54 protein-coding genes (1 of these 54 only partly in view) are annotated in these 57,057 nt (G+C 55.3%); 25 read left to right on the plus strand and 29 right to left on the minus strand.

Features of this window, described 5'->3' with window-relative positions:
* Positions 1-80 precede the first annotated feature (80 nt).
* A complete protein-coding gene (gene mobB, locus AAIR21_RS19540) occupies positions 81-584 on the minus strand; it encodes a molybdopterin-guanine dinucleotide biosynthesis protein MobB (protein WP_020883993.1) in 504 nt (167 codons plus the stop codon).
* On the minus strand, positions 581-1,165 hold the full coding sequence (gene mobA, locus AAIR21_RS19545; protein WP_020883992.1) for a molybdenum cofactor guanylyltransferase MobA: 585 nt from the start codon (positions 1,163-1,165) through the stop codon (positions 581-583). Before mobA ends, mobB begins: the two co-directional genes overlap by 4 nt.
* Before the next feature lie 68 nt (positions 1,166-1,233).
* Between mobA and AAIR21_RS19550 the strand changes: the two genes are divergently transcribed.
* From AAIR21_RS19550 to dsbA, 3 genes are all read left to right on the plus strand, one after another.
* Positions 1,234-1,503 (plus strand): YihD family protein, encoded by a 270-nt coding sequence (locus tag AAIR21_RS19550; protein WP_010436801.1) that lies wholly within the window; start codon positions 1,234-1,236, stop codon positions 1,501-1,503.
* Between the two features lie 75 nt (positions 1,504-1,578).
* The gene (locus AAIR21_RS19555) at positions 1,579-2,565 is read left to right on the plus strand and encodes a serine/threonine protein kinase (protein WP_020883991.1); all 987 of its coding nucleotides are present in this window, start codon (positions 1,579-1,581) and stop codon (positions 2,563-2,565) included.
* A gap of 27 nt (positions 2,566-2,592) precedes the next feature.
* Positions 2,593-3,216: a thiol:disulfide interchange protein DsbA gene (dsbA, locus tag AAIR21_RS19560; protein WP_020883990.1), complete on the plus strand. Its 624-nt coding sequence runs from the start codon at positions 2,593-2,595 to the stop codon at positions 3,214-3,216.
* 24 nt (positions 3,217-3,240) lie between these two features.
* Here the strand turns inward: dsbA and AAIR21_RS19565 are convergent, their stop codons facing one another.
* Positions 3,241-4,092 carry an acyltransferase gene (locus AAIR21_RS19565; RefSeq protein WP_230075073.1) on the minus strand — a complete coding sequence of 284 codons (852 nt, stop codon included), beginning with the start codon at positions 4,090-4,092 and terminating at the stop codon, positions 3,241-3,243.
* Here AAIR21_RS19565 and AAIR21_RS19570 point away from each other — a divergent pair.
* Both AAIR21_RS19570 and polA read left to right on the plus strand, forming a co-directional pair.
* Entirely contained in the window at positions 3,989-4,267 is a 279-nt protein-coding gene (locus tag AAIR21_RS19570; RefSeq protein WP_223862563.1) for a hypothetical protein, read from the plus strand. The two genes, AAIR21_RS19565 and AAIR21_RS19570, sit on opposite strands and share 104 nt — an antisense overlap.
* Before the next feature lie 322 nt (positions 4,268-4,589).
* Positions 4,590-7,382: a DNA polymerase I gene (gene polA / locus AAIR21_RS19575; RefSeq protein WP_032679270.1), complete on the plus strand. Its 2,793-nt coding sequence runs from the start codon at positions 4,590-4,592 to the stop codon at positions 7,380-7,382.
* A 312-nt stretch (positions 7,383-7,694) separates the two neighbouring features.
* Here polA and yihA read toward each other — a convergent pair whose 3' ends face one another.
* A complete protein-coding gene (gene yihA, locus AAIR21_RS19580) occupies positions 7,695-8,324 on the minus strand; it encodes a ribosome biogenesis GTP-binding protein YihA/YsxC (protein WP_014172255.1) in 630 nt (209 codons plus the stop codon).
* 578 nt (positions 8,325-8,902) lie between these two features.
* Between yihA and yihI the strand changes: the two genes are divergently transcribed.
* Together yihI and hemN are read left to right on the plus strand one after the other, a co-directional pair.
* On the plus strand, positions 8,903-9,418 hold the full coding sequence (gene yihI, locus AAIR21_RS19585; protein WP_014172254.1) for a Der GTPase-activating protein YihI: 516 nt from the start codon (positions 8,903-8,905) through the stop codon (positions 9,416-9,418).
* A gap of 188 nt (positions 9,419-9,606) precedes the next feature.
* A complete protein-coding gene (gene hemN, locus AAIR21_RS19590; protein ID WP_113657040.1) occupies positions 9,607-10,980 on the plus strand; it encodes an oxygen-independent coproporphyrinogen III oxidase in 1,374 nt (457 codons plus the stop codon).
* Positions 10,981-11,044: 64 nt separating this feature from the next.
* Here the strand turns inward: hemN and AAIR21_RS19595 are convergent, their stop codons facing one another.
* The 4 genes from AAIR21_RS19595 to glnA form a co-directional block, all read right to left on the minus strand.
* Positions 11,045-11,155, minus strand: coding sequence for a YshB family small membrane protein (locus AAIR21_RS19595; protein ID WP_032670298.1), 111 nt, complete (start codon positions 11,153-11,155; stop codon positions 11,045-11,047).
* A gap of 110 nt (positions 11,156-11,265) precedes the next feature.
* A complete protein-coding gene (gene glnG, locus AAIR21_RS19600; protein ID WP_020883985.1) occupies positions 11,266-12,678 on the minus strand; it encodes a nitrogen regulation protein NR(I) in 1,413 nt (470 codons plus the stop codon).
* Positions 12,679-12,689: 11 nt separating this feature from the next.
* Entirely contained in the window at positions 12,690-13,739 is a 1,050-nt protein-coding gene (glnL, locus tag AAIR21_RS19605) for a nitrogen regulation protein NR(II) (protein ID WP_014172250.1), read from the minus strand.
* Positions 13,740-13,924: 185 nt separating this feature from the next.
* A complete protein-coding gene (glnA, locus tag AAIR21_RS19610; protein ID WP_014172249.1) occupies positions 13,925-15,334 on the minus strand; it encodes a glutamate--ammonia ligase in 1,410 nt (469 codons plus the stop codon).
* Positions 15,335-15,721: 387 nt separating this feature from the next.
* Here glnA and typA point away from each other — a divergent pair, with 387 nt between their 5' ends.
* Positions 15,722-17,545 carry a ribosome-dependent GTPase TypA gene (gene typA / locus AAIR21_RS19615; protein WP_014172248.1) on the plus strand — a complete coding sequence of 608 codons (1,824 nt, stop codon included), beginning with the start codon at positions 15,722-15,724 and terminating at the stop codon, positions 17,543-17,545.
* A gap of 83 nt (positions 17,546-17,628) precedes the next feature.
* Here the strand turns inward: typA and ompL are convergent, their stop codons facing one another.
* From ompL to yihU, 7 genes are all read right to left on the minus strand, one after another.
* Positions 17,629-18,315, minus strand: coding sequence for a porin OmpL (gene ompL, locus AAIR21_RS19620; protein ID WP_020883984.1), 687 nt, complete (start codon positions 18,313-18,315; stop codon positions 17,629-17,631).
* A 74-nt stretch (positions 18,316-18,389) separates the two neighbouring features.
* A complete protein-coding gene (locus tag AAIR21_RS19625; RefSeq protein WP_020883983.1) occupies positions 18,390-19,814 on the minus strand; it encodes an MFS transporter in 1,425 nt (474 codons plus the stop codon).
* A gap of 43 nt (positions 19,815-19,857) precedes the next feature.
* On the minus strand, positions 19,858-21,240 hold the full coding sequence (locus tag AAIR21_RS19630; protein WP_434682038.1) for an MFS transporter: 1,383 nt from the start codon (positions 21,238-21,240) through the stop codon (positions 19,858-19,860).
* A gap of 45 nt (positions 21,241-21,285) precedes the next feature.
* Positions 21,286-23,310: an alpha-glucosidase gene (locus tag AAIR21_RS19635; RefSeq protein WP_079231559.1), complete on the minus strand. Its 2,025-nt coding sequence runs from the start codon at positions 23,308-23,310 to the stop codon at positions 21,286-21,288.
* 16 nt (positions 23,311-23,326) lie between these two features.
* Complete coding sequence (gene yihS / locus AAIR21_RS19640) at positions 23,327-24,568, minus strand: sulfoquinovose isomerase (protein WP_059306256.1); 1,242 nt, start codon at positions 24,566-24,568, stop codon at positions 23,327-23,329.
* A 14-nt stretch (positions 24,569-24,582) separates the two neighbouring features.
* A complete protein-coding gene (gene yihT / locus AAIR21_RS19645; protein ID WP_025202734.1) occupies positions 24,583-25,458 on the minus strand; it encodes a sulfofructosephosphate aldolase in 876 nt (291 codons plus the stop codon).
* Positions 25,459-25,475: 17 nt separating this feature from the next.
* Positions 25,476-26,366 carry a sulfolactaldehyde 3-reductase gene (gene yihU / locus AAIR21_RS19650; RefSeq protein ID WP_032680060.1) on the minus strand — a complete coding sequence of 297 codons (891 nt, stop codon included), beginning with the start codon at positions 26,364-26,366 and terminating at the stop codon, positions 25,476-25,478.
* 155 nt (positions 26,367-26,521) lie between these two features.
* On the opposite strand from yihU, the gene AAIR21_RS19655 reads away from it, so the two are divergent.
* The 6 genes from AAIR21_RS19655 (at position 26,522) to fabY (ending at position 31,270) form a co-directional block, all read left to right on the plus strand.
* Complete coding sequence (locus AAIR21_RS19655) at positions 26,522-27,418, plus strand: sugar kinase (RefSeq protein ID WP_032680061.1); 897 nt, start codon at positions 26,522-26,524, stop codon at positions 27,416-27,418.
* Between the two features lie 34 nt (positions 27,419-27,452).
* The gene (locus tag AAIR21_RS19660) at positions 27,453-28,253 is read left to right on the plus strand and encodes a DeoR/GlpR family DNA-binding transcription regulator (RefSeq protein ID WP_032679260.1); all 801 of its coding nucleotides are present in this window, start codon (positions 27,453-27,455) and stop codon (positions 28,251-28,253) included.
* Positions 28,254-28,375: 122 nt separating this feature from the next.
* Complete coding sequence (gene yihX / locus AAIR21_RS19665; protein ID WP_014172238.1) at positions 28,376-28,975, plus strand: glucose-1-phosphatase; 600 nt, start codon at positions 28,376-28,378, stop codon at positions 28,973-28,975.
* Positions 28,969-29,850 (plus strand): virulence factor BrkB family protein, encoded by an 882-nt coding sequence (locus tag AAIR21_RS19670; RefSeq protein ID WP_014172237.1) that lies wholly within the window; start codon positions 28,969-28,971, stop codon positions 29,848-29,850. Before yihX ends, AAIR21_RS19670 begins: the two co-directional genes overlap by 7 nt.
* On the plus strand, positions 29,847-30,284 hold the full coding sequence (dtd, locus tag AAIR21_RS19675; RefSeq protein ID WP_020883977.1) for a D-aminoacyl-tRNA deacylase: 438 nt from the start codon (positions 29,847-29,849) through the stop codon (positions 30,282-30,284). Before AAIR21_RS19670 ends, dtd begins: the two co-directional genes overlap by 4 nt.
* Before the next feature lie 44 nt (positions 30,285-30,328).
* Positions 30,329-31,270 carry a fatty acid biosynthesis protein FabY gene (gene fabY, locus AAIR21_RS19680; RefSeq protein WP_020883976.1) on the plus strand — a complete coding sequence of 314 codons (942 nt, stop codon included), beginning with the start codon at positions 30,329-30,331 and terminating at the stop codon, positions 31,268-31,270.
* A 28-nt stretch (positions 31,271-31,298) separates the two neighbouring features.
* Here fabY and AAIR21_RS19685 read toward each other — a convergent pair whose 3' ends face one another.
* From AAIR21_RS19685 to fdnG, 5 genes are all read right to left on the minus strand, one after another.
* On the minus strand, positions 31,299-32,213 hold the full coding sequence (locus AAIR21_RS19685; RefSeq protein ID WP_183516914.1) for an alpha/beta hydrolase: 915 nt from the start codon (positions 32,211-32,213) through the stop codon (positions 31,299-31,301).
* A gap of 265 nt (positions 32,214-32,478) precedes the next feature.
* The gene (fdhE, locus tag AAIR21_RS19690) at positions 32,479-33,408 is read right to left on the minus strand and encodes a formate dehydrogenase accessory protein FdhE (protein WP_014172233.1); all 930 of its coding nucleotides are present in this window, start codon (positions 33,406-33,408) and stop codon (positions 32,479-32,481) included.
* A complete protein-coding gene (fdoI, locus tag AAIR21_RS19695; RefSeq protein WP_014172232.1) occupies positions 33,405-34,040 on the minus strand; it encodes a formate dehydrogenase cytochrome b556 subunit in 636 nt (211 codons plus the stop codon). Before fdoI ends, fdhE begins: the two co-directional genes overlap by 4 nt.
* Positions 34,037-34,939: a formate dehydrogenase subunit beta gene (gene fdxH / locus AAIR21_RS19700; RefSeq protein WP_014172231.1), complete on the minus strand. Its 903-nt coding sequence runs from the start codon at positions 34,937-34,939 to the stop codon at positions 34,037-34,039. The genes fdoI and fdxH overlap by 4 nt, the downstream gene beginning before the upstream one ends.
* A gap of 12 nt (positions 34,940-34,951) precedes the next feature.
* Positions 34,952-38,002 (minus strand): formate dehydrogenase-N subunit alpha, encoded by a 3,051-nt coding sequence (fdnG, locus tag AAIR21_RS19705; protein WP_088202997.1) that lies wholly within the window; start codon positions 38,000-38,002, stop codon positions 34,952-34,954.
* A 383-nt stretch (positions 38,003-38,385) separates the two neighbouring features.
* Between fdnG and fdhD the strand changes: the two genes are divergently transcribed.
* Positions 38,386-39,222 carry a formate dehydrogenase accessory sulfurtransferase FdhD gene (gene fdhD / locus AAIR21_RS19710; RefSeq protein ID WP_183516916.1) on the plus strand — a complete coding sequence of 279 codons (837 nt, stop codon included), beginning with the start codon at positions 38,386-38,388 and terminating at the stop codon, positions 39,220-39,222.
* Between the two features lie 114 nt (positions 39,223-39,336).
* Positions 39,337-39,549, plus strand: a complete 213-nt coding sequence (locus AAIR21_RS19715) for a DUF1471 domain-containing protein (protein ID WP_008501827.1) — start codon at positions 39,337-39,339, stop codon at positions 39,547-39,549.
* 40 nt (positions 39,550-39,589) lie between these two features.
* Here AAIR21_RS19715 and AAIR21_RS19720 read toward each other — a convergent pair whose 3' ends face one another.
* Together AAIR21_RS19720 and AAIR21_RS19725 are read right to left on the minus strand one after the other, a co-directional pair.
* Positions 39,590-39,913: an AzlD domain-containing protein gene (locus AAIR21_RS19720; RefSeq protein WP_032680064.1), complete on the minus strand. Its 324-nt coding sequence runs from the start codon at positions 39,911-39,913 to the stop codon at positions 39,590-39,592.
* Entirely contained in the window at positions 39,913-40,572 is a 660-nt protein-coding gene (locus tag AAIR21_RS19725; protein WP_183516917.1) for an AzlC family ABC transporter permease, read from the minus strand. Before AAIR21_RS19725 ends, AAIR21_RS19720 begins: the two co-directional genes overlap by 1 nt.
* Positions 40,573-40,676: 104 nt before the next feature.
* Between AAIR21_RS19725 and AAIR21_RS19730 the strand changes: the two genes are divergently transcribed.
* The 4 genes from AAIR21_RS19730 (at position 40,677) to AAIR21_RS19745 (ending at position 45,776) form a co-directional block, all read left to right on the plus strand.
* Entirely contained in the window at positions 40,677-41,225 is a 549-nt protein-coding gene (locus AAIR21_RS19730) for a helix-turn-helix domain-containing protein (protein WP_014172225.1), read from the plus strand.
* Positions 41,226-41,242: 17 nt separating this feature from the next.
* A complete protein-coding gene (locus tag AAIR21_RS19735) occupies positions 41,243-42,238 on the plus strand; it encodes a substrate-binding domain-containing protein (RefSeq protein WP_183516918.1) in 996 nt (331 codons plus the stop codon).
* Between the two features lie 104 nt (positions 42,239-42,342).
* A complete protein-coding gene (locus AAIR21_RS19740) occupies positions 42,343-44,466 on the plus strand; it encodes an alpha-galactosidase (protein WP_176586964.1) in 2,124 nt (707 codons plus the stop codon).
* A 44-nt stretch (positions 44,467-44,510) separates the two neighbouring features.
* On the plus strand, positions 44,511-45,776 hold the full coding sequence (locus AAIR21_RS19745; protein ID WP_183516919.1) for an MFS transporter: 1,266 nt from the start codon (positions 44,511-44,513) through the stop codon (positions 45,774-45,776).
* A gap of 37 nt (positions 45,777-45,813) precedes the next feature.
* On the opposite strand, the gene rhaM is transcribed toward AAIR21_RS19745, so the two are convergent.
* From rhaM to rhaB, 4 genes are all read right to left on the minus strand, one after another.
* The gene (gene rhaM / locus AAIR21_RS19750) at positions 45,814-46,128 is read right to left on the minus strand and encodes an L-rhamnose mutarotase (protein ID WP_183516923.1); all 315 of its coding nucleotides are present in this window, start codon (positions 46,126-46,128) and stop codon (positions 45,814-45,816) included.
* A gap of 27 nt (positions 46,129-46,155) precedes the next feature.
* Complete coding sequence (rhaD, locus tag AAIR21_RS19755) at positions 46,156-46,986, minus strand: rhamnulose-1-phosphate aldolase (protein WP_014172220.1); 831 nt, start codon at positions 46,984-46,986, stop codon at positions 46,156-46,158.
* Between the two features lie 109 nt (positions 46,987-47,095).
* Positions 47,096-48,355: an L-rhamnose isomerase gene (gene rhaA / locus AAIR21_RS19760; protein WP_020883965.1), complete on the minus strand. Its 1,260-nt coding sequence runs from the start codon at positions 48,353-48,355 to the stop codon at positions 47,096-47,098.
* On the minus strand, positions 48,352-49,821 hold the full coding sequence (rhaB, locus tag AAIR21_RS19765; RefSeq protein WP_183516920.1) for a rhamnulokinase: 1,470 nt from the start codon (positions 49,819-49,821) through the stop codon (positions 48,352-48,354). Before rhaB ends, rhaA begins: the two co-directional genes overlap by 4 nt.
* A 301-nt stretch (positions 49,822-50,122) precedes the next feature.
* Here rhaB and rhaS point away from each other — a divergent pair, with 301 nt between their 5' ends.
* Positions 50,123-50,959 carry an HTH-type transcriptional activator RhaS gene (gene rhaS / locus AAIR21_RS19770; protein WP_032680070.1) on the plus strand — a complete coding sequence of 279 codons (837 nt, stop codon included), beginning with the start codon at positions 50,123-50,125 and terminating at the stop codon, positions 50,957-50,959.
* Positions 50,960-51,032: 73 nt separating this feature from the next.
* Positions 51,033-51,881 carry an HTH-type transcriptional activator RhaR gene (rhaR, locus tag AAIR21_RS19775; protein ID WP_014172216.1) on the plus strand — a complete coding sequence of 283 codons (849 nt, stop codon included), beginning with the start codon at positions 51,033-51,035 and terminating at the stop codon, positions 51,879-51,881.
* On the opposite strand, the gene rhaT is transcribed toward rhaR, so the two are convergent.
* Positions 51,882-52,916, minus strand: coding sequence for an L-rhamnose/proton symporter RhaT (gene rhaT, locus AAIR21_RS19780; RefSeq protein ID WP_020883962.1), 1,035 nt, complete (start codon positions 52,914-52,916; stop codon positions 51,882-51,884). It lies immediately after the preceding gene.
* 289 nt (positions 52,917-53,205) lie between these two features.
* On the opposite strand from rhaT, the gene sodA reads away from it, so the two are divergent.
* Complete coding sequence (sodA, locus tag AAIR21_RS19785; protein ID WP_014833772.1) at positions 53,206-53,826, plus strand: superoxide dismutase [Mn]; 621 nt, start codon at positions 53,206-53,208, stop codon at positions 53,824-53,826.
* Between the two features lie 70 nt (positions 53,827-53,896).
* Positions 53,897-54,571, plus strand: a complete 675-nt coding sequence (gene yiiM / locus AAIR21_RS19790; RefSeq protein WP_079231567.1) for a 6-hydroxyaminopurine reductase — start codon at positions 53,897-53,899, stop codon at positions 54,569-54,571.
* 54 nt (positions 54,572-54,625) lie between these two features.
* On the opposite strand, the gene cpxA is transcribed toward yiiM, so the two are convergent.
* Both cpxA and cpxR read right to left on the minus strand, forming a co-directional pair.
* A complete protein-coding gene (cpxA, locus tag AAIR21_RS19795; RefSeq protein ID WP_010436910.1) occupies positions 54,626-55,999 on the minus strand; it encodes an envelope stress sensor histidine kinase CpxA in 1,374 nt (457 codons plus the stop codon).
* Entirely contained in the window at positions 55,996-56,694 is a 699-nt protein-coding gene (gene cpxR, locus AAIR21_RS19800; RefSeq protein ID WP_014172213.1) for an envelope stress response regulator transcription factor CpxR, read from the minus strand. Before cpxR ends, cpxA begins: the two co-directional genes overlap by 4 nt.
* 150 nt (positions 56,695-56,844) lie before the next feature.
* On the opposite strand from cpxR, the gene cpxP reads away from it, so the two are divergent.
* Positions 56,845-57,057: the beginning of a cell-envelope stress modulator CpxP gene (cpxP, locus tag AAIR21_RS19805; RefSeq protein WP_020883960.1), read on the plus strand. The gene runs 294 nt beyond the window's last position; only the first 213 of its 507 coding nucleotides appear in the window; its start codon is at positions 56,845-56,847; its stop codon lies beyond the right edge, outside the window.

Genomic DNA, 57,057 nt, shown 5'->3' on the forward strand with positions numbered 1-57,057 from the left:
CCAGGCATCAATTAAAAGAACCCCGTACCGTATGGTGCGGGGTTTTTTGCTTTGGGTTTTTCCCGCTGCCGGAGAGAGCATCAGACAGCACACCAATTCAAAATAAACGCGGCGATCTCTTCAATGTTATTCAAATCCAGTACCGGTATCTCCAGATCCAGGGCTACGTCACTGGCGACTGCAATTACATGCTCATCGAGCGTCAGCTCGTGAACATCATGCCCGGCATGGCTTCTGAACAGCAGGATCTTCGCCACCGCGTCATGCTTAAACCCCTCAACCAGCACCAGATCCAGAGTAGAGAGATCCATCCGGCTAACCAGATACATGAGATCCAGCGGCGCTTCATCCGGTGTTTCAGTCATCAATGCCCAGCGCTGATCACTCGCCACCATCGTTTGGGCTGCTCCCGCCTTACGCAGCTCATAGCTGTCTTTTCCCGGCTTATCGACATCCATATTGTGATGCGTATGCTTAATTAATCCGGGGCGAACACCTTTAGCGCAAAGCGCAGGGATCAGTTTTTTCAGCAGCGTCGTTTTCCCGGTACCACTCCAGGCTGAAATGGCCAAAACAGGTATCATTTTTTCTCCTGCATCATCTGCAAATCTTCTGTGGTATTGACGTTCATAAACGCCGACTTCAAATCGCTAAAATCAACGGGATGGCCGCCTGACTGGCGCATAAAAGTCATCACCCTGCGCTCTCCTGCCGTCAGGTACTCCTGTAACGCCGGAACTAACGAACGGTGGATCAACGCAACAGCAGGGTGGTCACGCTCACCGTCATGGGCCCAGACAACGGGTGCGCTACCACGAAGCCGTACCATGCGTTCGACAAGACAAGACGGAATAAACGGGGTATCACACGGACAGAAGATAAACCACTCCCCGTGCGACTGCTGCATAACCGAAAGCATACCGGCCAGCGGCCCGGGGTAATTCTCCTGCGTATCCTCGTAAACGGGATACCCGCTACGCTGATAAACATCTCTATGCCTGTTAGCGCTGATGACCATTGTCATGACCTGGTCCGCAAGCGTATCAGCGACATGCTGCCAGAGTGGCTTACCGTTAAGGAGCTGAAGACCTTTATCTTTCCCCCCCATTCGGGTTGCCTTGCCACCCGCCAGAACAACGCCGATTATTTGCTGGCCATGATTCATGAATATCGCCTCTTTTATTGTGGGATTGACCCTGCTAACGTGTCACTCTCAATGAAAGGAGCACCACCATGAAATGTAAACGTCTGAATGAAGTCATTGAACTCCTCCAGCCGGCCTGGCAAAAAGAGCCAGAGCTTAATCTGATGCAATTTTTACAGAAACTGGCGAAAGAGTCAGGTTTTGACGGCGAACTGACAGACCTTTCTGACGATATCCTGATCTACCATCTCAAAATGCGCGACTCTGCCAAAGACGCTGTTATTCCTGGTATTCAGAAAGATTATGAGGAAGATTTTAAAACCGCGTTGCTGCGCGCACGTGGCGTAATTAAAGAGTAAAAGCTTGTAAGCGGCGGCACCGAAATCGCCACAAGATGATATCCTGAATCATTCGTATAATTTCCGGATGATCGGATGAACGACCAGGCTTTTACTTTCCAGACATTACACCCGGATACCATTATGGATGCGCTGTTTGAACAGGGTATTCGGGTGGATTCCGGGCTAACCCCCTTAAATAGCTACGAAAACCGCGTCTATCAGTTTCAGGACGAGGATCGTCAGCGCTTCGTCGTAAAGTTCTATCGCCCTCAACGTTGGTCCGCAGAACAAATTCAGGAAGAGCACCAGTTTGCTCACGATCTGCTGGATGATGATGTTCCCGTTGCCGCGCCGCTTAAATTTAATAACCAAACGCTGCTCACCCACGAAGGGTTTTACTACGCCGTATTCCCAAGCCTGGGGGGCCGCCAGTTTGAAGCGGATAATATCGATCAGATGGAGTGGGTTGCCCGATATCTGGGACGCATTCACCAGACAGGACGCAAAGAAGACTTTATTGCCCGTCCGACAATCGGTATTCAGGAATACCTGCTTGAACCTCGTCAGGTATTTGAAACCTCGGCGCTAATCCCCAAAGCGCTTAAGGATAATTTCCTCAACGCGACCGATAAACTTATTGATGCGGTGAAAACCTGCTGGCGCGATGATATTTCCGTTCTGCGTCTGCACGGCGATTGTCACGCTGGTAATATTCTCTGGCGTGATGGCCCGCTGTTCGTCGATCTCGATGATGCACGTATGGGGCCAGCGGTTCAGGACCTGTGGATGCTGCTCAATGGCGATAAAGCTGAGCAACGGATGCAGCTTGAAACGATTATTGAGGCCTATGAAGAGTTTAGCCCTTTTAATTCAGACGAAATTGTCCTGATTGAACCTTTACGCGCGATGCGTTTTGTTTATTATCTCGCATGGTTAATCAGGCGTTGGGACGATCCTGCATTTCCCCGTAATTTCCCGTGGCTTACCGGAGAGGATTACTGGCGCAGCCAGATATCCACATTTACTGAGCAGGTTAAGGTTCTTAAGGAGCCCCCTCTGCAATTAACGCCGATGTATTAATTGGACACACCCAGGAGAGAGTTAATCATGAAAAAAATTTGGCTGGCGCTGGCAGGTATGATTCTGGCATTTAGCGCTTCTGCTGCGCAGTTTACCGACGGCAAACAGTATACGACGCTGGAAAAGCCAGTCGCTGGCGAGCCACAGGTTCTGGAGTTCTTCTCGTTCTATTGCCCACATTGCTATCAGTTCGAGCAGGTGCTGCATGTTTCCGATAACGTGAAGAAAAAGCTGCCAGAAGGCACCAAAATGACCAAGTATCACGTTGAGTTCCTGGGCCCATTGGGTAAAGACCTGACTCAGGCGTGGGCGGTAGCTATCGCGCTGGGCGTGGAAGATAAGATCACTGCACCAATGTTTGAAGCAGTCCAGAAAACCCAGACAGTTCAGACGACTGCAGATATCCGTAAAGTCTTCGTGGATGCCGGTGTGAAAGGTGAAGAATACGACGCGGCATGGAACAGCTTTGTGGTGAAATCTCTGGTAGCCCAGCAGGAAAAAGCCGCCGCAGACCTTCAGCTGCAGGGCGTTCCGGCGATGTATGTTAACGGCAAATATCAGCTGAACACGCAGGGCATGGACACCAGCAGCATGGATATCTTCGTACAGCAGTACGCGGATACCGTGAAATATCTGGTCGAGAAGAAGTAAGAGCAATAAAGAAAAAAACGCCGGTCACTGACCGGCGTTTTTGTATGAAGATTTAATCTTTTCTATCTGTTCATCTTTCTCATTCCAGAGCGTATTCAGCCAACGCTGGAAAAGACGTTTGAAATTCTTATCGTTAACGTAATCCCCGTGCAACCCGTCATCAACCGGCACCAGCTCGATGCGTACAACGATCCGCGTCAGCTTGCCGCTGAGCATATCGAAGAAGGGTGTCCTGTCGTTTTCCGGATAGCAGAGCGTGACGTTGAGTAATTTATCGAACTGCGCGCCCAACACGTTAAGCGCCATCGCAATGCCCGCAGCCTTGGGCGGCAGCAGGTGCTGATAAGGAGAGCGAGTTTGTTGACGCTTCTCTTCCGTAAAGCGCGAGCCTTCCACGAAGTTCACAATGGTTGTTGGATGCGCGCGAAATTTTTCGCAGGAACGGCGCGTGGTTTCCACATCTTTACCACGATGCTCCGGATGACGAAGCAAATAGCTGCGCGAATAGCGTTTCATAAACGGCATATCAAGCGCCCAGCAGGCCAGACCGATAAAAGGCACCCAGGCGAGCTGCTGTTTCAGGAAGTATTTGTTCATCGGGATATGTTTGCGGAAAAGCACGCATAACACCACGATGTCTGCCCAGCTGTGGTGGTTGCAGATAAGCAGGTACCAGTTCTTTTTGTTGAGGCCTTCAAGCCCTTCCACATCCCACTTCAGGTGTGGGTTCAGGTACAACAGGAACGCCAGTCCTTCACACCAGCAGTACATCATGAAATTACAAAATGCGGATACGGCTCGCCATACCACGGGCACGGGCAGCAGCAACTTAATGATTCCGGCAACAATGATCGGCACAGAACAGGCGACAGTCACCAGAATAGTTAAAATGATGCTTAAAGGTAATGTTATTGCTGCGAGCAATCTCGACATGATGAGCTTTTTCAGATGGTTAGCTGTAAGTGAGCGGCCGGCTATCCGGTGCAGGGCGCTGATTTTATCAGAAATCAGACAAAATAAGGGTGCTTTCATGCCAGGCGTTGCGGGATAACGCCCGGGAGCAGAAGATTTCGCTATAACGGCGTGCGGCCCAGGGCTTATATCCACATAGACTAAATTGTCATCAATTGACCATAAAGATCAAATGAAACATAATAACTCTATGATATATAGCATCTATTTATTATGAGGTATGTACTTTTAGCGTCTGTTATTCCTGTGGCGTAAAAGTATGCACAAACTTATCCACAGATTTATTTTTGCGAGCGATCCTCACGATCGCAAAATCTTTTCCTGTATCTGGCGCTAATAACTGATGTTTTCATCCTTCTGTGGCATCCTTTACGCATAAATTGATTAAAGGCACGGACATTATGGTTCAGATCCCAGAAAACCCTCTTATTCTCGTCGACGGCTCTTCTTACCTGTATCGGGCGTACCATGCGTTTCCTCCTCTGACCAATAGCGCAGGGGAACCTACCGGCGCAATGTACGGCGTGCTAAACATGCTGCGCAGCCTGATCCTTCAGTACCAGCCAACCCATGCGGCAGTGGTGTTTGATGCGAAAGGTAAAACCTTCCGCGACGAGCTTTTTGAGCATTACAAATCTCACCGTCCGCCAATGCCTGACGATCTGCGTGCGCAGATTGAACCGCTGCACGCGATGGTAAAAGCGATGGGCTTGCCGCTGCTGGCCGTCTCTGGGGTCGAAGCCGATGACGTAATAGGTACGCTGGCACGTGAAGCAGAAAAAATGGGTCGTCCGGTACTGATCAGTACAGGGGATAAAGATATGGCGCAGCTGGTAACGCCGGGTATCACCCTGATTAACACCATGACCAACACCATCCTGGGGCCTGAAGAGGTGGTCACAAAATATGGCGTGCCGCCAGAGCTGATTATCGACTTCCTCGCGCTGATGGGCGACTCCTCGGATAACATCCCAGGCGTACCAGGCGTGGGTGAAAAGACCGCCCAGGCGCTGCTTCAGGGATTGGGCGGGCTGGATACGCTGTACGCGGAGCCGGACAAAATCGCCGGGCTCTCCTTCCGTGGTGCAAAAACCATGGCCGGAAAGCTGGAAGAGAACAAAGAGGTGGCTTATCTCTCCTATAAGCTGGCAACCATTAAAACCGATGTTGAACTGGAACTGGGTTGTGAGCAGCTTGAAGTGCAGCAGCCTTCCGCAGACGAACTGTTAAGCCTGTTTAAGAAATACGAATTCAAGCGCTGGACCACGGACGTGGAAGCCGGTAAATGGCTGCAGGCAAAAGGGGCCAAACCGGCTGCTAAGCCAAAGGAGACGATTGTCGTTGATGCCGAAGAGCTGGCAGAAGAAGAGGCCATCGCGCTCTCTTTCGACAATTACGAAACCCTCCTTGAAGAGTCACAGCTGGTGGCGTGGATTGAGAAGCTCAAAAAAGCGCCGTTCTTTGCCTTCGATACGGAAACCGACAGCCTCGATAACATTTCCGCCAATATGGTCGGCCTGTCATTTGCGACGGAGCCGGGAATGGCGGCCTATGTGCCCGTTGCACATGATTACCTCGATGCACCTGATCAGATCCCGCGTGAGCGTGTGCTGGAGCTGCTGAAGCCGATTCTGGAAGATGACAAGGCGCTTAAGGTCGGGCAAAACCTCAAATATGATCGCGGCATTCTGCAAAACTATGGCATTGAGCTGCGCGGCATTGCGTTCGATACCATGCTGGAATCTTACATTCTCGACAGCGTGGCGGGTCGTCATGATATGGACTCCTTATCCGACCGTTGGCTCAAGCATAAGACCATTACCTTTGAAGAAATTGCCGGAAAAGGTAAAAACCAGCTCACCTTCAATCAGATTGCCCTGGAAGAAGCGGGTCGCTACGCGGCTGAAGACGCCGATGTCACGCTGCAACTGCACCTGAAGATGTGGCCAAAACTGCAGAAGCACGAAGGTCCGCTGAACGTGTTCCAGCACATTGAGATGCCACTGGTACCTGTGCTCTCGCGCATTGAGCGCAACGGCGTAAAAATTGATCCGACGGTGCTGCATAACCACTCTGGAGAACTGGCGCAGCGGTTGACCGAGCTTGAGCAGAAGGCGCATGAGCTTGCTGGCGAACCGTTTAACCTTTCGTCTCCGAAACAGCTTCAGACCATCCTGTTTGAAAAACAGGGAATTAAGCCGCTGAAGAAAACCCCTGGCGGCGCGCCATCAACGTCTGAAGAAGTGCTTGAGGAACTGGCGCTGGATTACCCGCTGCCAAAAGTGATTCTCCAGTACCGTGGTCTGGCGAAGCTGAAGTCTACCTATACCGATAAACTTCCGCTGATGATCAACCCTAAAACGGGCCGCGTGCATACCTCGTATCATCAGGCTGTGGCGGCGACCGGTCGTCTCTCCTCGACCGATCCAAACCTGCAGAACATCCCGGTACGCAATGAAGAAGGCCGTCGTATCCGTCAGGCGTTTATCGCGCCAGACGACTACCTGATCGTCTCGGCCGATTACTCGCAAATTGAGTTGCGTATTATGGCGCACCTGTCACGCGACAAGGGGCTGCTGACGGCCTTTGCGGAAGGAAAAGATATCCACCGTGCAACGGCGGCTGAAGTCTTTGGGCTGCCGCTGGACAGCGTGACTCACGAGCAACGTCGCAGTGCGAAGGCGATCAACTTCGGTCTGATCTACGGCATGAGCGCCTTTGGCCTTTCGCGCCAGCTCAACATTCCGCGTAAAGAGTCGCAGAAGTATATGGATCTCTACTTCGAGCGTTATCCGGGCGTGCTGGAATATATGGAACGCACCCGTGCGCAGGCGAAGGAGAAAGGCTACGTCGAAACCCTGGATGGTCGTCGCCTTTATCTGCCGGACATCAAATCAAGCAACGCCGCACGTCGTGCCGGTGCAGAACGTGCTGCCATCAACGCCCCGATGCAGGGGACGGCGGCAGACATTATTAAGCGTGCGATGATCGCAGTTGATGCCTGGCTGGAAAAAGAGAAGCCACGCGTGAAGATGATCATGCAGGTACACGATGAACTGGTATTCGAAGTCCACAAAGATGATCTGGACACCGTGTCGAAGAAGATCCACGAACTTATGGAAAGCAGCATGACCCTTGACGTGCCGTTGCTGGTGGAAGTGGGCAGCGGTGAAAACTGGGATCAAGCTCACTAAGGGTTCTGCCAATAACGCGCTTTTTATGTAAGTTAGCAACATAACAAAGTGCGTTTTGTGACGATCATTAGAATTCCCTATGTAAAGAATGAAAAAAAACTACAAAAAGTGCTTTTTCTACAGCAAAAAAAGGGGTAGAGTTATTCGCGTAGGGTACAGAGGTAAGATGTTCTATCTTTCAGACCTTTTACTTCACGTAATCGGATTTGGCTGAATATTTTAGCCGCCCCAGTCAGTAATGACTGGGGCGTTTTTTATTGCGGCAAAGAAAAATCCAGGCAAAAAAAAGCGCGGACATCGCCGCGCTCGGTATTACTCTTCTTCCGCTTCCGTCGCGGGTTCCAGCTCGTTGAACCAGCTATCGAGCTTCTGACGCAGCTTGTCGACACCCTGCTTTTTCAGCGAGGAGAACGGCTCCACCTGTACGTCGCCGTTAAAAGCCAGCACCGCTTCGCGAACCATATTCACCTGCGCTTTACGCGCGCCGCTCGCCAGCTTATCCGCTTTAGTCAGCAGTACCAGCACGGCTATCTCACTTGAGACAGCCCAGTCGATCATCTGCTGATCGAGATCTTTCAGGGGATGGCGGATATCCATCAGCACCACCAGACCTTTCAGGCACTGGCGTTTTTCCAGGTATTCACCCAGCGCACGCTGCCATTTGATCTTCATCTCTTCCGGAACTTGCGCGTAACCATATCCCGGTAAGTCGACCAGGCGTTTGCCTTCTGCCACTTCAAACAGGTTAATCAGCTGAGTACGGCCAGGTGTTTTTGAGGTACGCGCCAGGCTCTTCTGATTGGTCAGCGTATTCAGGGCGCTGGATTTGCCCGCGTTAGAGCGGCCAGCAAAAGCCACTTCAATGCCAGTATCAGAAGGAAGGTGGCGGATATCGGGCGCACTGGTGACAAAATGCGTCTGTTGGTAGTTCCAGGTAGTCACGTGGTCGTCTCCAAAATCGTAATCTGAGGGGGATTATACCTGAATGCCGGCAAAAGACTTTTTTGATTGCACAGCGCCTGTAAGTTAAAACCCTGGCGGTTGTGAGAGATCGGCTATGAATACTATGGGAGATTTCAGAGAATTCGCAGGCGTTAAAAAAGCCAAATTGTTTTAAATCATAAGCTTATTCTCGGGTAATTATCTGAAAATCCGTTTTTGTGCCGTTTCGTTGCTTGTCAGTTTAACTGAACAGGGTAAAGTGTGCGTCAGGGCGAGGAAGCCAACAGGAAACAGACTTAAGGATTAGGGTCAGGAGCGCCAGGAGGCGAAGACGCAGGATTGTCAGGATGACCAACGCCTGGAGGCGTTTTAACAGGAAACGGAACCGTATCACGGACGGTATTAGCCAAGGGATAAACAGGGTTTGTTGTTGGCAAACACGGAATGTCTGACCCGTTAAGGGTTGTGAGTCAGGAAAAAAGGCGACAGATTGCTCTGTCGCCTTTTTTCTTTGCTTGCTTTCTGCTAGATTTCGCCGCAATTCTATACTGAAGAAAACGACTTAAAGATAAAACATCATGAAAAAACCGACCTCCGCTGCGGGCGCTAAACGCCCTGCAAAAGCACACCGCAAAACGCGCGAAGAACTGAACCAGGAATCGCGCGATCGCAAACGCGATAAAAAACATCGCGGTCATGCTGCGGGTAGCCGTGCAAACGGTGGTGATGCTTCTGGCGCTTCTGCGAAAAACAAGCAGCAGAAAGACCCACGTATTGGCAGTAAAACACCTGTTCCACTGGGCGTGACAGACACCCCGGTCACTAAGCAGCACAAACCAAAGAGCGAGAAACCTATGCTTTCACCGCAGGCTGAGCTGGATTTGCTGGAGAACGATGAGCGCCTGGACGCGCTGCTGGAACGTCTTGAAGAGGGTGAAACCCTAACCGCCGAAGAGCAGTCATGGGTTGATGCCAAACTGGACCGCATTGATGAGCTGATGCAGAAGCTGGGTCTGTCTTACGACGATGACGAAGACGAAGAAGAAGACGAAAAGCAGGAAGATATGATGCGTCTTCTGAAGGGTGGAAACTAACATTTGCATCCGGCAGGGACGATAGTCCTGCTAATAACCCTTCCGGTTATATGTTATCTGGTGTGGTTATTCGTTAAACTACGGCGGTTGTCGCGGCGACAGAAGTGGCTGCGCACCCGAGTGATGGCCCGCGATGGGGCCAGAACGGGCCGCCGTATGCGAACGCGACACCAACGGAAGGAGTGAGCATGTCTGTACCAACTATCGACTGGGATTTGGCCCTAATCCAGAAATATAACTATTCCGGGCCGCGTTATACGTCATACCCCACCGCGCTGGAGTTCTCCGATAGTTTCGGCGAGGCGGCGTTTCAGCAGGCTGTCGCGCGCTACCCCGAGCGACCGCTGTCGCTCTATGTCCATATTCCGTTCTGCCACAAGCTTTGCTACTTCTGCGGCTGCAATAAAATCGTTACCCGTCAGCAACATAAAGCCGATCAGTATCTGGATGCGCTTGAGCAGGAAATTTTGCACCGTGCCCCGCTGTTTTCCGGCCGTCACGTCAGCCAGCTTCACTGGGGTGGGGGTACGCCAACGTATCTGAATAAAGCGCAGATCAGCCGTTTAATGACGCTCCTGCGCAACAACTTCCGTTTTAACGACGATGCTGAAATCTCGATCGAGGTCGATCCGCGCGAAATTGAGCTGGATGTACTGGATCACTTACGCGCTGAAGGTTTCAATCGCCTGAGCATGGGTGTTCAGGATTTCAACAAAGAGGTGCAGCGGCTGGTGAACCGTGAGCAGGATGAAGAGTTTATCTTTGCCTTACTCAACCACGCCCGCGATATCGGCTTTACGTCGACCAATATCGACCTGATTTACGGCCTGCCTAAGCAAACGCCGGAGAGCTTCGCCTTCACGCTGAAACGCGTGGCCGAACTCAACCCGGACCGCCTGAGCGTCTTTAACTATGCGCATCTGCCGACGCTGTTTGCCGCTCAGCGCAAAATCAAAGATGCCGACCTGCCTTCTGCCCAACAGAAGCTGGATATTCTGCAGGAAACCATCGCCTCGCTGACCGAAGCCGGTTATCAGTTCATCGGCATGGATCACTTTGCTCGTCCGGATGACGAGCTGGCTATTGCCCAGCGCGAAGGCGTACTGCATCGAAATTTCCAGGGCTACACCACCCAGGGCGACACCGATTTGCTGGGGATGGGCGTCTCCGCCATCAGCATGATCGGTGACTGCTACGCGCAGAACCAGAAAGAGCTGAAGCTTTACTATCAGCAGGTAGATGACGCGGGCAACGCGCTGTGGCGCGGTATCGCGTTAACGCGCGATGACTGCATCCGTCGTGACGTGATTAAGGCGCTCATCTGTAACTTCCGTCTTGATTTCAGCGACGTGGAAGCGCAGTGGGATCTGCATTTCAGCGATTACTTTGCTGATGACCTGAAGCTGTTAGCGCCTCTGGCAAAAGATGGGCTGGTGGATGTTTCAGAACGTGCAATTGACGTGACACCCAAAGGGCGCCTGTTGATTCGTAATATCTGCATGTGCTTCGACGCCTATCTGCGTCAGAAAGCGCGTCTGCAGCAGTTCTCACGCGTCATTTAAGACGTGCCAACATATTTGGCCGGGTAAGGCGAAGCCGCTACCCGGCTTTTTTGTTAGCGACTCTCTAGCTAAACAGCCCAACCAGCGCCGCGCACAGCACAGCAGCAACGGCTGTTTGTGGCGTGTGGCTTTCGGCTGCTCCACTTGAGAGCATATTCACTAATGTTTCCAGCATGATGATCACCCTCACTTTCCGGGCACGATCATACAAAAATCATTGATACAGTAAAGCGCAAAATAGCAGCAATTTGCGCTCAATTAGTAACCTTTACACACGGGTAAAGATCACTCCATGCCCAGCTCTTTCAGCTTACGCGTCAGGGTATTACGTCCCCATCCCAGCAGGCGTGCCGCTTCCTGCTTATGGCCCTGTGTATGGCGGAGTGCGGTGGTCAACAGCGTGCGCTCCATCTCGGGCTGGGCTTCAGACAGCAAGTTTTGATGACCGGAACGCAGCGCGCGATCGGCCCACTGCGCCAGCAGCGTCGCCCAGCTGTCCGGCAATGCATGTCCGGTGCTGCTTTCTGGCGCAGTCGCTTCAAACAGTTCAGCCGGTAAATCCTGAATCAGGACTTCCTGTCCGGCGGCCATTACGGTCAACCAGCGACAGGTGTTTTCCAGCTGACGCACGTTGCCCGGCCACGCCAGACGGGTGAGGGCGGCATCGGTTTCCGGGTGCAGCTGCTTGGCTTCCACGCCCAGCTCGCGGGCAGCGACCTGCAGAAAATGGCGCGCCAGGCGGGGAATATCTTCACGGCGTTCACGTAGCGGTGGCAAATGAACGCGGATCACGTTCAGGCGATGGAATAAATCCTCACGGAATTTACCTTCCTGGACGCGCTGCTCCAGATTCTGGTGCGTCGCGGCAATAATGCGTACATCGACCTTCACCGGCGCATAGCCACCTACGCGATAAAACTGTCCGTCGGCCAACACGCGCAGCAAACGGGTCTGGACATCCAGCGGCATATCGCCGATTTCATCCAGGAAGAGTGTTCCACCGTCAGCCTGTTCGAAGCGACCCTGGCGAATGGTATTCGCGCCGGTAAAAGCCCCTTTCTCATGGCCAAACAGTTCGGATTCAATTAAATCCTTTGGGATGGCGGCCATATTTAGAGCGATAAACGGTGCTTTTGCCCGCGGGCTGTGGCGATGTAAGGCATGCGCTACCAGCTCTTTACCGGTTCCCGATTCACCGTTAATCAGTACGCTGATGGACGAGCGTGACAGACGGCCAATGATACGAAACACATCCTGCATGGCTGGCGCTTCGCCAATGATGTCCGTCGTGGGCCCGAAGTCAGGCGTGTGACGAGGCTGCTGCTGCTCCTGGTAGTGGCTGATCGCGCGCTCAACCAGGGCGACCGCTTCGTCGATATCAAACGGTTTGGGCAGGTAATCGAACGCCCCTTGCTGATAGGCGCTCACCGCGGCGTCCAGGTCGGAATGCGCCGTCATTATGATGACCGGAAGCATAGGATGGCGTTGTTTGATCTGCTTTAAAAGCGCCAGCCCGTCCATTCCCGGCATGCGAATATCCGAAAGCAGCACATCCGGCGTTTTGGTGGTGAGTGCGTCGAGCACTTCGCTGCCGCTCTCAAACGTCGTGCAGCTTAATCCTGCCCCTGTGAGCGCGCGTTCAAGCACCCAACGGATGGAGCTATCGTCATCGACTACCCAGACTATCCCTCGTTGCATAAACGTCACCTTTATTTTTTAATCGGCAGGAAAACCGAAAACTCGGTATGTCCCGGCCAACTGGTAAATTCAATTTTTCCAGAGTGTTGATCGATCAAACTACGGGCAATGGATAACCCCAGGCCGGTACCGCCTTCGCGACCGCTGACCATCGGGTAGAACAGGGTGTCCTGAAGATGCGACGGAATACCCGGCCCGTTGTCCTCAACGTCGATGCGGGCAGCCAGACGATAGCGCACGCCGTGCAGTGTGAGCTGGAACGCGGTGCGGGTGCGCAAAATAATTTCGCCCCCTTCCGGCCCCAGCGCCTGCAGGGCATTACGCACAATATTCAGCAAGACCTGCTCAATCTGATCCGGGTCGTGCGCCAGTTCCGGCAGGCTTGGGTCGTAGTCACGGACCAGCGTGACGTTCTCCGGCAGCTCCATCGAGACGAGTTTCACAACCCGCTCAGCCACTTTATGAATACTTTCTGAGACATGCATGCCGGGCTGTTGCGGCCCGAGCAGACGGTCAACCAGGTTACGCAGGCGGTCTGCCTGCTCAATGATGACGTTGGTGTACTCCGCCAGCGCAGGGTCGGGCAGCGCTTTGGTCAGGAGTTGTGCCGCACCGCGTAAGCCACCCAGCGGGTTCTTGATTTCATGCGCCAGGCCTCGCACCAGGTCACGGGCGGCAATTTGCTGGGCATGCTGAAGTTGTTCCTGGCTCAGGCGGCGCTGATTATCCATCGGTGCCATTTCAAGCAGGATCAGCCCTTCAGGAAGCCGTTGTGCGGTAAGCGATAAAATATGTGAGCGCCCGTCGATCACCAGCGTGACTTCGTTATCGGTAAAGCCCTGACCGGCCTGCAGACTTTCTTGCATCAGGCCAATATTCAGCGAGAAATAGCTCAATAATTCCGGAAGCGGGGTGCCAAACAGTTTGCGTGAGCTCTGGGCGAGCAGCTGCTGCGCCGCCGGGTTGGCGTAATGTACGGCCAGCTCGTCGTCGACCAGCAAAATACTGTTAATCAAAGAATTGAGGATCTGCCCAGCATCGGGCAGCGTGCCAGTTGCCATTCAGCAGTCTCCTGGAGTTGGTTGCACTAATTTAGTGCAGTATAGCTTTTTCGTCGTAAAAAGCGCGTGAGATCAGTTTGTTGGTGGAGAAAAAAGCCCATCCGGAGATGGGCTGAAAGTTTCCACGGCAACAAATAAAAGCTTGTGAGATCGCGCGTAAAAGGGCGCGCGAAACTCATTGAAACTTAAACGCTGTAGTACAGTTCGAACTCAACCGGGTGTGGCGTCATACGCACACGGTCGTTCTCTTCAGTACGCAGGGCGATGTAAGCATCGATAGCGTCGTCAGTGAACACGCCACCCGCAGTCAGGAACTCGCGGTCTGCGTCCAGCGCCTGCAGGGCTTCTTCCAGAGAGCCTGCAACCTGTGGGATCTCTTTCGCTTCTTCTGGCGGCAGGTCGTACAGGTTTTTGTCCATAGCTTCGCCTGGGTGGATCTTGTTCTTGATACCGTCCAGACCCGCCATCAGCAGTGCTGCGAAGCACAGGTATGGGTTAGCAGCTGGATCCGGGAAGCGAACTTCGATACGACGCGCTTTAGGAGACGCTACCACAGGGATACGGATAGAAGCAGAACGGTTACGCGCAGAGTACGCCAGCATTACCGGTGCTTCGTAGCCTGGGACCAGACGCTTGTAGGAGTTAGTGGTTGGGTTCGCCAGGGCGTTGATCGCTTTAGCGTGTTTGATTACGCCGCCAATGTAATACAGAGCCTGCTCAGACAGACCGGCATATTTGTCGCCAGAGAACAGGTTGGTTCCGTTCTTGGACAGAGACATGTGGCAGTGCATACCGGAACCGTTATCGCCAAACATTGGTTTTGGCATGAAGGTCGCGGTTTTACCGAAACGGTGCGCAACGTTGTGCACAACGTATTTGTAGATCTGAATTTCGTCTGCTTTTTTGGTCATGGTGTTGAAGCGGGTTGCCACTTCGTTCTGACCCGCAGTCGCCACTTCGTGGTGGTGAGCTTCAACCACTAGGCCCATCTCTTCCATCACCAGACACATGGTGGAACGGATGTCCTGAGCGGAGTCGACCGGAGGAACCGGGAAGTAACCGCCTTTAACGCCAGGACGGTGACCTTTGTTACCACCTTCGTATTTGGTGGAGGAGTTCCATGCACCTTCGATATCGTCGATGGCAACGTGGGAGCCAGAAATAGAGGCACCGAAACGGATGTCATCAAACAGGAAGAATTCTGGCTCTGGCCCGAACAGTACGGTGTCTGCGATACCGGTTGAACGCAGGTACTCTTCAGCGCGTTTCGCGATGGAGCGTGGGTCGCGGTCGTAGCCCTGCAGTGTGCCTGGCTCGAGGATGTCGCAACGGATGATCAGGGTTGGTTCTTCGAAGAACGGATCAATGACCGCAGTGGAAGCGTCAGGCATCAGAACCATGTCAGATTCGTTGATACCTTTCCAGCCGCCAATGGAGGAGCCGTCAAACATTTTGCCTTCTTCAAAGAATTCGGCGTTTACCTGATGAGCAGGAATAGTGACGTGCTGTTCTTTACCTTTGGTATCGGTGAAGCGCAGATCAACAAACTTCACTTCATGTTCGTTCAGCATCGTCAAAACGTGTTCAGCGGACATACTTAACTCTCCAGATTGGTCATTGTCGTCGTGGTAACGAGGTCTTCAATTTCTGTCTTGGGCTGGCTGTGTGCCATTTTTTTGCCGTATTTTTATAAAGCGAAATCTGTGCCAACTTTTAAAACACCCCAAAAAGGCGTTATCATGCGCACCATAGTGCAAAAGTGCTGCACCACAATGGTTATGTTGCACCAGTATAGTGCTTCAGTGTGAACACTGAGCACCATATTGGTGCAATTTTCGTTAAAGTGCCCTTTTTACGCTCCGTGAAAGCGATCACAAAGCATCTCTGCAATACTTGTTTGCGGGGGATGTTTGTGATCCTGTTTTGTAGTGCGATTAATCCGTGTACAATAACGCGCTATTTCTAATGCCTGAGGCAAAGTTGTGATCGAAAATTTGCGTAACATCGCCATCATCGCGCACGTCGACCATGGTAAAACCACCCTGGTTGATAAGCTGCTGCAGCAGTCCGGTACGTTTGATGCTCGTGCCGAAACTCAAGAGCGTGTGATGGACTCCAACGATTTGGAGAAAGAGCGTGGGATTACTATCCTCGCGAAAAACACCGCTATCAAATGGAATGACTACCGTATCAACATCGTTGATACCCCAGGGCACGCCGACTTCGGTGGTGAAGTTGAGCGCGTGATGTCCATGGTGGATTCCGTGCTGCTGGTGGTTGACGCATTTGACGGCCCAATGCCGCAAACGCGCTTCGTGACCAAAAAAGCATTTGCCCATGGCCTGAAACCTATTGTTGTTATCAACAAGGTTGACCGTCCGGGCGCGCGTCCTGACTGGGTTGTTGATCAGGTGTTCGACCTGTTCGTTAACCTCGACGCGACCGACGAGCAGCTGGACTTCCCTATCATTTACGCTTCGGCGCTGAATGGTATCGCGGGTCTGGATCACGAAAATATGGCGGAAGACATGACTCCGCTGTATCAGGCGATTGTCGATCACGTACCGGCTCCGGATGTTGATCTTGATGGTCCGCTGCAGATGCAGATCTCCCAGCTGGACTACAACAACTACGTTGGCGTTATCGGTATCGGCCGCATCAAACGCGGTAAAGTGAAGCCGAACCAGCAGGTTACTATCATCGATAGCGAAGGCAAAACCCGTAACGGTAAAGTGGGCAAAGTGCTGACTCACCTGGGTCTGGAGCGTATCGACAGCGAACTGGCTGAAGCGGGCGACATCATCGCGATTACCGGTCTGGGCGAGCTGAACATCTCTGACACCATCTGCGACCCGCAGAATGTGGAAGCGCTGCCAGCCCTGTCCGTTGATGAACCAACGGTAACCATGTTCTTCAACGTCAACACCTCTCCGTTCTGTGGCAAAGAAGGTAAATTCGTTACCTCTCGTCAGATCCTTGACCGCCTGAACAAAGAGCTGGTGCACAACGTTGCGCTGCGCGTTGAAGAAACTCAGGATGCTGACGCATTCCGCGTTTCTGGTCGTGGTGAGCTGCACCTGTCTGTTCTGATCGAAAACATGCGTCGTGAAGGTTTCGAAATGGCGGTTTCCCGTCCGAAAGTTATCTTCCGCGAAATCGACGGCCGTAAACAAGAGCCGTTCGAGAACGTAACGCTGGACGTTGAAGAGCAGCATCAGGGTTCTGTTATGCAGGCTCTGGGTGAGCGTAAAGGCGACCTGAAAAACATGAATCCAGATGGCAAAGGCCGCGTACGTCTCGACTACGTGATCCCAAGCCGTGGTCTGATCGGTTTCCGTTCAGAGTTCATGACCATGACGTCCGGTACCGGTCTGCTGTACTCCACCTTCAGCCACTACGACGACGTTCGTCCGGGTGAAGTTGGTCAGCGTAACAACGGCGTGCTGATCTCCAACGGTCAGGGTAAAGCGGTTGCGTTTGCGCTGTTCGGTCTGCAGGATCGCGGTAAGCTGTTCCTGGGTCACGGTGCTGAAGTTTATGAAGGCCAGATCATCGGTATTCACAGTCGTTCTAACGACCTGACTGTAAACTGCCTGACCGGTAAGAAACTGACCAACATGCGTGCGTCCGGTACTGACGAAGCAACGGTTCTGGTTCCACCGATCAAGATGACCCTGGAGCAAGCTCTGGAGTTCATCGATGACGACGAACTGGTAGAAGTGACCCCACTGTCTATCCGTATCCGTAAACGTCACCTGACCGAGAACGATCGTAAACGTGCAATGCGCGGTGCGAAAGAAGAGTAATACGGTCAATCCGTAGGCCGGGTAAGCGCATGCGCCACCCGGCACGTAAAAAGCCGCTGAGCGATCAGCGGCTTTTTTTATTATCAGAACGAATACCTTAACCCCAGGCGGATACGGTACTGCTCGCGGTTGTAATCATTCCATCTGTCCAGCCACTGGAGCTCGAGATAGGGCAGCCAGTTTTTATCGATTTTATAGCTAAATTTGTGAGTGATTTCCCAGTGATGGTCTTTGCCATTTTTGCTGTGGTAATCGTTCACGCGCTGGAAAAAATGCGGTTCAAAGGTATAGAAAAACGCATCCGTGACCTTGAAATTCCAGTAGTTAGCGAATTCGTGGGTGTCGTTTTTATCCATCTGGCCGTTGTAGTCTGGCGTATCGTAATTGTTGTGGTTATAGCGATAACGGAAGGTCAGGTTAAACCAGTCGAGAAATTTATAATTGGTATCCAGATAGATAGCGCCTCCGGACCCGGCGCTGCTGTCATTCAGTAAACCGCCAGGCTGAAAGGTGAGTTTATCGGTCGGTTTAAAAAGCGGATACCACCCTTCAATTTCGTTATAGCTGTGCTTAAGCTCGTCCCATTTGCCCACGTTATAGGCGTTAGTGAACATCAGCCCCGCGCCCTTATCGAAGTTATAGCCGGCACGCAGGATCACTTCGTGCAGTTCAGAGGCCGTATTATAGGCTTCGCGCGTTTCGACATAGGCGCCGGCAACTGCCGAGCAGGACACAGACGACACAACCAGTGCAGTAACGATTCTTTTCATAATCAGTCCATGTATGAGGTACAGAAAGGCCCCCCTCCTGTTACACAGGAAGGGAATCAGGGCCGGATTTATTGTTATAAAGTGACTGCTGACGCTTTATTGTTGGTGGTTAACTCAGGGGGTTTTGCGGGTTGTTTTTTCCGTTTTCCAATCTCCTCAATAATAAAGGCGAAGCGTGCTTCGTTGAGTTTATAAAAGAGTCCCATGGTTATCGCGGCAACGATCGCCAGGCCGCACGGCCAGAGAAAAATTAGCTGACGGAGCCCCAGTAGCGTGCCCGCACTCTGCACGGCGTGTGGAATGTAGCCAATCTGCGTCAACATAATGCCCGGCAGGAAACCGGCGAGGGCGGCGGAGATTTTGCGTGAGAAGGTATAACCGGTATAAACCGACCCTTCGGCGCGAATGCCTGTTTTCCACTCGCCATAATCAACGGTATCGGGCACCAGCGCCCAGTTGAGGCTGTTTACGAATGCCGTACCGAAAAAAGCCATGCAGGAAAAGAGCACAAAGAGCAGGGAGCTGGTTCCCCAGAGGAAGTTCATTACGTCGCCCACGGCCCACAGCGTCAGCCCGCCAAGGTAGACCGGCTTCTTGCCGAAGCGCTTAACCGCGCCAGGCACCAGAAACACGCCAACCAGAATGCAGCCCATACTGAAAAAACCCATCCACGACAGCAGATGCAGATCGTTTAGCACGTACTGGGTGTAGTAGACCTGAATCGCCAGTTTGATATTAAACGCGGCGAGGGTGCAAAGGTTGGCGATACACAACACCAGCAACGGCGGGTTGCGGAAAATGGCACAGAAGGATTTCAGGATGCCAGGCTTATGATGATCGGGCGTGACCTCCACATAGCGCTCTTTCACACCGCTGTAGCACCACCACATGCAGAACAGACCGCCGGTGACGAACACCAGTGCGGCCACCAGATAGCCGAGAGAGGGCTGGCTGACAAACAGCGCCTGAATTGGCATAAACCCCACGGTGCAGAGCAACAACCCAACCGTTGCGCCGCCCTGACGCCAGGCTGCAAGCTGCGCACGCTCGTTCGGATTTTTAGTGATGGCGGGAACCATCGCGCCGTAAGAGCAGTTCATCAGGCTATAACAGAGGCCAAACATCATGAAGAGCAGGGTGGCGATAGCGGTTTTCACCGTCAGGCTAAAATCGGTGGCCACAAACTGCGCCGTGGCCACCAGGGCAACCGGCACCGAGGCATAAAGAATAAACGGCCTGAATTTGCCTCTGGCACCGATGTTACGCCGCGAATCCAGCAACACCCCGGTCAGCATGTCGGTGAATGCGGTAAAGAACTTCGCCACCAGGAAAATAATGCCGCCATAAAAAGCGGGCATGCCCAGTTCATCAGTATAAAACTTCAGCAGATACAGCGTGCCAATACAGAGCATCAGGTTAGAGCCAAAATCGCCCATCCCGTAGGCGCACTTTTCGCGCAGGCTCAGCTTCAGGGTTAACGGATCACTCTTGTGTGTCATGGTCGATCCTCACAGCGCCCCGCAGGGCGCTCTCTCAAGTCAGTTATGCTGTACGTTTGCGCAGTTCAATTTCTTCCACGATGCGCACATACATCTTTTCGTTGAGGTTGTAGAAACAGCCCATCGCCACGATGGTGATGACGGCCAGCAGACTGGGGTAGATAAATATCAGCTGCCGCAGCCCTTCAACCGTTCCGGCGGATTGCACCACGTTCGGCACATAGCCGATTTGCGTGAGCATGATGCCGGGGAAGAAGCCGGCCAGCGCCTGTGAGACCTTCCGGAAGAAGGTAAAGCCGGTATAGACCGTCCCTTCGGATCGCACGCCGGTGCGCCACTCGCCGTACTCCACGGTATCGGACACCAGCGCCCAGTTGAGGCTGTTCACGAAGGCTGAGCCGAAGAAGGCCAGACAGGAGAACGCCACAAAGCTCACCGAACCACCGCCAAAGAAGTAGTTGAGCAGGTCGCCTGCCACCCAAATCAGCAGCCCGCTGATATAGACCTTTTTCTTGCCGAAGCGACGCACCGCGCCGGGCATCATAAAGACGCCGATAAAAATGCAGCCCATGCTGAAAAAGCCCATGTAGGACAACAGAATAGGGTCGTTCAGCACGTACTGCGTGTAATAAACCTGAATGGCGAGCTTAACGTTAAAGGCCCCCAGCGTGCACAGGTTGGCGATGCAGAGAATAAACAGCGGTCGGTTACCGGCGATGGCGCGAAACGACTGCAGCAGGCCGGGCTTCTGGGCTGGATTGGCGGGCTGCATCTCAACGTAACGCTCGGTCACGCCCTTATAGCACCACCACATAAAGAACAGCCCGAACAGCGAGAAGAGGGTCGCGGCAAAGATATACCCAAGCTGGTCATTGCCTTCAATCAGGTTCATTACCGGCACAAACCCGACGGTACAGAGCAGCAGGCCAAGCGTGGCGCCACCCTGACGCCAGGCGGCCAGCGAAGCGCGCTCGTCCGGGTTTTTGGTAATGGCCGGCACCATCGCACCGTAGGAGCAGTTCATCATGCTGAAGAACAGGCCGTAAAGCATGAACAGCACGGTCGCCATCACCGTTTTGCCGGTGATTTCAAACGGCGTGCCGACAAAGTTTGCGATGGCCAGTAACGTCACCGGGAACGCCGCATACAGCACGAACGGGCGGAATTTGCCCTTAGGACCGATCTTGCGTCGGGAATCGAACATGATACCCGTACCCATATCGGTGAAGGCGGTGAAGAACTTGGCAATCAGGAAGATGATTCCGCCGTAGGTGCCAGGCAGGCCAAGAACGTCGGTGTAGAACTTCAGCAGATACAACGTGCCGATATCCAGAAGGATGTTAGAGCCGAGATCGCCCATCCCGTAGGCGAGTTTCTCTTTAAACGGCAGGCGTAGCGTTGCCGGATCGGAAGCGTGTTGACGCATTATTGTTCTCCATCTGCCCGCAGGCTTCCCTGCGGGCGAGCCTTATCAGATATGACGTAAGGTGCTAAACAGGTCTGCCCATTCGCTTTGCTGGCGATAAAACACCGGCGGTTTGCCGAGCGGAGCGTCAACGGTGATGTCACCGCCCTCATGCGTTTCACCCGTCCAGGCATTCACCCAGGTGTCCTCAGGCAAATAGAGCGTCCAGTCACGACGGCCTTCTTCATGGACCGGTGCCACCAGCAGATCGCGGCCAAACAGATACTGGTATTTCAGCGTGTAGCTGCGCGCATCGTTTTCGTAATGCAGGAACAGCGGGCGCATCACCGGCAGGCCGCTTTTCGCATTCTGCGCAACGGCGGCTTTGATGTAGGGCTTCAGGGTAGTGAAGACGGTCGTCATACGCGCAAAGTGGGCGATGGTTTCGCCGTCGCCATCAAACTGCCAGTTATCGCCAGGGCGGTTGCCCTCGTGGGTACGCATCATCGGTGTGAAGGCGCTGAAGTCGCACCAGCGCAGCAGCAGCTCTTTGCTGCGTTTCATCTCAAACAGCGTGGTATAACCGCCGATGTCGCTGTGATGCAGCCCGTGCCCGGTCATTGCCAGTGAGAGCGCCGCAGGAACCACTGATGCCAGACCGTCGTCCAGGCTCCAGTCGACGTTCTGATCGCCGGCCCACATCATCACCGAGTGTTTCTGGCTGCCGGTATAACCCGCGCGCATAAAGAACAGGATCTCGCCGAGCTTGCCGGTCTCTTCCAGCGCCTCGTAGTTACATTTCGCCCATAGCGCAGGCCAGGCGTTATGCATGATTTCCGCGCTCACGCCGTTGTGCAGGAAGGTATCAGTCGGCAAATATTCACCAAAATCAGCCATCCAGCCGCCACAGCCCAGCGCTATCAGGTTCTTTTTGATGACCTCTTTGTACCAGTCGTAGGCTTCCGGATTCGTCAGGTCGATAACGCCCGCGTAGAACTCGCCGAACTCGACGTGATAGTCCTGACCGTCGGCGTTTTTGGTCAGATAACCGCGTTTCGCCGCCTCTTCACAGAGGTCTCTGTCGCTGGCCACGTAAGGGTTGATATAGGAGAGGAACTGCACGCCCTCCTGCTTCCACTGCGGGATACGTGTATCCAACTGCGGATACAGATCGCTGTTCCACTTCCAGTTCCACATCACGCGTTTGCCAAAGGAGGTCATCCGGATGCCGGACCAGTCCTGCGCCCAGATACCGTTCACCTTCACACCGCCGTTGCGCATGGTGTCGAGCTTTTGCTGGCACACGTCGGTGCCGCCCTGAACGCCCAGCGTTACCCCGTCGTAAACCCAGTCCGGCAGTTCGGGCTGACGGCCCAGTAACCCGGTCAGTTTTTCCAGCAGATCGACATACGTTTGCGCACATTCGAAGCGCAGCGTGGCGTTATCTTCCCAGAAGGCCAGCTCGTGGAACGCCGGCGCGCTGAAGTCGAAATTCATATAACAGCTGTTATCCACGTGGCAGTAGTACTTCTGGGTACTCACAAAGGTGGGTTGCGGGAAGAAGGTCCAGTAGTAATCGCCGCCCGCGTTCTCTTTGCAGTCTGCCTGCCAGGTGACGTAGGTCTGCTTATTACGGCCCACGCCCTGCTCACTGGTCCACAACGGGAACGGCTTGCCGCGCAGGTCGAAGTAGGAGAACTGCTCTCCGCAACCATAGATATGATCCTCGGGCTGGGCCGCCAGCCGCAGCCAGATGCGGTTATGGCAGGTGGCATCATTTTTGAGTTTCAGCTCCAGGCGTCCTTCGGCATCCACACCCACCAGTAGCGTGGCGCTGACGGCGTCACTCCGGGTAAAGCGAATCGCCCAACCCGCATTTTGCGGCGCGACGGTGGCCTCGGTCAGGGCAATTTTTTCGTTGAGTTTGTCTTTGATGCTGAAGTTGCCGCGAAACATCTCGATATCGGCTTCACCTGCGCCGATCCACAGGCACGGGGTGTCGGCGGTGTGGGACAGAATCAGACGATCCTGCCAGCTCAGGGTGAAACCGTGTTCACTGCTTTTAAGAATAATATTGTGTAGGGTACGCATAAGATCTCCGTTTTTATTATTTGGCCTGGCTATCCAGTAATCCGGCGGCAACGGCCGGGGCTAACCCTGGCGCCAGCGGTAAGCGAGGGATCACCAGGCAATGCAGCAGATGATAAATATCCTGCTTGCCGTCCCAGACTTTGGTGGTCACTTCGTTATGGATATCCAGCTCCTGCCACCATGAACCGTTCTCGTAGTCGATCAGGTATTTGATGCAGTAATCCCACCATTTCTGATACCAGGCTTCGTACTGCGCCTCGCCGGTGACGGTATAGAGCGCATAGGCCGTTCCCATCGCTTCGACAATCGGCCAGCGCACGCGCTCGCGAACGATGGGTTTACCGTCCCAGCCAACGGAATAGACAAAACCGTCGGCACCATCGGGTGCCCAGGCGTCGCGGATTGTGGCGTGGAACAAGCCTTTTGCATCTTCCAGCAGCCATGCGGGTGGTGTTTCAAAACGCGCTTCCAGCGCAGCGCGCAGGTGCAGCATCAGGCGGCCCCACTCGATCCAGTGGCCTGGCGTACCGCCGTAGGCGCGAAAACGGTGAGCGGGGTTATCAATGTTGTAATCGCGGATGGGGTTCCACTGCGTATCGAAATGCTCATTAACCCGGTACTCGCCCTTGCGTGCCACGTCGTGAATGATCACCGAAGCAATGCGCAGGGCGCGGTCGAGCCATTTACGGTCATGCGTTACGTCATACACAATCAGGAAGGCTTCGACAGCGTGCATATTGGCGTTGCCGCCACGGTACTCTTCGGTTTTGCTGAAGGCCTCATCCCAGGATTCCAGGCACATCTGTTCCTGTTCGCTCCAGAAATAACGCTCAATCACCTCGATGGCATCGTCCAGTAACTTGCGAGCCTGTGGATGGCCGGTGGTGACGGCGCTGGCCGCGCCCAGCAAAACAAAGAAATGCTGATAGCCCTGCTTGGAGGCATCCATAACGCCTTCATCGTTAATACAGGCGTACCAGCCGCCATATTGCCGGTCACGCAGCGGACCATTCAGGGCGTTGATGCCATGCTCCACCAGGGCATATGCGCCGGGACGCCCCATGTTTGCCGCCACGGCATAAACGTGCAGCATACGGGCGGTGATCCACAGATGCGTGCCCATATCGCTGCGCACCTGACCGTTATTGCCCAGCCAGCCAAAACCGGTCGGCACGGCGGCGTTTTTACCGAAATCGAGAATGCGGTCAGTCTCTTGTTCAAGCCAGCGGTTATGGCTCAGGGTGTTAAACCATTTCATGTTCGGGTCCTTTCTTAACGGCGAGCCATCATTTCGTCGACGATCTCACCCAAACGCTGCAGTTTCGGCACAGAAATATCACGGAGCATCAGTTCCGTGTCCGGCAGGCCAATCACTGATGACCAGACGGCGCGGCCGGCTAAAAAGCCGGATGCACCCGCCTGCATCGCAACACTCACCGCCCTTGGGAACAACTTATCGTCCACGCCGGATGAGAGGATCACCCACGGCATGGCGATGTTCTCGTTCAGTTTTTGCGAGGCAGTCAGCAATTCCTGCTGAGAGCCTTTGCCGAACAGGGGCATCTCCACTTTGTAAAGGTCAGCTCCGCTGTCTCCCAGCTCTTTTGCCGCGTCGATAATGGCCTGTTCACGATTAAACGTCGCGCCGCGACGCGGCGGGCGGACTACCGGCTCAATAATGCTGAGCAGTCCATTGTCATGGCACAGCTGATTGAACGCCTTCACCATCTCCAGACGCTGCTGCGGATCTTCGTCGCTACGCCACAGCACCAGTAGCTTCAGCGCTTTACCGCCATCGCGCCTGACCGCCTGAGCATCAACGTTTTTATCGATGACGACGCTGTCAACGGGGATCCCGTTCCCCGGAATAAATTCGTCTGCTGCCACAATCATCGCGCAGCTTTTGGCAACGGCCTGTTGCTCAACGATCTGCTGGTAGCAAAACTGCTGATCGACAAGAATGGCGGAGGCATACGGCGACAGAATCTTGGCCGCGTTGACCTTAAAGTCGGTGAGATGCCGATCGGTGACCGGCACCGGGGCGCCCGCCGCAGCAAACATCAGGCGCATCGCTTCGCGCTGGTCAACGGCCAGCATTGCAAAACCGCCGGAAGGTCGGGTGATATCTTTCAGGGTGTACATCGTCATTCCTCAGTCCTTTCGTATCAGTGTGTTTTTTTCAGCCCGGCGGATGCGCGAACCTGTTCAAGAATGGCTGTCCAGTCTTCGCGCCCGCGTCCGGCGGCCCGCGCCTGGTTGTAGACTTCACGGGAGGCGGCGCCCAGCGGCATCGGGACGTGGAGCTGGTTTGCCACGTCCAGCGCGATCCCCAGATCTTTATGCGCGAGGTCGATCATAAAGGCCGGTGTAAGATCGCCTTTGAGCACCTTGTTAGGCCATGAGGTGGTGAAGTGGCCTTTTCCTGCTGGCGTACCGCTCATAACACTGAGCGCCACATCGAAAGAGAGGCCGAGGGCTTCACACAGCACGGCGGCTTCAGCGGACAGCGCGTTCAGGGCAATGCTCATGTAGTTGTTAATAAGCTTCACGCGGATGCCCATACCTGGCCCACCTGCGTTTATCAGTTCATTGCCCATCGCCATCAACACCGGCGTGGCTCGTTCAACCTGCTGCGCGGTGCCGCCAGCCAGAAGGAGTAATGTTCCGGCGACGGCATGGTCCGATGTGCGTCCGACAGGCACATCCATCATGCTGAAACCACGTTCAGCCATGTCGCGGATCAGGGCATCGGTCTGTAGCGGGTGAATGGTGGACATATCAATGACCAGCGCTTCGCGGGATAACCCTTCGCAGACGCCCTGCTCACCAAACAAGACTGTGCGAACCAGGTCTCCGTTTGGCAGCATGGTGATGACAAATTCGGCCTCCTTTACTGCCTGTGCAGGCGTGGCTGCAGCCAGGGCTCCACGCGCCACCAGGGCCTGTATCGCCTGTGGGTTTACATCAAAAACGTGAAGCTGGTGGCCCTGTTTAAGCAGATTCGTTGCCATAGGCGCACCCATCTGTCCTAACCCGATAAAGGCAATTGCTGACATGCTTCTCTCCTGTCACATCGTGTCAATTATTGAGCGTTTGTGTTGTCTGTTTTTGATCGTATTTGTAATTTATAGTCAAAAAATTGACAGGGGTCACTTTTTAAACATTTCGTGAAATTAAAATGAGAGCATCAGAAAACGCAGAAGGAATCACCATGACTCGCATCGTTTGTGTCGGCATTACCGTGCTGGATCGCATCTGGTATCTCGATGATTTACCGAAAGAAGGTGGCAAATATGTCGCAAAAGACTATACGGAGGTGGGCGGCGGTCCTGCGGCGACTGCGGCGGTGGCGGCAGCGAAACTGGGGGCTGAGGTGGATTTTATTGGCCGGGTGGGTGATGACGATACCGGCAGAAGACTGCTCGCGGAGCTGGAGTCCCTGGGGGTAAACACGCGCTATACGCGGATGGTGAAAGGAGCCCGTTCATCGCAATCGGCCGTGCTGGTGGATGGTCACGGGGAGCGTGTCATTGCTAACTACCCCAGCCCCGATCTCCCGGCTACGGCGGCATGGCTGCAGGATATCGACTTTTCGCAATGGGATATCGTATTAGCCGACGTGCGCTGGCACGAAGGGGCTAAACAGGCGTTCACCCTTGCCCGCCAGCAGGGCGTCAGCACGCTGCTTGATGCCGATGTCACCCCGCAGGATATTGCTGAGCTGGTCGCCTTAAGCGATCACGCGGCCTTCTCCGCGCCGGGTTTGCGGCGTTTAAGCCAGCTGGACGACACGGAAAACGCACTGAGAAAAGCACAAACGCTCACAAATGGACATGTCTACGTCACGCAAGGGCGTGAAGGGTGTTACTGGCTGGAGCAGGGCGCGCTGTGTCATCAGCCGGGATTTGCGGTCGACGTGGTGGATACCACAGGTGCAGGGGATGTCTTTCACGGCGCGCTGGCGGTGAGTCTGGCGCAGCAGGGGGATGCAACAGACGCGGTACGTTTCGCGAGTGCGGTTGCGGCACTGAAATGTACCCGGCCCGGAGGACGGGCAGGTATACCTGACTGTGATCAAACCCGCTCTTTTTTGTCACTTTTTGTATAAAATGCGGGGCGTGATGGTTTTCAGAGGACAGCCCATGAGCCTTACCGAACTGACCGGCAACCCGCGGCACGATCAACTGCTTACGTTGATTGCTGACCGCGGCTATATGAACATTGATGAACTGGCGCAACTGCTGGACGTCTCAACGCAAACCGTGCGCCGGGATATCCGCAAGCTGAGTGAGCAGGGGCTGATCACGCGTCATCATGGCGGCGCGGGCAGGGCATCCAGCGTGGTGAACACCGCATTTGAGCAACGTGAAGTCTCCTTGACCGAAGAGAAGCGGGCCATTGCCGAAGCGATTGCTGACTACATTCCCGATGGTTCAACCATCTTCATTACTATCGGGACGACGGTGGAGCACGTTGCCCGGGCGCTGCTCAACCATAATCATCTGCGCATCATCACCAACAGCCTGCGGGTGGCGCATATTCTGTATAAGAACCCGCGCTTTGAAGTGATGGTGCCCGGCGGTACGCTGCGTCCGCATAACGGAGGCATTATCGGGCCTGCGGCGACGGCGTTCGTGTCAGGCTTCCGTGCCGATTACCTGGTGACCAGCGTCGGAGCAATTGAACACGACGGCGCGATGATGGAGTTTGACGTTAATGAAGCCAGCGTGGTGAAAACCATGATGGCCCACGCGCGACATATTTTACTGGCGGCCGATCATACGAAATACCACGCCTCTGCTGCCGTTGAAATTGGTAACGTGTCGCAGGCAACCGCGCTCTTCACCGATGAGCTACCGGGATCTGCACTGCACAATCATCTCAAATCCAGCAAGGTAGAAGTCGTTGAGGTGAATTCAGGCGACGAACAGCAGGCAGGCTAACCCTTCTTAATGGCCCGATATTCAGGCTCGGGCCTTTCCTTTCTGTAAGCTGAATCTGGCGCATAGCCAAACCTTATCTTTCCCGCTACAGTTACTTTTCCACGGCGAGCAGGAGATAAAAAATGCTTTATATCTTTGACTTAGGAAATGTAATCGTCGATATCGATTTTAATCGGGTGCTGGGCGCATGGAGCGACTTTAGCCGTGTCCCGCTGGCGACGTTAAAGCAGAGTTTCGCCATGGGCGAGACTTTCCATCAGCACGAGCGCGGCGAAATTAGCGATGAAGAATTTGCTGAACGTCTGTGTCATGAAATGGATGTGCCGTTAAGTTACGAGCAGTTTTCCCATGGCTGGCAGGCAGTGTTCGTCGCGATCCGCCCGGACGTGATCGCCATTATGCATAAACTCCGCGAGCAGGGGCATCGGGTTGTGGTGCTGTCGAATACTAACCGTCTGCATACCACGTTCTGGCCTGACGAGTATCCTGAGGTGCAGGCGGCGGCCGATAAAATCTACCTCTCCCAGGAGATGGGTATGCGTAAACCCGAAGCGCGTATCTATCAGGCGGTTCTGCAGGCGGAAGGATTCACCGCGGCCGATGCGGTCTTTTTCGACGACAATGCCGATAATATAGAGGGAGCTAACCAGTTGGGTATCACGTCAATTCTGGTGACCGGAAAGGAGACGATACCAAACTATTTTGCGAAGCAGTTATGCTAAAAACCGTTCATCAAAAAGCCACGCATCATACTCGTCCGCTCAGGGCGTGGCTGAAACTGCTCTGGCATCGCATTGATGAGGACAACATGACCACGCTGGCGGGTAACCTCGCCTACGTGTCATTGCTCTCGCTTGTGCCGCTGGTGGCCGTCATTTTTGCGCTATTTTCCGCTTTTCCAATGTTTGCAGATGTCAGCCTGCAGCTTCGCCACTTTGTCTTTGCGAATTTTATTCCCGCCACCGGGGACGTCATACAGAACTACATTGAACAGTTTGTCGCTAACTCCAGCAAAATGACGGCGGTCGGGGCGTGTGGCCTGATCGTCACGGCGCTGTTATTGATGTACGCCATAGATAACGCGCTGAATGCCATCTGGCGGAGTAAAAAGGCGCGGCCCAAGGTTTATTCCTTTGCGGTGTACTGGATGATCTTAACGCTGGGGCCCTTGCTGGCCGGAGCGAGTCTGGCTATCAGTTCGTATCTGCTTTCGCTGCGCTGGGCCAGCGATCTCAACGGCGTTATCGATAACCTGTTGCGTATCTTCCCGCTGATTTTATCGTGGCTCTCTTTCTGGCTGCTTTACAGCGTGGTACCGACCACGCGCGTGCCTAACCGCGATGCGGTCGTGGGCGCGCTGGTCGCGGCATTGCTCTTTGAACTGGGCAAAAAAGGGTTTGCCCTTTACATCACCATGTTCCCGTCTTATCAGCTGATTTACGGCGTGCTGGCGGTGATCCCCATTTTATTTGTCTGGGTCTACTGGACCTGGTGTATCGTCTTGCTTGGTGCCGAAATAACTGTCACTCTCGGCGTATACCGCGAACTTAAAAAAGCAGCAGAAGCTGAAAAACAACAAGAAGCAGACCAACCATGATTGCATTGATACAGCGCGTAACCCGTGCCAGCGTCACCGTGGAGGGAGAGGTGACGGGTGAAATTGGCCCAGGACTTTTAGTGTTGTTAGGTGTCGAAAAGGATGATGACGAACAGAAAGCCAACCGCTTGTGCGAGCGCGTGCTGGGCTACCGCATTTTCAGCGATGCGGAAGGTAAGATGAACCTGAACGTTCAGCAGGCGGGTGGCAGCGTGCTGGTGGTCTCCCAGTTTACGCTGGCGGCCGATACCGAGCGCGGCATGCGCCCGGGTTTCTCTAAAGGTGCCGCACCGGATCGTGCAGAAGCCCTTTACGAGTACTTTGTGGCGCGTTGTCGTCAACAGGACATGAATACGCAAACCGGACGATTCGCTGCAGATATGCAGGTATCGCTGGTGAACGATGGCCCCGTCACATTCTGGCTCCAGGTATGAGCCAACTGGCGGCGTGGCCGCGGGTAACAAGAGAGAGTACAGCTATGTATCACCTTCGAGTACCGCAAACGGAAGAAGAGTTAGAAGCCTATTACCAGTTCCGCTGGGAAATGTTACGCAAGCCATTACATCAGCCAAAAGGGTCTGAGCGCGACGCCTGGGATGCGATGGCCCATCACCAGATGGTGATGGACGAAGAGGGTAACCTCGTCGCCGTCGGGCGTTTGTACATCAATGCCGATAACGAAGCTTCAATCCGCTTTATGGCGGTTCATCCTTCCGTGCAGGATAAAGGCCTCGGCACCTTGATGGCGATGACTCTTGAGTCCGTCGCCCGTCAGGAAGGGGTTAAGCGCGTCACCTGTAGCGCCCGCGAAGACGCCGTCGAATTCTTCGCCAAACTCGGTTTTGTTAACCAGGGGGAAATCACCGCCCCGCAAACCACGCCGATTCGTCACTTTTTGATGATCAAACCCATCGCTACGCTGGATGATATTCTCCATCGCGCCGACTGGTGTGGGCAGCTCCAGCAGGCCTGGTATCAGCACATTCCCCTGAGTGAAAAAATGGGCGTGCGTATTCAGCAGTACACCGGGCAAAAATTCATTACCACCATGCCGGAAATCGGCAATCAGAACCCCCATCACACCCTGTTTGCCGGCAGCCTGTTTTCGCTCGCCACGCTGACCGGCTGGGGGCTTATCTGGCTGATGCTCCGCGAACGCCATCTTGGCGGCACCATTATTCTGGCCGATGCCCATATTCGTTACAGCGCGCCGATCAGTGGTAAGCCGAGCGCCGTTGCCGATTTGGGCGCACTTGGAGGCGATCTCGACCGCCTGGCGCGCGGGCGTAAAGCGCGCGTACAGATGCGCGTTGAGCTGTTCGGCGATGAAACGCCGGGTGCCGTCTTTGAAGGTACCTACATCGTTCTTCCTGCGAAGCCGTTTGGCGCGTTTGAAGAGGGTGGAAACGAAGAAGAGTAGGTTCCGTCGTCCCGGCATGATTGCCGGGTTAATTCCCCGCGCCGATCCGTCTGGCAATATCCCTCAGAAGATCGCGCGCAGACGGGCTGACCCCGCCAAGCTGGAAAAATCCATGGATAACCCCCAGCCACCGCTGAGCCGTACACGTGACGCCTTGCTCAGTCAGGCGCTGATATAGCGCCTCACCTTCGTCGCAAAGCGGATCAAACTCGGCAGTAATGATGTGCACGGGAGGCAGGCCGCTAAAATCCTTTCGCCAGAGCGGGCTCGCTTCAGGATGCTGGCGTTCCGTGTGGGCCAGATAGAGCTCATATCCGCTCAGCAGCGTATCGCGGGTGATGACGTAATCCGCGCCGTTACGGGTATAGCTTTCAAAAGAGGCCGTGGCATCCAGCATCGGGTAGATAAGAATGAGATGCGCAGGCTGCCAGAGTCCGGAAGACGTGAGCCGCAGGGCCGTCACCAGTGCCAGATGGCCTCCCGCGCTGTCCCCGCACAGGGTGATACGGTTTTTATCCACGCCAAACATATCCGCGTATTGCCAGACCAGATGTGCGCCTCTTTCTGCATCATCATGGGCGGCAGGGTAGGTATGTTCAGGAGCAAGTCTGTACTGGATCGCAATGACGCGGCAGTTGCCATAAAACGCTAACTGGCGCAGTTGATTATCGTGAGTATCGAAGCCGCCGCTGATAAAGCATCCCCCGTGGTAGTAGATAACGGTCGGCAGCTTTTCAGCAGCATCTGGCGGAGAGAAGACGCGATATGTGATGCCTTCGAGGTTCAGCGTTTCTACGTCAACGCGCGTTTCTGTCTCACCGGCAAGCGCCGTGCTGGCAATATAGCCTGCTCTCCGGTCATCAATACTTTGGCTACGCGCAGAAGGACGTCCTGCTGCGATGAACGCCTGAACCAGCGTATCAATCCCTTTTTCGAGTGCCATGTGGGTCCCTTTAATCTGTATGAATATACAGTGTTATAACTCAGTTTGTTGTCGAGTGAAACAGGGAAAACGAGGCTGAAAACGATTCTGGAAAGCGGCTCGCAAAAGTAAACATGGATATTAAATTTGGCTTTAGTCCTGAATAACGCACGTGTAGTTTGCCTGCACAGTGATGCTGGAAGATATGCGAGAGGAAGGCGAGGATGTTGCAGTCAACCAGATACAGGCCGGGCAAACCAACGTTGCCCGGCACTGTGAGTGGGGATTACTCCCCTTCACCCGGGAACAGGAACGGGTTAATAGAGCTGCGGGCAAAGCCCTCTTGCTCCATTTTGGCGTCCAGAATCAGCGAGGCGAGATCGTCGGCGACGGCTTCGACTTTCGGGTCTTTTTCCTGATAAAGGATCTTCAGGTAGGTACCGCAGTCGCCGCAGCTTTCAGCTTTGACCGCCGCGTCTTCATTTTCCAGCGACCAGTAGTTGAGATCGCGCGTCTGCTCGCAGTTGCTGCATTTAATGCGCACCACGTGCCACTCGGTTTCACACAGGTTGCAGTGCAGATAACGCAGCCCTTGAGTGGTACCGATCTGCACCATGCTGGACACCGGCATTGAGCCGCATACCGGGCAGAATTGACGCGCTTCACCGTATTCGGCGCGGGCTTTACCCGGGATCAGGCTGGCCATTTGCGCCCAGTAAAGCGACAACGCCGCCCAGATGAACGGCGCTTTGTCGCTGCTGACCAGGGAGAAATCGGACGCAAACAGCGCGCTCGCCATCTCTTCCAGCTCCTGATCGGAGGCTTTTTCCAGATTCTCAATGACCGCCAGCGCGGTACCGCTCATCTCGGGTTTCAGCTCGGCAATCAGGGAGTGCAGCAGCGTATGCCAGTGCTTATCGCGCGGCAGAACGTGGATATCCAGCGGAGGCTTACCCTGCTCGCTGGCCTCTTTGATGCGCGCGGTCAGGTCAATTTGCAGCGGGTGGTCGTATAGCACCACTTCCTGCGCATGGGCAACCAGCGCGGCAAAACGCAGAAAATCACCCAGTGGGTTGTTCTCTGCCAGCTCGCGCAGACGCTCTGCGCGGCGGTTATAGAGGTTCTTGAGTCTGGGGAATAACAACGGCGGAATATAATCCGCCGTGCGTTTCTCGCTCGAACCCAGCTCATCTTGCGGGATTATGCGAATACTCATTCAGATGACTTTTCCTGTTTCTGGCGGACCTCTCGGTACCAGCGCGGGTGATGTTTCTTCGCCCACGTACTGGTTACCCAGCCTTCCACCATCGCGGTAATGGTGCCTTTCACCCAGAGGGCGGCGTAAATATGCACCATGATAACCACAATTAACGCCACTGCGGCAAATGAATGCAGCATCAGCGCGAATCGGATCACCGGGATTGAGAAAGCAGGCGCAAAATACGGACGCCAGATGATCACGCCGCTCACCAGCAACAGGACCAGGAAGATAATCGCCGCCCAGAATACGCACTTCTGGCCGAAGTTATAACGCCCGGTATCACCCACTTCCTCGTTGACGACGATCTTACGAATATTCTTCGCCCAAAAGATATCATCCCGATTGATTAGGTTATGGTGCCAGTATCGGAAAAACATGATGATGAACGACGCGAACATGATGACGCCAACAAACGGGTGCAGTATACGCGCCAGCTGTGGTGTCCCCATGATCTGCATCAGCCAGTTGAAGGAGGGGAAGAAGAACCCCAGCCCGCTTATCGCCGCCAGCATGAAGCAGAAGGCGGTGACCCAGTGGTTGATGCGTTCCGGCGCGGTATAGCGCACGATGGTGTCACGTTTTTTCATTTGCGCACCTCGTCTTTCTCTTCATGCAGGTTGTCGTCTTCCTCTTCCGCGCGGTTCGGACCGACACCGACATAGTGGAAGATGCTCGCTGCGAAGGTGGCAGCAAAACCCACCGCTGCCAGCGGTTTCCAGATGCCTTTCCAGAACTTCACGGTCGCGCTGATTTCCGGGTTCTCCGGCAGGCCGTGATACAGATTCGGCTTGTCTGCGTGGTGCAGCACATACATCACGTGCGTGCCGCCCACGCCGGCCGGGTCGTATAGGCCTGCGTTGTCGTAGCCACGGGTTTTCAGTTCGCCCACGCGTTCAGCCGCCAGCGTTTTCATATCCTCTTTGGAACCAAAGTGGATAGCGCCCGTCGGACAGGTCTTCACGCACGCAGGCTCCTGGCCGACGTTTACACGGTCTACGCACAGCGTGCATTTGTAGACGCGGTTGTCTTCCGGGTTCATGCGAGGGACATCGAACGGGCAGCCCGCTATGCAGTAGCCGCAGCCAATGCACTGCTCGGACTGGAAGTCGACGATACCGTTAGCATACTGAATGATAGCCCCTTCTGACGGACATGCCTTCAGGCAGCCCGGATCCGCACAGTGCATACAGCCGTCTTTGCGGATAAGCCATTCCAGTTTGTCGTTCTGTTCCACTTCCGAGAAACGCATCACCGTCCAGGACTTGGCGGTCAGGTCAGCCGGGTTGTCGTACACCCCGACGTTGTGACCCACTTCATCACGGAGGTCGTTCCACTCAGAACAGGCCACCTGGCAGGCTTTACAGCCGATACAGGTGGTCACGTCGATAAGCTTCGCCACTTCCTGCTGGTGGTCCCGCGCCTGAGGCGCGGGCGTGAAACCGTTAGTCGCGGAACGACGGATAATGTCTTGAGATTGATAAGCCATAAGTCGTCTCCGTTACACCTTTTCCACGTTCACGAGGAAGGCCTTAAACTCCGGCGTCTGCGTGTTCGCATCACCGACGAACGGCGTCAGGGTGTTCGCAATGAACCCTTTCTTCGCCACGCCCTCATAACCCCAGTGAATCGGAATACCGATGGTATCCACCTGCTGACCGTGAACGTTCAGCGTGCGAATACGCTTGGTCACCACCGCCTTGGCCTTGATGTAGCCACGGTTAGAAGAGACCTTCACGGTATCGCCATGGGCAATGCCGAGCTTGTTCGCCAGCTTCTCGCCGATCTCCACAAACTGTTCCGGCTGCGCGATAGCGTTAAGCAGCGCGTGCTTGGTCCAGTAGTGGAAGTGTTCGGTCAGACGGTAAGTGGTGCCCACATACGGGAACTTGTCTTTTTTACCCAGCGCGTCGAAATCGCCCTTAAAGATGCGGGCTGCCGGGTTAGAGACCACGTTCGGGTGCAGCGGGTTGGTGCCCAGCGGCGTCTCAAACGGCTCGTAGTGTTCCGGGAATGGCCCTTCCGCCATCTTATCGATAGCAAACAGGCGTCCCATCCCTTCAGGCTGCATGATAAACGGCCCGACATCGCTGCCTGGAGGGGCAGTACTGTAGTCCGGAATATCCACACCGCCCCATTTCGCGCCGTCCCATTTCAGCAACTGACGCTTCGGATCCCACGGATTACCCTGCGGGTCAGCGGAAGCACGGTTGTAGAGAATGCGGCGGTTCAGCGGCCATGCCCAGGCCCAGCCCAGCGTATTGCCGAGGCCTGACGGGTCAGCATTATCGCGGTTGGCCATCTGGTTACCTTTCGGCGTCCAGCTACCGGCAAAGATCCAGCAGCCACTGGCGGTCGTGCCGTCATCACGCAGGTGCGCGAAGGTACTGAGCTGATCGCCTTTCTTCGCCAGCACCGTTCCGGTGGCCGGGTCGATAACATCTGCCAGCGCTTTACCGTTGCTCTCCATCGCCACTTCTTCCGGCGCTGGGTTTTCCGGCGTCGAGTAGTTCCAGGTCATGTTCAGCACCGGTTCCGGGTTCGCACCGCCTTCTGCCGCATACATCTTACGCAGGCGTAGGAAGATACCGGCCAGGATCTCGCCGTCGTTCATGGCGATGCCCGGGGCGTCCGCACCTTTCCAGTGCCACTGCAGCCAGCGGCCAGAGTTCACGATGGAACCGTTCTCTTCCGCGAAGCAGGTAGAAGGCAGACGGAACACTTCAGTCTGAATCTTCGATGGGTCAACGTCATTCGACTCACCGTGGTTCTGCCAGAAGGTCGACGTCTCGGTGTTGAGTGGGTCAATCGTCACCAGGAACTTCAGTTTCGACAGCGATTCAACCACCTTGTTCTTGTTCGGGAATGAGGCGACCGGGTTAAAGCCCTGGCACAGATAGCCATTCACCTTGCCCTGATGCATCATCTCGAAGTACTGCAGAACGTCGTAACCTTTGTCCCACTTCGGCAGCCAGTCAAAGCCCCAGCTGTTTTCTGCTGTCGCTTTGTCACCGAAGAAGGCTTTCATCATCGAGACGAAGAACTTCGGATAGTTGCCCCAGTAGTTCACCTGACCTTCGAGCAGCGGTTTAGGCGTGCTGGCTGTGAGGTAGGTTTGCAGGTCGGTCTGTTTTTCGCTTGGCAGGTTCATGTAACCCGGCAGGCTTTGAGACAGCAGACCAAGGTCGGTCAGACCCTGAATGTTGGAGTGACCACGCAGGGCGTTCACGCCGCCGCCAGCCATCCCCATGTTGCCGAGCAGCAGCTGAACCATCGCCATGGTACGGATGTTCTGCGCGCCGACAGAGTGTTGGGTCCAGCCGAGCGCGTAGAGGAACGACGCCGTTTTGTCTTTCGCGCTGGTTTCGGCGATAAGCTCGCACACCTTCAGGAAGTCTTCCTTCGGCGTACCACAGATGTTTTCGACAACGTCCGGCGTGTAGCGGGAAACGTGCTCTTTCAGCAGGTTCCACACGCAGCGCGGATGCTGCAGCGTCGTATCACGCTTCGCAAAGCCTTTCTCGTCCAGCTCATAGTTCCAGCTGGTCTTGTCGTATTTGCGTTTTTCGGCGTCATAACCGCTGAACAGTCCATCTTCGAAGTGGTAATCCTCACGCACGATCAGGCTGGCGTTGGTATAGGCTTCGGTGTATTCGCGGTTATATTTTTCGTTGGTCATCAGGTACAGCAATACGCCTGACAGGAAAGTGATGTCAGTACCTGAACGAATAGGGGTGTAGAAATCCGCCACTGACGCAGTACGCGTAAAGCGGGGATCTATCACAATCAGTTTCGCACCGTTGTGGATTTTGGCTTCCATCGCCCAGCGGAACCCGACAGGGTGCGCTTCAGCGGCGTTACCGCCCATCACCACAATAAGGTTGGCGTTCTTGATGTCGACCCAGTGGTTGGTCATCGCACCGCGACCAAATGTTGGAGCAAGACTTGCTACCGTTGGTCCGTGTCAGACACGCGCCTGGTTGTCGACCGCGAGCATACCGAGTGCACGCGTAAATTTCTGGGTTAAATAGCCGGTTTCGTTACTGGAAGCAGACGCACACAGCATCCCGGTGGAGAGCCAGCGGTTGACGGTGACGCCTTCAGCGTTCTTCGCAATAAAGTTGGCATCGCGGTCTTCTTTAATCAGTTTAGCGATGCGGTCAAATGCGTCTTCCCAGCTGATTTGCTGCCATTTATCGGAACCTGGCGCACGATATTCAGGGAATTTCAGGCGGCTTTCGGAGTGGATAAAGTCAACCAGGCCGGCACCTTTCGGGCACAGCGCACCGCGGTTGACCGGATGGTCCGGGTCACCTTCGATATGGAAGATAGACGCTTTGGCGTTTTTAGCACCGTCGCCGAGGCTATACATCAACAGCCCGCAACCGACAGAGCAGTACGTACAGGTATTACGGGTTTCACGGGTGCGCAGCAGTTTATATTGCCGCGTCTCCGCCAGCGCTACACCGGGTGCAAAACCCAGTGCCGCCGCCGTGGTGCCTGCCATACCGCCAGCGCAGATCTTAAAGAACTGCCTTCTGCTGACCTGCATGGGTCACTCCTTGTTTCGACATTGCTTACATATGTAGTTTTGACTTCGCGGTTGAACGGTGACCGCAAAGGAGAAAAATTTGCGTTAATCCCTCAGTTCTACGAGGGATATCATCAGAATACCACAATGTCGGTACGCCTGTTCCAATGGCGTTAATACAAAGTGAACGTATTATCACTGTGTTGATTATAAAGTGTGACACGAGTCACATTATTGCCCCGGCATGTTAAAGGGCTGTATCACCGCCTCGGTTGCGCCTCTCCCAAATGAGTAGGTAAACTTGATGAGGATGGGTGCTGAAAAGTTGATCCATACTATGCGTATGGCCTGCGGTTTGTGATGCAATAGCAGGCTCACCTCCGTGGTTGTTCAGGAATACCGCTGTGTCTAAACAAAACCGTGTTACCCACTCGTCGCCACTGCCTGCCGGTATCGTGGAACTGTCGGTACACAGACCGCCCCACATTACCCACACCACGCCTGATTTTCTGGCGGAGGAAGTGCCCGTTGCTCTGGTTTACAACGGTATTTCCCATGTGGTGATGATGGCCTCGCCGAAAGATCTGGAGCTGTTCGCGATTGGCTTTTCCCTCTCGGAAGGCATCATTGAGCACCCGCAAGAAATTTACGGCATGGATGTGGTGAAGGCCTGCAACGGCCTTGAAGTGCAAATCGAACTCTCAAGCCGCCGGTTTATGGGGCTCAAAGAGCGGCGACGCGCGCTGGCCGGGCGTACCGGATGCGGGGTTTGCGGGGTAGAGCAGCTCAATGATATCGGTAAGCCTGTCGCACCTCTGCCGTTTACCCAGACCTTCAATCTGGCCCATCTCGATCATGCCCTTGAACATCTGAATGACGTGCAACCTGCCGGCCAGCTGAGCGGATGCACGCATGCGGCGGCATGGGTTCTGCCATCGGGCGATATTGCCGGGGGGCATGAGGATGTCGGCCGCCATGTGGCGCTGGATAAACTGATGGGCCGCCGGGCGCGTGAAAGCGAACTCTGGCAGCAGGGGGCGGCACTGGTCTCCAGCCGCGCCAGCTACGAGATGGTGCAAAAATCGGCGATGTGCGGCGTTGAAATCCTTTTTGCCGTATCGGCCGCGACCACGCTGGCGGTGGAAGTGGCGGAGCGCTGTAATCTGACGCTGGTGGGGTTCTGTAAGCCGGGAAGGGCGACGATTTATACCCATCCGCAGCGTTTAATAGTTAATCAGTAAATTTGAAAAAGAATAGCAAATCCTTCCGCTTTTAGTTGTTCATGATGAGGTCTACTATTTATCTCATCAAGGCACGGTGCCTTAAACAAACAACTAATTGAAAGGGTTTATATCATGAAAAGCATCAAAACTTTTGTCGCAGTAATCGCTCTGGCTACGTCTTTCGGTTCTTTCGCTGCACAGACTGTGACCGCAACCGCCTCTACCATTGATGGCGCAGAAGCGAAAATTGCTGCACAGGCTCAGGAAGCGGGCGCGTCATCTTACAAAATTACGCAGGCGTTTACGGGTAACCGCGTACACATGACCGCTGAACTGAACAAATAAGCTGCCACACCGTCGAAAGAGCGCCCCAGGGGCGCTTTTTTTATTGGATACCCGCCAGGCGCAGCAATGCAGTCACGACCGCTGCCGCCACGATCACCACAATTAACGGCATTTTTCGCCATGCCAGAAACACTGCAAACGCCACGCCCAGTACGCGCGCCATACCGGCAAAATGCTCACCTTCATAGAAGGTGGTCGCCAGCGCGACGGAAAACAGCAAAACCGTTGCCGCATCTGAAAGCAGAGCCTGAGAGCGGTCTGACAGCGCCAGTCGGTTGCCGAGTTTTGCCCCGCCGAGACGCATTAAATAGGTTCCCACGGAAAGCACGGCGATACCGAGAATAAAGACCGTCATATTCCCCATTATTTTTTCCTCGCAGCAAGACCCAGTAAAGAGAGCAGAACCGGTAAACCCACCGGGGCAAACGGCACGGCGGCCAGTGACAATGCAGCACCGCTGCAGGCGCGGATCAGGGTGGTGCGATTTTTAAAAGCCGGCACCACTAACGCCAGTAAAATCGCCGGGAATACCGCATCCAGCCCGATGGTTTCAAGGTCCGGCAACAGTTTGCCAACCATGGCGCCCAGCAATGTACCCAGCGGCCAGACGATCGCCACGCCTAAACCGCATAGCCAGTATGCCGCCTTACGCTGTTCGGGCGTTTTTTGCGACAACCCGAACACCACGCTTTCGTCGTTCATAATGTGGCAACCCAGAAAACTCAGGCCACGTTTACCCACCAGTTCACGCACCGTCACTCCAAACGGTACATGACGTGCATTAACCAGTAATCCGGCAGCCGCCGCTGCCAGAGGGTTACCGCCGCTTGCCACAATGCCGATAAACATAAATTCAGAGGCACCCGCCAGCACGGTAATGGAGAGTAAAAACGGGACCCAGACCGGGAAACCGTAGGCCATTGCCAGCGAACCATAGGATATCCCGACGACGCCTACCGCGAGACACACCAGGATGATTGCTTTTATCGTGTCGCCTTTCAGGCTGGAGAGAGGATGCTTCATACAATTTTAGCCATATCGAACGTATTTCCATTATAATGAACGCATCAGGATCGTTTTTCAAGCCGAACGATTCGTTCGATTTATAGAACAAAGGGGCCGTTTTTATGACGCAGCCAATCAGCGTGATCGCTAAAAGTCTGGTGCGAGAACGCCTGCGAACCGGACTTTCACTGGCGGAAATCGCGCGCCGTGCCGGGATCGCTAAATCCACGCTGTCGCAGCTGGAGTCCGGCAACGGGAATCCCAGCCTGGAGACGCTCTGGTCACTCTGTGTGGCGTTGGACATTCCTTTTGCCCGTTTGCTTGAACCGCAGCAGCCGACCACTCAGGTGATCCGCCGTGGAGAAGGAACGAAGGTGGTTGCCGGACAGGCCAACTATGAAGCCATTTTGCTGGCGGCGTGCCCGCCGGGCGCGCGTCGTGACATCTACCTGTTACTCACCCAGCCGGGTGCCGACCGCATTTCTCAGCCACATCCGGCAGGCTCAGTGGAGCATATTATTGTGACGCAGGGTAGAGCGCTGGTTGGTCTGATCGACGCGGCGGAAGAGCTTGGCCCGGGGGATTACATTTGCTATCCCGCTGACCAGCCGCATATCTTTAAGGCCCTGGAGCCGGATACGCACGCGCTTCTGGTGGCTGAACAAAATTAACGCAGATACGGAAAATCATGTCGCTTAAAGCCATTGCCAAAGAACTGGGGCTGTCTGTTACCACCGTCAGCCGCGCCCTTAACGGGTATGACGATGTCTCCCGCGAGACGCGCGCCCGCGTCGAAGCGGAGGCTCAGCGCCGTGGCTACCGGCCAAACACCTTCGCGCGTCGCCTGAAGATGGGCAAAATCGACGCCGTGGGTCTGGTTTTTCCGGTGCATCCTGTTCCGCTCAATAACAGCGTCTTTATGGACATGGTCGGCGAAATTAGCCACGAACTGGCGCGACATGAAATCGATCTCCTGCTGATTGCCGATGACGATCTGGCGGATAAGCACAGCTATATGCGTATGGTGCAAAGTCGTCGCGTGGATGCGCTGATTGTGGCGCACACGCTGGATCATGACCCGCGGCTGGAACAGCTTCAGGCCGCCGGTTTTCCCTTTCTCGCGCTCGGACGCAGCCAGCTACCGCAGCCCTATGCGTGGTTTGATTTCGACAACTATGCCGGCACGTACAATGCCACCCGCTGGCTGATTGAAAAGGGGCATCGCCGCATCGCCTTGCTGGGTGAAAGCAACAATCAGGCCTTCATCACCCAGCGCCGCCAGGGTTATCTGGATGCGCTACGCGAAGCCGGGTTATCCAGCGAATGGCTGCGCGCCATGCCGCCTTCGCGCCGCGTGGGTTACGCCACGACGAATGAACTTCTCTCCCTGCCGCAGCCCCCCACGGCCATCATTACCGACTGCAACACTCACGGCGACGGCGCGGCCATGGCGCTGGCGCAGCGGGGTCTTCTCTGCGGTGAAAACGCCGTTTCGCTGGTGGTTTACGACGGCTTACCGCAGGACAGCATTGTCGATGTTGAAGTGGCGGCGGTTATTCAGTCCACCCGCCAGGGCGTCGGGAAACAGATCGCTGACATGGTGCGTCAGTTGATTAACGGCGACGATATCGCTCAGCTTCAGGTGCTCTGGCAGCCAGAATTCTTCCCGGGCCAGACGGCCTAAACACAGCAAAATTCCAAAGCCGATCACAGATCCGAAACGTTTTGGTTTGTATCCGAAACGTTTCGGATCAACACTCAGATCATCCCGATGACAGGAGAGGTCTGATGCACGATTCCATTTTTCGACTCGAAAGTAAGGCGGTTGACCTGGTGATCACCACGCACCCGTTCGCCGAAATTCTTTACTGGGGGCCGCACCTTCACCACTTTTCACCGCAAGATGTGGTAAGTCTGTCTCGTCCTGTGGCGAACGGTAGGCTCGACGTTGACGCCCCGGTGACGCTGATGGCGGAGCTGGGACACGGTCTGTTTGGTTCGCCCGGTATTGAAGGGCACCGCCAGGGGCTGGACGGGTCGCCTGTCTTTAAAACCACCCATGTGCAGCACGAGGGGCAAACCCTGACGTTAACGGCGGAAGATGAACATGCCGGGTTGCGTCTGACCAGCGAGCTGGCACTGGATGCAAGCGGGGTACTGGTGGTGCGTCACGGTTTAACTAACCTACGGGCGCAGGCGTGGCAGGTTGATCGTTTCGCCGTGACGCTACCGGTCGCTGAACGCGCGCAGGACGTGATGGCGTTCCACGGACGCTGGATCCGTGAGTTCCAGCCGCATCGCGTGAAGCTTGAACACGACAGCGTTGTGATTGAAAACCGCCGCGGCCGGACCTCTCACGAACACTTCCCGGCGCTGATCGCCGGTACGTCCTCATTTAACGAAATGCACGGCGACGTCTGGGGCGTGCATCTGGGCTGGAGCGGCAACCACCGCCTGCGTGCGGAAGTCAAAACCGACGGACGCCGCTATCTGCAGGCCGAAGCCCTCTACCTGCCGGGAGAAATGGCGATTGAAGAGGGGGAAACGCTCTGGACTCCACGCCTGTATGCGAGCTACTCCGCACGGGGTCTGAACGGCATGAGCCAGTCGTTCCACCGGTATCTGCGCGACAACGTTATCCGCTTCCCTGAAAACAAACCGCGCCCGGTACATCTCAATACCTGGGAGGGGATCTACTTCAGCCATGACCCGGCGTACATCATGCGCATGGCCGATGAGGCTGCGGCGCTGGGCGTAGAGCGTTTTATCATCGACGACGGCTGGTTCAAAGGCCGTAACGATGACCACGCGGCGCTGGGTGACTGGTACCTGGACGAGAAAAAATACCCGGACGGGCTGACGCCGGTGATTAACCATGTGAAAAAGCGCGGCATGGAATTTGGTATCTGGATTGAGCCGGAGATGATTAACCCGGACTCGGATCTGTATCGTGCCCATCCCGACTGGGTGCTGGCGCTGCCGGGCTACACCCAGGCAACGGGCCGTCATCAACTGGTGCTCAACCTGAATATTCCGCAGGCTTTTGATTATCTGGTCGAGCGCATGAGCTGGCTGCTGGGCGAACATGCCATCGACTACGTTAAGTGGGATATGAACCGCGAACTGGTACAGCCCGGGCACCACGGCAAAGCCGCCGCGGATGCGCAGACGCGGCAGTTTTATCGTCTGTTAGACGTGCTGGGCGAGCGTTTCCCGCACATCGAATTTGAGTCCTGCTCCTCGGGCGGCGGGCGAATCGACTATGAAGTCCTGACCCGCAGCCACCGCTTCTGGGCCTCTGACAACAACGACGCGCTGGAGCGCAATACCATCCAGCGTGGCATGAGTTACTTCTTCCCGCCGGAAGTGATGGGCGCGCATATCGGTCATCATAAATGTCACGCCACATTCCGCCAGCACAGCATTGCTTTCCGCGGCCTGACGGCACTGTTTGGCCATATGGGACTGGAGCTTGACCCGCTCACCGTCGATGCTCAGGAGCGTGAAGGCTATCGCCATTACGCCGCGCTGCACAAGCAGTGGCGGGAAGTCATCCATCACGGTACCCAGTGGCGCGTGGATATGCCGGATGCCAGCACGCTGGCGCAGGGTATAGTGAGCGAAGACAAAACGCAGGGGTTGTTTATGGTCAGCCAACTGGCCATGCCGGATTACACGCTCATGATGCCGCTGCGCATGCCGGGGCTCGACGCGCAGGCGCAGTACCGCATCACGCTGCTCGATCACCCCAACATTCGACTCACCGGTGAGGGCGGGCACACCATGCGCAAGCTGCCGGCGTGGATGGAAACGTCCCAGACGGCCAGCGGTGAGTGGCTGATGCAGGCGGGGATCGCACTGCCGATTCTGGACCCGGAAACCGCCATTCTGATTGGCGTTGAACGCGTGTAAGGGTGATGGGCCGGGAGACTGGCCCTCCGTTGAGGATAAAAATAATGAACACAACAACCTGTACCCACAAGGACAACCCTAACTTCTGGATCTTCGGGCTGTTCTTCTTTCTCTACTTCTTCATTATGGCCACCTGCTTTCCGTTTCTGCCGATCTGGCTGTCGGATGTCATCGGCCTGAACAAAACCCATACCGGGATCGTGTTCTCCTGTATCTCGCTTTCGGCCATCGCCTTCCAGCCCGTGCTTGGGGTCATTTCGGATAAGCTGGGGCTGAAAAAACACCTGCTGTGGATTATCACGGTGCTGCTGTTTCTGTTCGCGCCGTTCTTCCTGTATGTCTTTGCGCCACTGCTGAAAACCAGTATCTGGCTGGGGGCGCTGAGCGGCGGTCTGTACATCGGTTTTGTCTTCTCCGCAGGTTCAGGCGCGATTGAGGCCTACATCGAACGCGTGAGCCGTAACAGCGTGTTTGAATACGGCAAGGCGCGCATGTTCGGCTGTCTCGGCTGGGGGCTGTGCGCTTCAACGGGCGGTATTCTGTTTGGCATCGACCCGTCGTATGTCTTCTGGATGGGGTCAGCGGCTGCGCTGCTGCTGATGCTGTTGCTGGTGGTTGCGAAACCGAAGCCAAACCAGACTGCGCAGGTGATGAATGCGCTGGGGGCCAACCAGCCGCAGATCACCGCCAGGACGGTCTTTAACCTGTTCCGTCAGCGCAGAATGTGGATGTTCATTCTGTACGTCATCGGTGTGGCCTGCGTGTATGACGTTTTTGACCAGCAGTTTGCCACCTTCTTTAAAACCTTCTTCGCAACACCGCAGGAGGGAACGCGAGCCTTTGGTTTTGCCACTACGGCGGGGGAAATTTGCAACGCGATCATCATGTTCTGCTCGCCGTGGATCATCAACCGTATCGGCGCGAAGAATACGCTGCTGATTGCCGGGCTGATTATGGCGACGCGCATTATCGGCTCGTCGTTCGCCACCACTGCGGTGGAAGTGATTGCCCTGAAGATGCTGCACGCGCTGGAGGTTCCGTTCCTGCTGGTGGGGGCGTTCAAATACATCACCGGCGTGTTCGATACCCGTCTGTCGGCCACTATCTATCTGATTGGCTTCCAGTTTGCCAAACAGTCGGCGGCGATTTTCCTCTCTGCTTTTGCCGGGAATATGTATGACCGGATCAGTTTCCAGGAGACCTACCTGATGCTGGGCTGTTTTGTACTGGCGATTACGGTGGTCTCGGCCTTTACGCTGAGCAGTAAGCAGGAGATTGCGGCGCGCCGCGCTGCGGTGGAGGCAAACTAACGCAGGACGCTGCCGCGGATGCGGCAGCGTTAACGTTTTAGGGCAGGTAAAACACCGCTTTCAGTTCGGCACTCACCGGGCTGTTGTCGGGGTTCGAGGGCATAACCTCACCCATGTATTTCCACCAGCGCTGACAAACGTCGGTCTTTGCCACCGCGTTCCAGCGCGCTTCCGATTCAATCTCAACGCTCGCAAACAGCAGGTTACGCGCCTCATCGAGATAGATAGCGTAGTGGTGCGCACTGTGGTCTTTTAATACCGCCTCCAGCTCTGGCCAGATGGGGTTATGGCGACGCGCGTACTCATCGTGCGCGTCAGGGTTCACCTGCATCACAAATGCTTTGCGGATCATCATGCCTCCAGCCGCTTTCGCGGGCCGCTATGGGTACAAATCCAGTGCCGACTGCATCGGCGTGACGCCAAAGCGTTTACCGAGTGCAATCAGCTCTTCCCGGGTGATGGTCTGCTTCATGCCGCCCATCGACAGGACCTTCACCAGCACCTCGGCGGACTTCTCGGCGGTATCAATCAGACCAAACGTTTCGTCGAGCGTCGGCCCGCTGCCGAATACCCCGTGGAACGGCCACAGCACCAGGGAGTGTGACTGCATTTCGATGGCGGTGGCCTGGCCGATTTCGTCGGTACCCGGCACCATCCACGGCAGAATGCCGACCCCGTCGGGGAAAACCACCAGACATTCGGTGCTGCCTTCCCACAGCTTCCGCGTGAGGTAGTCGCTACTGTTTTCCAGCACGTAGGTCAGGGCGATCAGGTTGGTGGCGTGACAGTGCATGATCACCCGGTCTTTGCCGTGGGTTGCCTTGATACGCTCACAGTGAGAGAGGAAGTGCGCCGGGAGTTCAGACGTGGGCACTGCATCGTCCGTCAGCCCCCAGAGGATGTGATAGCCTGCGCCGTCGCTGTCCACTCTCACCACCCCGAGGTTGGCCTGCGGGTCGAGCTGCACGTTACGGAAGAATTTACCGGAACCGGTAACGATAAACGGCGTACTGGCGAGCTGCGGCATTGGCTGGCTCAGGGCGATATAGCGCGGCTTCTGATGGAACTCGGCGGCGAACGGTTCAATGTCGGCATCATCCAGGCGCAGCGTCAGGTTACCGCCATTGCGCTCGTCCCAGCCTTTCAGCCAGGCGTCGGAGGTGGCTTTAATCATGCCCTGGACGAACCAGGCGTTAGTGATGGTCTGCATAGTGTTTCATTTCCCGTGATCGTGGTGAGCGTTTCCCTCACCCCGGCCCTCTCCCACAGGGAGAGGGGGTAAAAGTGGTCTCTTCCACAGGAAGAGGGTGAGGGCATATTTATCCGCGCTGACTCAGCACGTCTTTCTCATACATCCGCACGTTATCCAGCCACTGACTGCCCGCTGGGGTGTCGTTACGCTGGCAGTACATCTCCCACACCGCCTGCCACGGCAGGGTTTTCTGCTCTTCCAGCAGCACCAGGCGCGCGGTGTAATCGCCGTTCTCTTCCAGCTGCTTCAGGGCGCTGGTGGGCTCCAGCAGCGCACGCAGCAGGGCTTTTTTCATGTTGCGGGTGCCAATCACCCAGGCCGCGATGCGGTTGATGGAGGCGTCAAAGAAGTCGAGGCCAATGTGCACGCGGTCAAACAGATCGTGGCGAATGATTTCGCTGGCAATGGCCTGGGTTTCGTCATCCAGCAGCACCACGTGGTCGCTGTCCCAGCGTACGGGACGGCTCACGTGCAGCAGCAGGCGGGGTACGTAGAGCATGGCGGCGGAGATTTTGTCGGAGATCACCTCCGTCGGGTGGAAGTGGCCGGCATCCAGGCACAGCGCGGTCTGGCGGCTGGTGGCGTACCCCATGTAAAACTCGTTCGAGCCCACGGTGTAACTTTCCGCACCAATACCGAACAGCTTGCTCTCTACGGCGTCGATGTGGTGCGCCGGGTTCAGTTTTTCGCTGATGGCTTCATCCAGCGCCGCCAGCAGGCGCTGACGCGGGGCCAGACGGTCAACGGTGATGTCTTTCATGCCGTCCGGGATCCAGATGTTCATCACCGACGGCGTGCCGAGCTGCTCGCCAAAGTACGCGGAGACGCGGCGGCTGGCTTTTACGTGGTCAATCCAGAACTGGCGGATGTCGTCGTTCGCGTGGGCAAGGGTAAAACCGTCGGCGCTCAGCGGGTGCGAGAAGCAGGATGGGTTGAAATCCAGGCCCAGCTGGTTGGCTTTCGCCCACGCCACCCAGTTTTTAAAATGCGCAGGTTTGATCTCGTTACGCGCGACCGGCGTGTCAGATTCCAGATAGATAGCATGCAGGTTCAGCCGCTTAGGCCCCGGGATCAGGCTCAGCGCCAGCTCCAGGTCGGCGCGCAGCTCGGTGGCGTTACGCGCTTTGCCCGGATAGTTGCCGGTGGCCTGAATGCCCCCCGTCAGCGAGCCGCCCGGGTTTTCAAAACCGGCAACGTCGTCGCCCTGCCAGCAGTGCATGGAGACCGGCAGACGATCGAGCTGGCGCAGCGCCTCATCGACATCCACGCCGACGGCGGCGTAACGCTGTTTAGCCAGGTCCCAGGCTTGTTCAAGTTGAGTGGTCATGCGCAAAGCTCCTTAGTCAGTCGGTTTTGCTGAAACTGCGCCCGATAGCGGGCAATTTCATGGCAGGGATTGGGGATGAACGTGGTCAGCGTGGCGTTCGCCGACACCACCGTGCGGAAATCGTCCACGCTGGCGAGTTCGTCCAGGGTCATGAGCTGAATGCCAATATTGCCGAGCGTCGACGCTTCAATCGGGCCCGCCACCACGGTGATCCCGCAGGCATCGGCGCAGAGCTGGTTCAGAAGCTGGTTCTGGCAGCCGCCGCCGACAATATGCAACTGAGTGAACGGCCGGCCGCGAAGGTCGGCCAGCTCGCTCAGGATCTCGGCATACAGCAGGGCGAGGCTGTCGAAAATACAGCGTGCCAGCTCTGCCGGTTTCGATGGCACGGGCTGCCCGGCGTCAACGCAGGCGGCCTGGATTTCGGCGCTCATGTTCGCCGGGTTGATAAAGCGGTCATCATTGGGATTGATCAGGAAACTGCAGGCTTTCAGTCTTTCGGTGTCGGCAATAAGCGCGGGCAGGTCGGTAATGTTTTGCTCTTTAAGCACTCGCTGGAGCAGCCACAGACCCATGATATTCTTCAGCACGCGGTAGCGCCCTTCGGCACCGCCTTCGTTGGTGATGTTCGCGGCCAGCGCGGCATCGCTGGTGTAGGGGGTTTTGCTCTCAAAGCCCATCAGCGACCAGGTCCCGGAAGAGAGGTAGGCCGCGTCGTTACCGGCAAGCGGTGACGCAATGACGGCGCTGGCGGTATCGTGACTCGCAACCGCCACCACCGGGATCGCATTACCCTGCGGGCACATCCATTGACCGATCACATTGCCAGGATGCGTCGGCGTACCGAACCAGGAGGGTGAAGCCCCGGTCCAGGCCAGCAGGTGTTCATCCCAGTTATCGGAGTTGATGTTCACCAGTTGCGTGGTGGTGGCGTTGGTGTATTCCCAGTTCATGTTGCCGGTCAGGCGGTAGCTGAAGTAGTCCGGGATCAGCAGTGCATGCGCCACGCGGGGAACCAGCGCCGGCTGCTGTTCGACCAGCGCGCGCAGTTGATAGAGGGTATTGAATGGCAGGAACTGAATACCGCTGCGGCCATAAATATTCTCTTTGCCAAGCCCGGCAATCGCACGCGCCATCAGGCCGTCGGTGCGGCTGTCGCGATAGGCTATCGGCAAACCGACGCGTTCACCGTTGCTGTCCAGCAGTACGTAATCGACGCCCCAGGTATCGATGCCGATACTGTCGATACGGATACCCGCATCGCAGACCTTCTGCAGTCCGGTGCGGATCGCTGCCTCAAGGCTGTCGATATCCCACACCTCACAGCCGTCCTGCTTTTGCAGGCAGTTAACAAAGCGGTGCATCTCGCGAAGCGAAAGCGTCTGCCGCTTGCCGTCATAAGTGGCCAGCATTACACGGCCGCTGGATGCGCCTAGATCGACAGCCACGCAATGGCGAAAAGTCATGGTTGTGTCCTTCTTAAAGTCATTAGCGGTGAGTGTAAAAAAAGGAACCCATCACCACCTTCTCGCCAGTGACAGCGGTTTTCCGGGGCTGGCAAGAAAGCAAAGGTGAACGTGAGGGAGTTCACAGTTTCCAGGCGTGACGGGGTTTGCAGGCAGTGTGACGCTTACCGCATTTCCTGATCTTTCAGCCTGTTTCTTGAAAAACGGACAGTTTTTGCGAGGTTTACGGTCGAAAATTTAAGGTGAGGGGACGGGGCCTTAATTACTATTTTGAGAACATTTCTCATTGGTGGGGGCCGTTATGACCGTACTGCACAGCGCGGATTTTTTTCCTTCGGGTGGGTCGTCTGTCGCGATTGAACCGCGACTCCCTCAGGTGGCGTTCCCTGAGCATCATCATGATTTTCACGAAATTGTGATTGTTGAACACGGAACGGGGATCCATGTGTTTAACGGCCAGCCGTATACCATCAGTGGTGGGACGGTCTGCTTTGTGCGCGATCATGACCGGCACTTATATGAACATACCGACAACCTGTGCCTGACTAACGTGCTCTACCGTTCGCCCGATGCATTCCAGTTCCTGTCCGGGCTGAACCATCTCTTGCCGCAGGAGAAGGACGGCATCTATCCTTCACACTGGCGGGTGAATCAGTCCACGCTGCAGCAGGTGCGCCAGCTGGTGAGCCAGATGGAACAGCGCGACGAGGGACAGGAGACCCACGTCATCGCCACGCGTGAGCTGTTGTTTATGCAGCTGCTGGTGCTGCTGCGCCGCAGTAGCATGGTGGCCGGGCTGGGGAATAACGATGCGCGTTTGACTCAACTGATGGCCTGGCTGGAGGACCATTTCGCCGAGGATGTCTGCTGGGAAACGCTGGCGGATGATTTTTCGCTGTCGCTTCGGACCTTGCATCGTCAGCTGAAGCAGCAAACCGGGCTGACGCCCCAGCGCTATCTGAACCGTCTGCGCCTGATTAAAGCGCGCCATCTGCTGCGTCATACCGATGAGAGCGTCACGGATATCGCCTATCGTTGCGGTTTCGGCGACAGTAACCACTTTTCGACCCTGTTTCGCCGGGAATTTAGCTGGTCACCGCGCGATATTCGCCAGGGAAAGGACGCGTCACTGCAGTAACGCGAGGGTTGTCACCGTTTCCCGTGGGCAAAAACGCTAATAATGTCAGGTTATTTGCTGTCGAGGTGGTGTCGTGGTTGCTCAGCTAATGCTTCGCAAAGTGGATTTTTTTGCCTCCGCCGGCCAGGCCGTCGCGGTGGCGGATCGCTATCCGCAAAACGTCTTTGCCGAGCACACTCATGAGTTCTGCGAGCTGGTGCTGGTGTGGCGGGGCAATGGCTTGCATATCCTCAACGATCGGCCCTACCGCATTACGCGTGGGGATCTGTTTTACATCCGTGCTGAAGACAAACACGCCTACGCTTCGGTCAACGACCTGGTCCTGCAGAACGTGATTTACTGCCCTGACAGGCTGAAACTCAACGTCGACTGGGCGGCTTACATTCCGGGTTTTAATGATACGAAGTGCGCGGCGCACTGGCGACTGAGCAGTAACGGCATGACGCAGGTGCGACAGGTGATTTCTCAGCTGGAGCAGGAGAGCCAGAAAAGCGATCCTGAGGCTCACCAGATGGCAGAACTGCTTTTCGCCCAGCTGGTCATGACGTTGACGCGCCATCGCTACGCCATTGATAACCCGTCGGCTACCGCGCAGGAAGCCCTGCTTGATAAGCTCATCACCACCCTGGCGGGCAGCCTTAACAAAAGCTTTGTGCTGGAGAAATTCTGCGAGCAGGCGCAGTGCAGCGAGCGCGCGTTGCGCCAGCAATTCCGCACCCAGACCGGGATGACGGTGAACCATTATCTGCGCCAGCTGCGCATCTGCCATGCCCAGTACCTGCTTCAGCATACGGAACTGATGGTCAGCGATGTGGCGATGCGTTGCGGCTTTGAGGACAGTAACTATTTTTCTGTGGTCTTTAACCGCGAGGTGGGGATGACGCCGGTTCAGTGGCGTCATCGCAGTCGTAACGCGGCGTAATCAGTTCGCCATGCCGAGGCCCACAATGTTGGCTGCAATAATGATCACCACGCACCCCAGACTCAGCACGCCCACCGGGCGACGCCCGGCGTTGTTCCACTCTTTCAGAAGCAGACCCACCAGCCCACCGCACAGCACGTAGAAGCTCATGTGCAGCATCCAGCTCATATAGTCATACTGCGCCGGAATACTGGCGTGACCCCACGCGTAGAAGAAGAACTGGAGATACCACATCAGCCCGCCGAGCGCCGAGAGCAGCACGTTCCCGATAATCATCTGTTTAGCCAGCGAGAAGTCGGCTTTCAGTGACAAGGTCTTCACGTTTGCCAGACGGAAAAAACAGAAACCGAGGTTAACCACCGCTCCGCCACCCATGATCACCACATAGCTTGGCAGTGCCACGTACAGCGGGTCGACGCCCAGTGCGGCAGCGGCTTCATGCATCGGTTTGGCGGCGTTCATCGCGAATGACATGCCTGCGGAGAAGATCCCGCACATCACCGCCAGCAGCAGACCTTTCTTCAGGTTGAACTCTTCGGCTCTGATGCCCATTTTGCGCTCTTTCAGCTGCCCTGCGCGGGTGACAATGCCCACGCCAATGACGGCCACCAGCACGCCCAGCAGCGTCATCTGGCCGCCTTTGGTGTTGATCAGCACGTCGACGTTACCGTTGAGGATCGGCGTCATCAGGGTGCCGACAATCAGCGTAATACCAATCGCGATGCCAATGCCCATCGACATGCCGAGGTAGCGCATGGTGAGGCCATAGTTAATGTTACCGACGCCCCACATGGCGCCAAAGAGAAAGACCGGCAGCAGGGTGGAGGCGTTAAAGGAGGAGAAGTAGCCCCAGAAATCCGGGAGCAGCATGGCGCTGATGGTCCAGGGAAGAATTATCCACGAGACCACACCGCCGACGGACCACATGGTTTCCCATGACCACTGTTTGACCTGTTTAAACGGGGCATAGAAACAGGCTGCACTGGCCGCGCCTATCAGATGCCAGAAAATACCCATCGTAATCGCATGATTCATGTTTACATCCTCATCGTTTTTATATGCCGGTGGCTTCCCACCGACTCGATGAGTGTAAAAATTAAGCAGTCGGGTAACCTTCGGAAGGTTGCCGCACTTTGGTTTTGAATGGCAATCAACGCGTTAACCGGGTGAGCAGACTCACAATTTCAGCAATAACCGAAAACCGAATAACCTTATAAAAACTACGGCATTGATAATCATTTTCAATATCATTTAATTAACTATAATGAACCAACTGCTTACGCGGCATTAACAGCTGTGCCGCCCGACAATAATGGAGAGGATTATGAGTTATACACTGCCATCCCTGCCGTATGCCTACGACGCACTGGAACCGCATTTCGACAAGCAGACGATGGAAATCCATCACACTAAACACCACCAGACCTATGTGAACAACGCGAACGCCGCGCTGGAAAGCCTGCCAGAGTTCGCTAGCCTGCCTGTTGAAGAGCTGATCACCAAACTGGACCAGCTGCCAGCTGACAAGAAAACCGTTCTGCGTAACAACGCAGGTGGTCACGCTAACCACAGCCTGTTCTGGAAAGGCCTGAAAACCGGTACCACCCTGCAGGGCGACCTGAAAGCGGCTATCGAGCGCGATTTCGGTTCTGTAGACAACTTCAAAGCGGAATTCGAAAAAGCCGCTGCGACCCGTTTCGGCTCTGGCTGGGCGTGGCTGGTTCTGAAAGGTGACAAACTGGCGGTTGTTTCAACGGCTAACCAGGACTCCCCGCTGATGGGTGAAGCAATCTCTGGCGCATCCGGTTTCCCTATCCTGGGTCTGGACGTGTGGGAACACGCTTACTACCTGAAATTCCAGAACCGTCGCCCGGACTACATCAAAGCCTTCTGGGACGTGGTGAACTGGGACGAAGCAGCAGCGCGTTTCGCCGCGAAAAAATAAGGTTGCATTGACGCCTGTGAGAAGCGAGTCTGATGACTCGCTTTTTTTGTATCTGCAGAAAGGAGCAGCGATGCATTTTCCGGTGAATGTCTTTACAGGCAAGGTAAGGGAGTACGACGGCAGCCGCCCGAGCGCCATCGCCAAAATTCAGGTCGACGGCGAGTTGACGTTAACCGACCTCGGGCTGGCGGGCGATGAGCAGGCCGAAAAGAAAATCCATGGCGGGCCTGACCGCGCGCTGTGCCACTATCCGCGGGAACACTATCAGCACTGGATAACCGAGTTCCCCGAACAGGCGGATATGTTTGTCGCGCCAGCGTTTGGTGAGAATCTCTCAACGGAAGGGCTGACCGAGAAAAACGTCTTTATCGGCGATATCTACCGCTGGGGCGATGCCCTGATTCAGGTGACGCAGCCGCGCTCGCCGTGCTTCAAACTAAACTATCATTTCGGCATCAGCGACATGTCTGCCCGGCTGCAGAGCGCGGGTAAAACGGGCTGGTTATATCGGGTGGTGCTGGCAGGTCAGGTATCGGCAGATGCGCCGCTGGTGCTGGCATCGCGCCTGAGTGATGTCTCGGTATATGACGCCTGCGCGATCGCCTGGCATATGCCGTTTGATGACGACCAGTACCATCGGCTTTTGTCCGCTGCAGGGCTGTCCACGAGCTGGACCCGAACGATGCAGAAACGCCGTTTAAGTAGCAAGATCGAAGATAATTCGCGGAGATTGTGGGGGAAATAGTTTCCCCGCAGAAGAGGCAAGCCGGGTCAGCGATACCGCCGCCCGGCTAAACGGCTACGAACGTTTATACAACGGCAGCCACAGCGTTAACCGCAACCCACCCAGCGGGCTGTCGTCGGCCTTCACCCAGCCGCGATGCTGCTGCATGGCGGTTTCCACAATCGCCAGACCCAGCCCCGTGCCGCCAGATTCACGGTCACGCGCCTCGTCGGTACGGTAGAACGGACGGAAAATCTGTTCGCGGTCTTCCGGGCTTACCCCAGGACCATCGTCATCAACGATAATGGTAATCCCGTCTTTATCCACCGAGAAGGCTACCTCAATCTTCGTGTGCGAATAGCGCAGGGCGTTACGCACGATGTTCTCCAGCGCGCTTTCCAGCGTGTTGGGGTTACCGTACAGCGGCCATGGCCCCGGCGGGAAGTTGACGGTAAAAGATTTCCCCATCTGCTCCGCTTCGAACGCCGCGTTATCCAGCACTTCATGCCACAGGTGGTTGGCTTTCACCGTTTCGCTCACCAGCGCGTTTTTCTGCTGATTGCGCGACATGACCAGCAGGTCGTTAATCATGCTGTCCAGACGATGCGCTTCCGTTTCAATACGTTCCAGCTCTTTGCTCTCACCGCTGCGGCGACGCAGCAGCGCGGTGCCGAGCTGTAAGCGCGTGAGCGGCGTGCGCAGCTCGTGCGAGATATCCGACAGCAGGCGTTGCTGTGCCGTCATCATGCGGTCGAGGGCGCTCACCATCTGGTTAAAACTGGTCCCGGCGGCAAGGAACTCCTGTGGACCGGCTTCCAGTTCAGGGTGTTGTCGCAGGTTACCCTGCGCCACTTCGTCCGCCGCGTTTTTCAGCTTACGCGCCGGTTTCGCCAGACTCCACGCCAGCCACAGCAGCAGCGGTGAACTGACCAGCATGGTGACAATCAGCAGCAGAAGCGGGCGGTCAAACAGCAGGTTGATAAAATCGGACTGGGAGTTGCTCGCCGGGCGGATCAGGTAAAGCTGGTAATTATCCTCGCCATCTCTGACGGAGAAGGGGCCCACCATCTCAACCCGACCGTATTTTTTCTTCTGAGGATGGTCGGCGTTATCCGCCTGACCAATGAAGTTACGGATGATCTGCATTTCATTGCGATCGGCGCCAATCACGCGCCCTTCGCTGGTCACCAGCAACAGGCGCTGTCCTGGCGGTGCCCATTTGTCGATAGCGCGAAACAGCCTGCGCCACCACATTAAATCGTTCGGCGGGTCGTTTGCCAGCTCGGCTTCCACGTGCTGCTCGATCATCACGCCCTGACGTTGCTCGCTGTCGAGAAGCTCCGTCATCTGGCGTGAGTCGAGTTTTGGCAACATCAAAACGAGCATTAAAACCAGTGCCAGCGTCAGCCAGAAAATGGCGAAGATGCGGGCTGTTAAGCTTCCTATCATGAAGCGGAAACCATCAGATAACCGCGACCACGCAGGGTTTTAAACCACGGGTGCCCGTCCTTGCGTTCCGGCAGCTTGCGGCGCAGGTTCGAGATATGCATATCGATGGCGCGATCAAACGGGGTGAGGCGTTTGCCAAGCACTTCCTGGCTCAAATGTTCACGCGATACCACCTGGCCGAGGTGCTGGGCCAGCAGATACAGCAGGGTGAACTCGGTGCCAGTCAGTTCCAGCGTTTCACCGTCAAAACTCGCTTCCTGACGGCCCGGATTCAGGCTCAGGGAGTCGACTTCCAGCGTCGGTGAACTGTTGTCGCTGTTCTGCTGCTGTTCGCTCCAGTGAGAACGACGCAGGATAGCGCGAATACGGGCAACCAGTTCACGGTCGTTAAACGGCTTTGGTAAATAGTCATCCGCGCCCAGCTCAAGGCCAAGTACACGGTCAAGTTCGCTGCCGCGAGCGGTCAGCATAATTACGGGCGTCTGGTGTGTCTGGCGAAGCTCTTTCAACGTATCAATGCCGTTTTTCTTCGGCATCATAACGTCGAGCAAAAGTAAATCGATGCTGTCGTCAAGGAGACTCAGCGCCTGCTCGCCATCATGGGCAACCAGAACGTTGAAACCTTCCATGTCGAGCAACTCCTTTAAAAGGGATGTGAGCTCTCGGTCATCATCAACTAACAGGATTTTATTCATTGTTTAAATACCTCCGAGGCAGAAATTACGACATCAAGGCTATCTAATCCATGACTTTACGTTGTTTTACACCCCCTGACGCATGTTTGCAGCCTGAATCGTAGACTGTCTCTCGTTGAATCGCGACACGAAAGATTTTGGGAGCAAGTGATGCGCAAAGTTACCGCTGCCGTCATGGCCTCAACGCTGGCGTTCAGTACATTAAGCCAGGCCGCTGTAGCTATCCCCGGCGATAACGGGCCCTCAACGGAGGGGGCAACGCAGCACAGCAGCCAAAGCCATATGTTTGATGGCATAAGTTTAACCGAACATCAGCGTCAACAGATGCGAGATCTGATGCAGAGGGCACGACACGACCAGCCC

It is taken from the genome of Enterobacter sp. PTB (assembly GCF_051130085.1).
Classification (GTDB): domain Bacteria; phylum Pseudomonadota; class Gammaproteobacteria; order Enterobacterales; family Enterobacteriaceae; genus Enterobacter; species Enterobacter ludwigii.

What these genes read in the sequence shown, in the direction of transcription:
- cpxA (WP_010436910.1), bottom strand. Translation starts at nt 55,999, where the DNA reads ATGATAGGAAGCTTAACAGCCCGCATCTTCGCCATTTTCTGGCTGACG.
- AAIR21_RS19655 (WP_032680061.1), top strand. Translation starts at nt 26,522, where the DNA reads ATGACTCGCATCGTTTGTGTCGGCATTACCGTGCTGGATCGCATCTGG.
- AAIR21_RS19715 (WP_008501827.1), top strand. Translation starts at nt 39,337, where the DNA reads ATGAAAAGCATCAAAACTTTTGTCGCAGTAATCGCTCTGGCTACGTCT.
- dsbA (WP_020883990.1), top strand. Translation starts at nt 2,593, where the DNA reads ATGAAAAAAATTTGGCTGGCGCTGGCAGGTATGATTCTGGCATTTAGC.
- AAIR21_RS19555 (WP_020883991.1), top strand. Translation starts at nt 1,579, where the DNA reads ATGAACGACCAGGCTTTTACTTTCCAGACATTACACCCGGATACCATT.
- yihX (WP_014172238.1), top strand. Translation starts at nt 28,376, where the DNA reads ATGCTTTATATCTTTGACTTAGGAAATGTAATCGTCGATATCGATTTT.
- rhaM (WP_183516923.1), bottom strand. Translation starts at nt 46,128, where the DNA reads ATGATCCGCAAAGCATTTGTGATGCAGGTGAACCCTGACGCGCACGAT.
- fdhE (WP_014172233.1), bottom strand. Translation starts at nt 33,408, where the DNA reads ATGAGTATTCGCATAATCCCGCAAGATGAGCTGGGTTCGAGCGAGAAA.
- AAIR21_RS19735 (WP_183516918.1), top strand. Translation starts at nt 41,243, where the DNA reads ATGTCGCTTAAAGCCATTGCCAAAGAACTGGGGCTGTCTGTTACCACC.
- AAIR21_RS19635 (WP_079231559.1), bottom strand. Translation starts at nt 23,310, where the DNA reads ATGCGTACCCTACACAATATTATTCTTAAAAGCAGTGAACACGGTTTC.
- fdoI (WP_014172232.1), bottom strand. Translation starts at nt 34,040, where the DNA reads ATGAAAAAACGTGACACCATCGTGCGCTATACCGCGCCGGAACGCATC.
- rhaD (WP_014172220.1), bottom strand. Translation starts at nt 46,986, where the DNA reads ATGCAGACCATCACTAACGCCTGGTTCGTCCAGGGCATGATTAAAGCC.
- AAIR21_RS19630 (WP_434682038.1), bottom strand. Translation starts at nt 21,240, where the DNA reads ATGCGTCAACACGCTTCCGATCCGGCAACGCTACGCCTGCCGTTTAAA.
- yihU (WP_032680060.1), bottom strand. Translation starts at nt 26,366, where the DNA reads ATGTCAGCAATTGCCTTTATCGGGTTAGGACAGATGGGTGCGCCTATG.
- AAIR21_RS19660 (WP_032679260.1), top strand. Translation starts at nt 27,453, where the DNA reads ATGAGCCTTACCGAACTGACCGGCAACCCGCGGCACGATCAACTGCTT.
- rhaA (WP_020883965.1), bottom strand. Translation starts at nt 48,355, where the DNA reads ATGACCACTCAACTTGAACAAGCCTGGGACCTGGCTAAACAGCGTTAC.
- AAIR21_RS19725 (WP_183516917.1), bottom strand. Translation starts at nt 40,572, where the DNA reads ATGAAGCATCCTCTCTCCAGCCTGAAAGGCGACACGATAAAAGCAATC.
- glnL (WP_014172250.1), bottom strand. Translation starts at nt 13,739, where the DNA reads ATGGCAACTGGCACGCTGCCCGATGCTGGGCAGATCCTCAATTCTTTG.
- rhaT (WP_020883962.1), bottom strand. Translation starts at nt 52,916, where the DNA reads ATGAATCATGCGATTACGATGGGTATTTTCTGGCATCTGATAGGCGCG.
- AAIR21_RS19740 (WP_176586964.1), top strand. Translation starts at nt 42,343, where the DNA reads ATGCACGATTCCATTTTTCGACTCGAAAGTAAGGCGGTTGACCTGGTG.
- AAIR21_RS19730 (WP_014172225.1), top strand. Translation starts at nt 40,677, where the DNA reads ATGACGCAGCCAATCAGCGTGATCGCTAAAAGTCTGGTGCGAGAACGC.
- yihT (WP_025202734.1), bottom strand. Translation starts at nt 25,458, where the DNA reads ATGACGATGTACACCCTGAAAGATATCACCCGACCTTCCGGCGGTTTT.
- AAIR21_RS19670 (WP_014172237.1), top strand. Translation starts at nt 28,969, where the DNA reads ATGCTAAAAACCGTTCATCAAAAAGCCACGCATCATACTCGTCCGCTC.
- AAIR21_RS19745 (WP_183516919.1), top strand. Translation starts at nt 44,511, where the DNA reads ATGAACACAACAACCTGTACCCACAAGGACAACCCTAACTTCTGGATC.
- AAIR21_RS19595 (WP_032670298.1), bottom strand. Translation starts at nt 11,155, where the DNA reads ATGCTGGAAACATTAGTGAATATGCTCTCAAGTGGAGCAGCCGAAAGC.
- AAIR21_RS19685 (WP_183516914.1), bottom strand. Translation starts at nt 32,213, where the DNA reads ATGGCACTCGAAAAAGGGATTGATACGCTGGTTCAGGCGTTCATCGCA.
- glnA (WP_014172249.1), bottom strand. Translation starts at nt 15,334, where the DNA reads ATGTCCGCTGAACACGTTTTGACGATGCTGAACGAACATGAAGTGAAG.
- yihI (WP_014172254.1), top strand. Translation starts at nt 8,903, where the DNA reads ATGAAAAAACCGACCTCCGCTGCGGGCGCTAAACGCCCTGCAAAAGCA.
- AAIR21_RS19720 (WP_032680064.1), bottom strand. Translation starts at nt 39,913, where the DNA reads ATGGGGAATATGACGGTCTTTATTCTCGGTATCGCCGTGCTTTCCGTG.
- mobA (WP_020883992.1), bottom strand. Translation starts at nt 1,165, where the DNA reads ATGAATCATGGCCAGCAAATAATCGGCGTTGTTCTGGCGGGTGGCAAG.
- AAIR21_RS19550 (WP_010436801.1), top strand. Translation starts at nt 1,234, where the DNA reads ATGAAATGTAAACGTCTGAATGAAGTCATTGAACTCCTCCAGCCGGCC.
- AAIR21_RS19570 (WP_223862563.1), top strand. Translation starts at nt 3,989, where the DNA reads ATGAAATTACAAAATGCGGATACGGCTCGCCATACCACGGGCACGGGC.
- ompL (WP_020883984.1), bottom strand. Translation starts at nt 18,315, where the DNA reads ATGAAAAGAATCGTTACTGCACTGGTTGTGTCGTCTGTGTCCTGCTCG.
- fabY (WP_020883976.1), top strand. Translation starts at nt 30,329, where the DNA reads ATGTATCACCTTCGAGTACCGCAAACGGAAGAAGAGTTAGAAGCCTAT.
- mobB (WP_020883993.1), bottom strand. Translation starts at nt 584, where the DNA reads ATGATACCTGTTTTGGCCATTTCAGCCTGGAGTGGTACCGGGAAAACG.
- glnG (WP_020883985.1), bottom strand. Translation starts at nt 12,678, where the DNA reads ATGCAACGAGGGATAGTCTGGGTAGTCGATGACGATAGCTCCATCCGT.
- rhaS (WP_032680070.1), top strand. Translation starts at nt 50,123, where the DNA reads ATGACCGTACTGCACAGCGCGGATTTTTTTCCTTCGGGTGGGTCGTCT.
- sodA (WP_014833772.1), top strand. Translation starts at nt 53,206, where the DNA reads ATGAGTTATACACTGCCATCCCTGCCGTATGCCTACGACGCACTGGAA.
- yihS (WP_059306256.1), bottom strand. Translation starts at nt 24,568, where the DNA reads ATGAAATGGTTTAACACCCTGAGCCATAACCGCTGGCTTGAACAAGAG.
- cpxR (WP_014172213.1), bottom strand. Translation starts at nt 56,694, where the DNA reads ATGAATAAAATCCTGTTAGTTGATGATGACCGAGAGCTCACATCCCTT.
- polA (WP_032679270.1), top strand. Translation starts at nt 4,590, where the DNA reads ATGGTTCAGATCCCAGAAAACCCTCTTATTCTCGTCGACGGCTCTTCT.
- fdxH (WP_014172231.1), bottom strand. Translation starts at nt 34,939, where the DNA reads ATGGCTTATCAATCTCAAGACATTATCCGTCGTTCCGCGACTAACGGT.
- hemN (WP_113657040.1), top strand. Translation starts at nt 9,607, where the DNA reads ATGTCTGTACCAACTATCGACTGGGATTTGGCCCTAATCCAGAAATAT.
- rhaB (WP_183516920.1), bottom strand. Translation starts at nt 49,821, where the DNA reads ATGACTTTTCGCCATTGCGTGGCTGTCGATCTAGGCGCATCCAGCGGC.
- AAIR21_RS19625 (WP_020883983.1), bottom strand. Translation starts at nt 19,814, where the DNA reads ATGACACACAAGAGTGATCCGTTAACCCTGAAGCTGAGCCTGCGCGAA.
- yiiM (WP_079231567.1), top strand. Translation starts at nt 53,897, where the DNA reads ATGCATTTTCCGGTGAATGTCTTTACAGGCAAGGTAAGGGAGTACGAC.
- dtd (WP_020883977.1), top strand. Translation starts at nt 29,847, where the DNA reads ATGATTGCATTGATACAGCGCGTAACCCGTGCCAGCGTCACCGTGGAG.